Here is a 55,023-nt window from a genome sequence, read left to right as displayed (position 1 = left end):
CCGCTTTCCGGCAAGCGAGAGGTTTACGGTTTTCGTCAACAGGTCATGGGGAGGTTATGAAATGGCGACGGCGCATTATCACGGAAGCTGCCAGTGCGGCGATGTGAGCTTCGAGGTCGATGCCGATCTCGACCATACCATCGTCTGCAATTGTTCGCGCTGCAAGCGCCTGGGTTCCACGCTGGCCTTCGCGCCGCGTGAGAAATTCACGCTGCTTTCCGGCGAGGACAAGCTGGCGGAATATCTCTTCAACAAACACAAGATCCATCATCTTTTCTGCTCCACCTGCGGCATCGAGAGCTTTGCTTATGCTGACGGGCCGGATGGAACGCCGATGGTGGCGGTCAATGCCAATTGTCTCGATGGTGTCGATCCCCGGGCGTTGAAGCCGCAGGCTTTCGATGGCGCGGCGGCCTGAGCGATGGAGATGAGCCGAAAAAACGTCCTTCTGGCGGCTGTGCTTCTTTGTGCGACCGCCGGCCTGTCCATGCCGGCCGCCGCGCAGGGCGAGCTGGATTGCAAGGCCCCGCAGACGCAGGCGGACATGACCATCTGCGCCGGCAAGGATTACGAAAAGGCCGACAAGAAACTCAACGCCGAATATCAGAAGCTGCGCAAGCTGCTCGCCGAGCGCGACAGGACGGCGGATGCAGACGGCAAGGGTGCGACCGACGCGCTGGTGACTGCCCAGCGCGCGTGGGTGGCGTTTCGCGATGCCAATTGCGCGCTTTCAGGCTTTCAGGCGCGCGGCGGCTCGATGGAACCGATGTTGATTTCCTCCTGCCTCGCCGAGATGAGCGGCAAGCGGGCGGAAGAGTTGCGTCAGCTGTCGGAAGGTTTCTGAACGCATGGGGCGGCGCATCACGATCGTCGGAAATGGGGAGTTGCCGCCGGGTGCTGCCCGCCTCATCGACCGTTCGGATATCGTCGTCCGTTTTAATGATTGCCGCTCGCTTGGTCTGGGCGGCACGCGCACCGATGTGGTGGCTGTGTGTAACACCGGGCGGCCGGGTCTCGAGATGACCGAGGGGACCGAATGGCGCGAGAGTGATGGTGTGCGGCAGGCTGCCGCCATCTGGTCGGTGCGTGATCCCGCAAAATTTACCGAAATGGAGCCTGGCATCCGCGCACGCTGGCCGGAGCTCACCGATTTCTGCGCCGACTACACCGAAAGTTTCGCCGCCATCGCCCGCGAGACCGGCAAGAGCCACATCGTCATTCCGCGCGGTGTGCATGAAAGGCTCGATGCCGCGCTCGAAGCCTATGCGCCCGCGCCCTATGTCTGCCCCAGCACCGGCCTTTTTGCCATCGCCCATGTTCTTGAGAGTGTGAGCGGTGATGGCGACGAGGTGGCGATTGCCGGTTTCGGCCATCAGGGCTGGAGCGGCCATCCATTTACTGCCGAACAACAGCTGGTCGAAGCCCTTGCGGGCGAGGGCCGGCTGACACGAATTTCTCCCACATCGATTTTCTCCGCGTCCGAAGGAGCCTGAGCCCATGCCCTACAAGATTTCCCGCGCCGCCTATGCCGGCATGTTCGGCCCGACCGTTGGCGACAAGGTGCGTCTTGCCGATACCGAACTCTTCATCGAGATCGAGAAGGACCACACGATCTATGGCGAGGAAGTGAAATTCGGCGGCGGCAAGGTCATTCGCGACGGCATGGGCCAGAGCCAGGCGACGCGGGCCGAAGGCGCGGTCGATACCGTCATCACCAATGTGGTGATCGTCGACCATAGCGGCATCTACAAGGCGGATGTGGGCCTGAAGAACGGGCGCATTCACGCCATCGGCAAGGCTGGTAATCCCGACACGCAGCCGGGCGTGACGATCATCGTCGGCCCATCGACGGAGGCGATTGCCGGCGAAGGCAGGATACTGACGGCCGGCGGCATGGATGCGCATATCCATTACATCTGCCCGCAGCAGATCGAGGAAGCGCTGATGAGCGGTGTGACCTGCATGCTGGGCGGCGGCTCCGGCCCGGCGCATGGCACGCTTGCCACCACATGCACCGGCGCATGGCACATCGAGCGGATGATCGAAAGCTTCGATGCCTTCCCGATGAATCTGGCGCTGGCGGGCAAGGGCAATGCCTCGCTGCCGGCACCGCTGGAGGAGATGATCCTTGCCGGCGCGTCGTCGCTGAAGCTGCATGAGGACTGGGGCACGACGCCGGCCGCCATCGACAATTGCCTGACGGTGGCCGATCAATACGATGTGCAGGTGATGATCCACACCGACACGCTGAACGAAAGCGGTTTCGTGGAAGATACGGTCGCCGCCATCAAGGGCCGCACCATCCATGCCTTCCATACCGAAGGGGCGGGCGGCGGGCATGCGCCCGATATCATCAAGGTCTGCGGCAATCCCAACGTCATTCCGTCTTCCACCAACCCGACGCGGCCCTACACCGTCAACACGCTCGCCGAACATCTGGACATGCTGATGGTGTGCCACCACCTGTCGCCGTCCATCCCTGAAGATATTGCCTTCGCCGAAAGCCGTATCCGCAAGGAAACCATCGCGGCGGAGGATATTCTCCATGATATCGGCGCGTTTTCGATCATCTCTTCCGACAGCCAGGCCATGGGCCGTGTCGGCGAAGTGGCGATCCGCACCTGGCAGACGGCCGACAAGATGAAGCGCCAGCGCGGCCGCCTGAAGGAAGAGACGGGCGAAAACGACAATTTCCGTGTCCGCCGCTATATCGCCAAGTATACGATCAACCCGGCCATCGCCCAGGGTGTCAGCCACGAGATCGGCTCCATCGAAGTCGGCAAGCGCGCCGATCTGGTGTTGTGGAACCCGGCATTTTTTGGCGTGAAGCCGGAGATGGTGCTGCTCGGCGGCTCGATTGCCGCCGCCCCGATGGGCGATCCGAACGCCTCCATTCCCACGCCGCAGCCGATGCATTACCGGCCGATGTTCGCCGCCTATGGCAAGCTGCGCACCAATTCCTCGGTCACTTTTGTGTCGCAGGCGTCGCTGGATGCGGGCCTTGCCCAGCGCCTCGGCGTCGCCAAGAAGCTGCTGCCGGTGAAGAATGTCCGCGGCGGCATCTCCAAGGCGTCGATGATCCACAATTCGCTCACCCCGCATATCGAGGTCGATCCGGAAACCTACGAAGTGCGGGCGGATGGCGAGCTTTTGACCTGCGAGCCGGCAACGGTGCTGCCGATGGCGCAGCGTTATTTCCTGTTCTGACGGCATTTCGTGTTGCGACTTCTCACAAGGCGGATCGGCGGCGGCATGCTGCTGATCCTCCTGTTCCTTCTGCTCGGTACTGTCGTGCCGCGCCCGTTTTTCGCCGGGGATGTGAGCGATGGCGCGGCGGGCCGCGAAATCCTGCTGTTATCCAACCCGATCCACACCGATATCGCCCTGCCGGTTGACGACGATCTGCGGCGGGACTTTTCCGAATTGCAGGAAGGCGGCATTGCCGTCAACCATCCGGCGGCGGCCTATCTGGTGTTCGGTTGGGGCGGCCGGTCGTTTTATACCGAGACACCCACCTGGGCCGATCTGAAACCCATGCCGGTCCTGCGCTCGCTGACGCTCGACCGGTCGGTGATGCATGTGGATGTGACGGGGGATTTTCCCGCCGATCTTGCCGGGGTAAAGCGCCTTCGCATTTCCGAAGCGGGTTATCGACGCCTCGTGGCGGCCATTCGCGCAAGCTTCCTGCGGGACGATGACGGGGGCGGGCCCGGGGGCAAGGTGCGGCTGATACCCGGCGTTTCTTATGGTCTGACGGATGCGTTTTTCGAGGCGAATGGCCGGTTCAACGCCCTTGTCGGCTGCAACACATGGTCGGCCGCGATGCTTCGGGAAGCCGGCATTCGCACCGGCTGGTGGACACCATTGCCGCCATTGCTGCGCTGGTCGGTGGCGCTGCATAATTGATCCTCGCAAGCCGCGGTTTTCCTCCGGCAAAGCCTATTTTTATGCTGCACCGCAGCGCGTCTTGCGCTATGGAAACGGCAAAAGAATTCCGCGCGGATCGATCCCAAGCGATCCTCGCAAAACGCCAGAACAGGAGACAAGACATGCTCGGCAAAAAAGTGCCCGCCGTAACCTTCCGCACGCGCGTTCGCGATGAGGCCGTCGGTGGCCCCAATCCGTTCCGTTGGCAGGACATGACCTCCGACGATTATTTCAAGGGCAAGAAGGTCGTTCTGTTTTCGCTGCCCGGCGCCTTCACGCCGACCTGCTCGACCTACCAGCTTCCCGATTTCGAAAAGCTGGCGGGCGAGTTCCGCGCGCTCGGCGTCGATGACATCTATTGCCTGTCGGTCAATGACGCCTTTGTCATGAATGCCTGGGCAAAGGGCCAGAACCTCGAAAACGTCAAGGTCATTCCGGATGGTTCGGGTGAGTTCACCCGCAAGATGGGCATGCTGGTCGCCAAGGACAATCTCGGTTTCGGCATGCGCTCCTGGCGTTACGCCGCCGTCGTCAACGATGGCGTCGTCGAGCAGTGGTTCGAGGAAGAGGGCTATTCGGACAATTGCGAATCCGACCCCTATGGCGTTTCCGCGCCGCAGAACATTCTGGAAAACCTGAAGGCACGCGCTGCGGCCTGATTTCGGTTTTACGATTTTGTGAAAGCCCGGCCGCAATGCCGGGCTTTTTTGTTTTCTGGGACGTGATTGTTTTTCGCGGTGCCGCTTCATCCGCGCACCGTCACCCCGGACCAGATCCGGGGTCCAGCGCGATCAAGTCCTTGATCGCGAAAGACTCCTCTCACGGCGCGGACGCGCCGTGGCTGGATGCCGGATCATCCTCGGGCCTGTTCCGGGGACCGGCATGACGGAGGAGTAGTTGCCGGACGCCTCAAGTCTTTCTACCGGCAATGCCGGCCTTTTTCACGCCTTGCATTGTATCCACCTTGAAATCACCCCGCCTATCCGGCAAAAATCAGACCCCCAAGACTGTTTCTGAAACGGATCATCCCATGCTGCGCGTCACCTCCTATCATCCGGCCGGAACCCCTGCCGACGAAGCTTCCGGTTATGTCACCCTGGCGCATGACCAGCGGCATCTGCGCCGCAAGCTGCTGCATCTGCAAAATGACGAGATGGTGATGCTGGATCTGAAGGAAGCCGTGCTGTTTGCCCATGGCGATCTTCTGGTGGTGGAGAACGGTGATCTGATCGAGGTCCGTGCGGCGGATGAAAAGCTGTTCGAAATCAAGGCGAAGGATCGTCTTCACCTGATCGAGCTTGCCTGGCATCTGGGCAACCGGCATCTTTCCGCGCAGATCGAGGAAGAGCGTATTCTCATCCTGCGCGACCATGTCATTCGCGCCATGCTGGAAGGTCTGGGCGCCACCGTGCGTGAGGTGGAAGAGCCATTCCAGCCGGCGCGCGGCGCTTACCACGCCCATGGCGGCCATTCCCATGGTCATGACCACGGGCATCACCATCACGATCACGGCTGAGCCGTGAGTGAAGATCGCGGCGTCGCCGCGTTGCTGCGGTTGATGGCCTGGATGTCGCCGGCCTTTCCCGTCGGTGGTTTTTCTTATTCCGGCGGGCTTGAAAAGGCGGTGGAGGATCGGCGTGTCGGCGATGCGGCGGCCCTGCGCGACTGGCTCGAAACGCTGCTGCGCCACGGCAGCCTTTGGAACGATGCGGTGTTTCTGGCGCATGCCTGGCGCAGCGCCGGGGATGCGGCCGTGTTGAGCGAAACGGCCGATCTGGCGCGGGCGCTGGCCGGTTCGGCGGAGCGATACCGCGAGACGGTGCTTCTGGGCGATGCCTTCGTTGCCGCCGCCGGCGCCTGGCCGCATGCGGTTCTGGACCTGCTGCCGAAAGACGTTCCCTATCCCGTCGCCGTCGGGGCGGTCGCCGCCGGTCATGCGGTGCCGCTCAGGGAAACGATTGCCGCCTTTTTGCATGCCGGCGCCTCGCAGATCGTTTCAGCGGGCATCCGCCTCGGGGTCGCGGGACAGAGGGATGGCGTTGCCATTCTGGCCGCAAGCGAGGCGATCATCGCGGAGATGGCGGCGTGGGCGATGCAATCCACGCTCGACGATCTCGGCAGCGCGACGATCATCGCCGATACGGCAGCCATGCGCCATGAAACGCAGGGCACCCGGCTTTTCCGGTCATGAAAGGGCGGCACGATCCTTGCATATCTTGAAGCGCCCCGTTGAGGGACTATGGTGAACAAGACCGAAGCATATCGAAGGGAACAGAGTGATGAAATCGGGTAATGGGCCGCTGCGCGTCGGCATTGGCGGGCCGGTCGGTTCTGGCAAGACGGCGCTGACGGAGAAGCTCTGCAAGGCGATGAGCGCGGATTATTCGGTCGCGGTCGTCACCAACGATATCTACACCAAGGAAGACGCCGAGGCGCTGGTGCGCATGCAGGCACTGCCGTCCGAGCGTATCGTCGGGGTCGAGACGGGCGGTTGCCCGCATACGGCCATTCGTGAGGATGCGACGATCAATCTGCAGGCGATTGCCGGGCTCAATGCGCGGTTTCCTGATCTCGATGTGATCTTCATCGAATCCGGCGGCGATAATCTCGCCGCGACCTTTTCGCCTGATCTTGCCGATATCACCATCTATGTCATCTCCGTCTGTCAGGGTGAGGAAATTCCGCGCAAGGGCGGGCCGGGCATCACCCGCTCGGACCTGCTGGTCATCAACAAGAAGGACCTTGCGCCCTATGTCGGTGCTGACCTCGCCGTCATGGACAGCGATGCGACCCGCATGCGCAACGCCATGCCCTTCGTCTTCACCGATATGAAACGCGGCGACGGCGTGGATCGCATCGTCGGTTTCCTGAAAGAGCAGGGCGGTCTCTGAAATATGGCTATTTCCCGCCGTTTCGGCGCTTACGAGATTTCCCGTTTTGTCGACGGTGTCTACAAGGCGCCGGTCGGCCATCTCATCCACCGTCAGGGCGCCGAAGCGCTGGCTGCGGCCCTTGCCGGCCATCGGGGCGAAACGGTGGACATGGACGTCAACTGCTTCGCGCTGTCCGGCCCTGACGGCATCTGGCTGATCGATGCCGGTTGCGGCACGGCCTGGGGTGCAGCCTATGGCCATGCCCGCGCGGCGATGATCGCCGCCGGGATTCAGCCGGCCGATGTGACGCGTGTCATCCTCACCCATATTCATGGCGACCATGCGCTTGGCCTCATCGATGGCGAGCGGCCTTATTTCCCCAATGCCGACATATGGGTGCCCGAGGCCGATCTCGGCTTTTTCAGCAGCGCGGAGGCGCGCAAGAGCCTGCCGCCCGCCCGGCAGGGCGGTTTCGACCTTGCCGCGCGGCTGCTCGACATTTGTGGCCCGATGCTGCGGCCGATCCCCATGGGCGCGGTCGCCGAGGGTATCGAGGCAGTCGCCATGCCCGGCCATACGCCGGGGCACACCGGTTATCTGATCGGCAACGGCGACGAGCGGCTGTTATTATGGGGCGACGTGCTGCATGTCAGCGAGTTGCAGGTGAGGGATCCCGGCGTCGGTTTCGTCTACGATATCGATTCCGCGCTTGCTTACGAAACACGCCTCAAGGCGCTGGCCGAGGCCGCCGATCATGGCTGGCTGGTTTCCGGCGGTCATCTGGGCGGATTTTTCCGTGTCGAGCGGCAGGGCGACAGCTTCCGTTTCGTGCCGCAACCGGACTGATTTTCCGATTTCGGACATGCAGAAGGGCGGAATGCCCGATGGCATCCCGCCCTTTATCCTCTCCCGGTATTTTCAGATCTGCTTCAGCGCGGCGACGTCATTGACCTGCACGATGCGTCCGCGCACGGTGACGCCAGCCTTTTTCAGTGCCGAAAAGGCGCGCGACAGCGCTTCCGGCGCGAGGCCGAGCTTGCCGGCTAGCAGGCTTTTCTGGAACGGCAGCCGCAGCGAAAAGGATGTCGCGTCGCGCGGGCCCTGATTGATGAGGTAATGGGCGACACGCTGCGGCGCGGTCTGCAGCCGGTCGTTGGCGATGCAATCCATGGTGGCCAGCAGGCTGTTGGAAAGGCAGCGCATGACGGCCTTGGCGATGGCCGGCTCCTGATCGATCAGACTGCGGATTCTCGCAAGTTCGAACCGCGCCACGGTGCAGCTTTCCGCCGCCTGCGCGCTATAGCGATAGGTATCGCTGCCGAAAATCAGGCATTCGTTGAAGGTATCGCCGGGGCCGCTGACGCGCACATCCGCTTCGCGCCCATGCCGGTCCAGCCGGTAAAGCCTGATATAACCCGACAGCACGCAGTAGAAATGCTGCGCCGCTTCGCCTTCCTTGAAGAGCACATGGCGGGCGTTCACATTGGTGATGGTCGCCGCCTCCATCAGCTTCAATGCCGCCGCATCATCCGCTATCCCGATCAAGGGTGCACGCAGCAGAATGTTCCTGTCCCTGTTGCTCAGCTTCACGGTCTTGTTCACGTCCATCCGGCTCCCGCTCATACCTTTTGCCGGGCTGTCCGAAGCGATACGAAACCGGGGATGTTCGTGTTCCCGCACGCCTATCTGAAAAGAGCTCATCGCATTATCCTTCGACCGGCAATTCCCGATGCGAGGGAGATTAGCAGTTCACCTGGAAAGCGAATTGATTTCGATCAAACAGGCATAAGCCGCTTTTACGGCGGAGGGATGCGGCTGTTTGGAAGTGTTGCCCAAGCATCTATGGAATCATTCACTTGGGCTCGATGGAATTCTCGGGTCACGCCCCACTGCTGTCCGGTTTAAACCTTGGTCGAGGCCTGAAGCGGGTTGGGGAAGGTAAGTATCCCCTCGACGTCATCCTCGGGCTTGTCCCGAGGATCTAATCACGTCGAATAAAATCAATCGGTTGCAGATCCTCGGGACAAGCCCGAGGATGACGGAAGAGATAGCGCCATAAAGAGAAACGCCGGGCACGAGGCCCGGCGCTACAACTTTCACTCCGCAGCAAGCGGCGGCAGCCGCAATATGTTGCTGCCCTTGTCTGCGGCCTTGTCGCCGGTGCCCTTTTCCATGCTGGCGACGCGCGCCTCCAGCGAGGAGAGCGCCAGGCTGTTTTCGCGGGCGATCTCCGAGAGTTTCTCGTTGGAGAGGGCCTCTTCCTCCTCTTCCTTCTTGCCGACGAAACGGCCGAAGAGGTGGGCGAGCAGGCGCGACAGGTCGTCCATGATGAGGAAGAAGGCCGGCACCACGATGAGCGACAGCACCGTCGAGACGATGATACCGCCGATCACCGCAATCGCCATCGGCGCGCGGAAGGAACCGCCTTCGCCGACGCCGAGTGCGGAGGGCAACATGCCCGCCGACATGGCGATGGAGGTCATGATGATCGGGCGGGCGCGCTTGCGGCCGGCCTCGACCATGGCATGCACCCGTTCCATGCCGTGGCGGCGCATTTCGATGGCGAAATCCACCAGCAGGATGGCGTTCTTCGTCACGATGCCCATCAGCATCAGGATGCCGATGAGAACGGGCATGGACAGCGCGTTCTGCGTGATGATGAGCGCGACCGCCACGCCGCCGATGGCAAGCGGCAGCGAGAACAGGATGGTGAAGGGCTGGATGACATCCTTGAACAGCAGGATGAGCACCACCAGCACCAGCATCAGGCCGAGCAGCATGGCGTTGACGAAGCCCTGCTGCATTTCGCCCTGCACCTTGGCGTCGCCGCTTTCGGCAAGGCGCACGCTCGCCGGCAGGTCGGTTTCCGACACGATGCGCTTGAACTCGGCCGTCGATGTATCGAGCGCCGTGCCGAAGGGAACGTCGGAGCCGATGGAGACGACGCGGTTGCGGTCGTTGCGCTTGATCGAGCTTGGACCCTCCGAATAGTCGATATCGGCAACGCTATAGAGCGGCACCAGCGAACCGGAGGCGGTCTTGATTTTCAGCGCGCGGATGGTGGCGAGATCGCGGCGGGTATCGAGCGACGCCTGCACACGGATCGGAATCTGCCGGTCATCCAGCGAAATCTTCGTCAGCTGCGCATCGATATCGCCGATGGTGGCGACACGCACGGTCTGCGAAATCTGCTGCGGCGTGATGCCGAGGCGGGCGATCTCATCCTTGCGCGGGCGGATCTGCAGTTCGGGGCGGGGCAATGCACCTTCCGAGCTGACATTGGCGAGGATGGGCGAGGCGCGCAGGCGGCTTTCGAGAATACCGACGGCGTCGTTCAAATCCTTCTCATTGGTGGAAAGGAAGTTGAAGGAGAGCTCGCGTTCCGCACGGTCGTTCAGCTTGATGATGCGGACATCCGGGATGCCGCGCACCTGCGCGAAAATATCCCGCTCCACATCCCATTGCGGACGTGTGCGACCCTTTTCCTCCACCTTCGGCAGATATTGGCCGATGAGCGGAATGGAGCCCAGCCCCTTGTTGACCACCAGCTTGAGCAGCGAATGGTCGATGTGCTGCAGGATGACGTTGACGGTGGCGCGGCGGAGCTCCAGATCGCCCTTGGGCGAAGCGCCGCCGAGGATGAAGACGCTTTCCACGCCGTTGATGTCACGCAGGGCATGATAAATCTGCGTCGTCGTGCGGTCGGTTTCGTCGAGCGTCGCATTGGGCGGTAGTTCCACCGAAAGCGTCACGCGCGAGGCGTCGTCCGGCGGCAGGAAGCTGCCCGGAACGCCGGCAAGCAGAATGACGGAAGCGACGAGGAAGCCGATGGCGCCGAGCAGCGTCAGATAACGCGCCCACCATTTGCGGGTGGTGGCGGTCACCATGCGCGTATAGGCCTTCATCAACCGGCTGTCATTGTCGTGGTGATCGTCCATCGCATCTTCGGCGCGCATCAGATAGGCCGCCATCAACGGTGTGATGAGACGGGCCACGGCCAGCGAGAAGAACACCGAGAAAGCGACGGTGAGGCCGAACTGGATGAAGTACTGGCCGGGAATGCCGGGCATGAACGACACCGGCACGAAGACCGCGATGATGGTGAAGCTGGTGGCGATGACGGCAAGACCGATTTCATCCGCCGCTTCGAGTGCCGCCCGATAGGGCGTCTTGCCCATCTTGATATGGCGGGCGATGTTCTCGATTTCCACGATGGCGTCGTCCACGAGAATACCCGTGGCGAGCGTGAGCGCCAGGAAGCTGACGAGGTTGAGCGAGAAGCCCATGATGTCCATGATCCAGAAGGTCGGGATCGCGGAAAGCGGCAGCGCCACGGCGGCAATCAGGGTTGCGCGCCAGTTGCGCAGGAAGAGCAGGACGACGATGACGGCGAGGATCGCGCCTTCGATCAGCGTGTCGAGCGCGGCCTTGTAGTTGCCATAGGTGAAATAGACGGCGTCATCGACCATTTCGATCGACACGTCCGGATGATTCTTGCGCACCTCATCGAGGCTTGCCGCCACGGTTTCGGCGACCGAGACTTCGCTCGCGCCCTTGGAGCGGAACACCGCGAAGGTGACGGCGGGATTGCCGTTGAAGCGCGAGAAGGACTTCTGTTCCTGGTAGGTGTCGGTGACCGTGCCGAGCTCGGAGAGCTTGACGAAACGGCCGTTGGAAAGCGCAATCGTGGTGTTGGCGAGCTGGCTCACATCGCGCGTGTCGCCGAGCGTGCGGATGGTCTGCTCGTTGCCGCCCACCTGGCCGCGGCCGGAGCCGAGATCGATATTGGTGCCGCGCAGCTGGCTGTTCACCTCGGTTGCGGTGATGCCATAGGCGTCGAGCTTTTCGGGGCTCAGAGACACGCGCACTTCGCGGTCGGCGCCGCCGTAGCGGTCGACCTTGCCGATGCCGGACTGGCCCTGGAGCGAACGCTTGATCGTGTCATCCACGAACCAGGACAGTTCTTCCAGTGTCATGTTGGGCGAAGAGACGGCAAACGTCTGGATCGCCTGTCCCTCGACGTCGATCTTGCTGACGACGGGCACTTCGATATCGGCGGGCAGATCGCTGCGGATCTTGTCGATGGCGTCCTTGGTGTCCTGAACGGCCTCTTCCGTCGGCTTTTCTATGCGGAAGACAACCGTTGTCGTCGACTGGCCGTCGACCACGGTGGACTGGATTTCGTCGACGCCGCTGATGGCGGCGACGGCGTCCTCGATCTCCTTCGTCACCTGCATTTCCAGCTCGGAGGGCGAAGCGCCGCTCTGGGTGACCGTGACGGCCACGACGGGAACGTCGATGTTCGGAAAACGGGTGATGGGCAGGGTGTTGAACGCCTGCATGCCGAGGATCATCAAAAGCGCGAAGCCGAGCAGCGGCGCAATCGGGTTACGGATTGACCATGCGGAAAAGTTCATCTCATTCCCTCAGTCAGTTGGACGCAGCCGTCTGGGCTTCCACCGGTCTTATCCGGTCACCATCACGCACGAATGCTCCAGCTTTCTCGACAACCTTGTCTCCAGCGGCAAGACCGCTGACAATCTCGATAAAACCGCCGTCTTCGATGCCGGTCTCGATCTTCACCTGCTTGACGACATCGCCTTCCACCTTGCGGGTGGTCGAGCCTTCACGCCCGGAGGTGACGGCCGACAGCGGCAAAGCGAGCGCATTCGTCTCCTCGACGATGATCGCCGCGCTGGCATACATGCCGGAACGCGCCGGGCTGTCGGTCGGCAGAACCACATGCACGGAGCCGAGGCGCGTCGTCGGGTCGACGGTGGGTGAAACGAGGCGCACCTTGCCTTCTATTTTCTCAGCTCCGCCGGCAACCGTCAAATAGGCTTTCTGGCCTGCCTTGACCTTCTGGATATCCGTCTCGGAGAGATCGGCGACGAGTTCTATCGCGCCGTCCTTGATGACGGTGAACAGCGGATTGCCCGCACCGCTGGCGATTGCGCCGACCTTGGCGTTCTTGGCGGAGACGATGCCGGCGACCGGGGTTTTCACGCCGGTGCGCGTCAGCTTCAGATCGATGTCGTCAATCTGTGCGTCAACGACCTTGATGTCGGCTTCGCCGGCGGAAACCGCCTGTTTGGCCGCATCGAGGCGGGCCTGCGCCACCTGAGCGGCCGCTTCGGTCTTTTCCGTCTCGGAGACGGAGCCGGAGCCGCTCTGGCCGAGCTTGGCGGCGCGGTCGCGCTGGCGAAGGGCGTCATTGAGATTGGCCTGCGCTTCCAGCACCTGCGCCTTCGACTGGGTGACGGAGGCCTCGGCCTTGGCCTTGTTGGCCTCAAGCTGGCTTTTTTGCAGCACGAGGCTGTCGGAAGACAGCACGGCCAGAACCGCATTCGCTTCCACCCGGTCGCCGATATCGGCGTTCAGCGTGTCGATGGACAGGCCGTCGACCAGCGGCTGGACGTAAATTTCGTCCACGGGACGGATCGTGCCGGTGGCGATGATGCGGTCCACGAGATCGCGTTTTGCCGCATGGGCGACGATGATGGAAGGCAGGTTCTGCTGTTTGACCGGCGCCTGCGCCTCTCCCTCGGCTGCTGCGGAGAGGGGAAGCGCCGTTGCGGAAAGAAGAAGGAATACAAAGCGGTTAAACGTGACTTTATGCTGCATGTGTCTTGGCTCGCGCAATATCCGATCGCATGTCCTGCAGCCCCAAGGCTCGTTTTAAAAGGTCATGCGATAGCGGATGTGAAACAAGGGATCACAATACTTCCTTTTCGATCCTCCCGATTCAAACGCCCCTCAACGCGAATCTTAAGCACCTTTGCCCAGTGCTTATTTTACAAGATCAAATTTGGCAGTCTTGTGGGCGGGACTGTAATTCTTGTTGTCGTACAAATCAATCCGCATAGCCGCGATGGTTGATATACATTTTTGTATAGGTCGGGATATTGTAATTCGTCAAATGGGTTACCACTGCAAAAAAACGCGCGGACGGTGCCGCGCGTTCCCTGCATCCGGGTTAAATTCGACTATTTCAGCGCCGCATCGGTGATTTCGGTGGTGTAGGCGCCTGTCGGTTCCTTGGTGATGACCGGGTCGGAACCGCCGCCCAGCAGCGTCTTGACGGTACGGTCATAGTCTGCCTTGTCGAGCGCGCCCTTCGAGCCGGCGGTGAGTTTTGCCACTTCGCCCATCATGCGCTTCTGGTGTTTTTCGGTCTGGGCGCCGGAGGCGTCGTTTTCGAGAACGATATCGGCGGCGTCGTCAGGGTTTTCTTCCGCCCATTTCCAGCCCTTCATGGAAGCGCGGACGAATTTGACCATGTCTTCCTTGAACTTGGCGTCTTTCAGCTTGTCTTCCAGAACGTAAAGCCCGTCTTCCAGCGTCGCCACGCCTTCCGCCTCGTATTTGAAGGTGACGAGTTCCTCCGGCTTGATGCCGGCATCGATGACCTGCCAATATTCATTATAGGTCATGGTGGAAATGCAGGCGGCCTGCTTTTGCAGCAGCGGATCGACATTGAAGCCCTGTTTCAGAACGGTCACGCCGTCCGCCCCGCCGGTGGTCGGGATTTTCAGGTGCGCCATCCACGACAGGAACGGATATTCATTGCCGAAGAACCAGACGCCCAGCGTCTTGCCCTTGAAATCTTCCGGCTTGGTGATGCCGGTTTCTTTCAGGCAGGTCAGCATCATGCCTGACGATTTGAACGGCTGGGCGATATTGACCAGCGGCACGCCCTTTTCGCGGGTGGCGAGTGCGGATGGCATCCAGTCGACGATGACATCCGCACCGCCGCCGGCCAGAACCTGGGCGGGCGCAATGTCCGGGCCGCCGGGCTTGATGTCGACATCGAGGCCTTCGGCTTCATAAAAGCCCTTGTCCTTGGCGACGTAATATCCGGCGAACTGCGCCTGGGTGACCCATTTCAGCTGCAGGGTGATCTTGTCGGCGGCCTGCGCTCCGAATGCGGTCAGGAGTGACGCGCCGGCAAGAAGCATGGATGCAAGTTTCATTTTCATCGCTGTTCCCTTTTTCGTTATTACGTTCGTCCCCCACGGACGGACGGATGCCAGAAGGTGACGGCCCGCTCCGCGAGCGCCACGAGACCATAAAAACCGGAGCCGGCGAGCGCGGCGACCGCGATTTCGGCCCAGACCATATCGACATTGCTGCGGCCCATTTCTGCCGAAATGCGGAAACCCATGCCGACGATGGGCGTGCCGAAAAACTCCGCGACGATGGCGCCGATCAGCGCCAGCGTGGAATTGATCTTCAGCGCGTTGAAGATGAAGGGCCAGGCGGCGGGCAGGCGCAGTTTCACCAATGTCTGCCACCAGCCGGCGGCATAGGTGCGCATCAGGTCGCGCTCCATGTGGCTGGAAGCGGCAAGCCCCTGCACCGTGTTCACCAGCATGGGGAAGAAGGTCATGATGACGACGACGGCGACTTTCGACTGCCAGTCGAAGCCGAACCACATGACCATGATGGGTGCTACGCCGACGACCGGCAGAGCCGAGACGAAATTGCCGATGGGCAGCAGCCCGCGCTGCAGGAAAGGCGAGCGGTCGATGAGGATGGCGACGGCAAAGCCGAGGCCGCAGCCGAGCACATAACCCGTCAGCACCGATTTGATGAAGGTCTGGCGGAAATCCGCCCAGAGGATCGGCAGGGAGCCGGCGAGCCGTGCGAGGATGGCGCTCGGAGCCGGCAGCAGGATGGGCGGCACGGAAAAACCGCGCACCACGCCTTCCCAGAGTGCGAGGATGGCAAGCCCGAAGAGGAGCGGCACGGCGATGCGGCCGATGCGTTTTGCCGCAGGCGTGGAGAAGCGGCGGCGCACCAGCCATTCGTTGAAGGCCCAGGCGGCAAGCCAGAACAGGATCGCGCCGAAAAACCAGCCGGGATGGGTCATGGCCGGGCTCCCATTCTCTTGAGGACGGCGGCATGGGCGATGCCGATGATGGATACCAGCAGCGCAGCCACACCGGCGGCCATGAACAGCGCCGCCCATATCTGCACCGTCTGGCCGTAATAGGAACCGGAAAGCAGGCGCGCGCCGAGCCCGGCAACGGCGCCTGTCGGCAATTCACCGACGATGGCGCCGACCAGCGCAATGGCGACGGCGATCTTCAGCGAGGTGAAGAGATAGGGCAGCGCCGAGGGCCAGCGCAGCTTCCAGAAAATCTGGCCGGGCGAGGCATTATAGGTGTGCATCAGGTCGAGCTGGATCGTCTCCGGGCTTCTGAGGCCCTTCACCATGCCGACGACGATGGGGAAGAAGGAAAGATAGGTGGAGATCAGCGCCTTCGGCAGCAGCCCGGAAATGCCGATGGAATTCAACACGACGATGATCATCGGCGCGACGGCGAGGATCGGGATCGTCTGGCTGGCGATGATCCACGGCATGACGGAGCGGTCCATGGCGCGGTTATGCACGATGGCGACGGCAAGCAGGATGCCGAGCGCGGCACCGATGGCGAAACCCAGCAGCGTCGCCGAGAGCGTGACGCCGGCGTGATAGATGAGGCTGCGCTTGGAGGTGACGGCCTTGTTGACCGTGGTGTCCCACAGTTCGGCGGCAATCTGGTGCGGGGCGGGGAGAACCGGGCGCTCCTGCGCGAAGGTTTGCGGCAGGAGTTCGAAGAAGCCCTGCGTTTGACCGGCGCGGGTTGCCTGATCGCGGGCGAAGGGCATGTTGAGGTAGATGACGGCGAGGTGCCAGAGGATGAGGATGGCGAGGAGGACGGTGAGGATGGGGAGGATGCGGTGGCGGAGGAGGGTCATGGGTTTTCGCTCCGCCGCTCACTGTGAGGCTGTGGCTTACCCCCCTCTGCCCTGCCGGGCATCTCCCCCTCAAGGGGGGAGATCGACTCGTGGTGAGGTCTCGGCCGTCTCAACGTTTGCGAATGAAGCGGTGGTCGCGCCTCTTGCTGATCTCCCCCCTTGAGGGGGAGATGCCCGGCAGGGCAGAGGGGGGTAAAGCTTGCGATGACCTCACCCCTCATAGCTATGCCCCGCCTTCAGCCCCTCACGCACGCGATGCGCAATCGCCAGAAATTCCGGCGTCTCGCGAATCTCGAGCGGCCTTTCCCGCGGCAGGGTGGATGTGATCACATCCGTCACCCGGCCCGGCCGTGGCGACATCACGACGATCTTGGTCGAGAGATAGACCGCTTCGGGAATGGAATGGGTGACGAAGCAGATGGTCTTGCCGGTCGTATCCCACAGTTTCAGAAGCTGTTCGTTAAGGTGATCGCGCACGATCTCATCCAGCGCGCCGAAGGGCTCGTCCATCAACAGCAGGTCGGCATCGAAGGCGAGAGCGCGGGCGATGGAGGCGCGCTGCTGCATGCCGCCGGAAAGCTGCCAGGGATATTTCTTGCCGAAACCGTTGAGGTTGACGAGATCGAGCGTGCGCTCGATGCGCTCGCGCTGCTCGGCCTTGGTATAGCCCATGATTTCGAGCGGCAGGGCGATGTTCTTTTCGATGCTGCGCCATGGATAAAGGGCGGCGGCCTGGAAGACATAACCGTAGGAGCGGTCCCGGCGGGCGGTTTCCGGCGTCGTGCCGTTGACGGTGATGTCGCCGGACGTGTGTTTTTCCAGATCGGCGATAACCCGCAGAAAGGTGGTCTTGCCACAGCCGGAAGGGCCGATGAAGGAGACGAAATCGCCCTTGCCGACCTCAAGGTCGACATTGGAGAGTGCGTGCACCGGGCCATCGCCCGTTTCAAAGGTGAGGCCGAGATTTCTGGCGGAAACGACGGAATAGGTGGAAGAGGCCTGGTTCATCGGGGCTTGGTTTCGCTTTCCGTCAGGGCCGCGCGCGCCAGCGGCAGCATTTGGGTTTCCGTGAGCTTGGCGATCGTTACGCCGGCGTGGCGGTCGAGATCGAGCCAGCGCACTTCCTCTATTTCCGCCTGCGGGGCGACCTCTGTCTGAAGTCTGGCGATGAATGTATGGGCGACGACGTCGGCCCCCGTCTCATTGGCGGCCTCCTCGCGAAAGACGCCTTCATAACGGGCGGCATTTTCGGGCAGCGTCAGGCCGATTTCCTCGGCAAGTTCGCGGTGAAGCGCCTGTTCCGGCGTTTCGCCGGGATCGATCTTGCCGCCCGGCTGCATGAATTGCGTGGTGCCGCGCTTGCGCACGACAAGCATCTGCCGCCGCTCATTGAGGAGAACGGCTGCGGCGATGACGATTTCGCGTTTCGGCCCGGCGCTCACGGTCATACACCCGATGCCGGAATGCCGCTGCGCTCCACCTTGCGCGGCGCGACGAGTTCCTTCCAGGTGGAAAGCGCCCGGCTGACGGCCGGATAAGCATCGCGGGCGATGAACTGGCCGTGGCCCGGCTGCGTTTCGATGGTGGCCTCCTCGATGCTGACGAGACCGCGCGACAGGGTGTAGCGCGGCAGGCCTTTGATCTTCTGCCCTTCGAACACGTTGTAATCGATGGCCGATTGCTGGCTCGCCGCGCTGATGGTCTTTTCCAGCGCCGGATCCCAGACGACGATATCGGCATCGCTGCCGACGAGGATCGCGCCCTTTCTGGGATAGATGTTGAGGATTTTGGCGATGTTGGTGGAGGTGACGGCGACGAATTCGTTCATCGTCAGGCGGCCGGTCGCCACGCCATGGGTCCAGAGCAGCGGCATGCGATCTTCCAGCCCGCCGGTGCCGTTCGGTATCCTGCGGAAATCGCCAAGGCCGAAGCGTTTCTGCTCGGTGGTGAAGGCGCAATGGTCGGTCGCCACGCATTGCAGCGAGCCGGATGCGAGGCCCGCCCAGAGGCTGTCCTGATGCTGCCGGTTGCGGAAGGGCGGCGACATCACCCGGCGGGCGGCGTGATCCCAGTCGGCATTGGCATATTCGCTTTCGTCGAGGATCAGGTGCTGGATCAGCGGTTCGCCATAGACCCGCATGCCGTTTTGCCGGGCGCGGCGGATCGCTTCATGCGCCTGCTCGCAGGAGGTGTGGACGACATAAAGCGGCGCGCCGGCCATATCGGCGATGATGATGGCGCGGTTGGTGGCCTCGCCTTCCACCGCGGGCGGGCGGGAGTAAGCATGCGCCTCCGGCCCGACATTGCCTTCCGCCATCAGTTTTTCCTGCATCTGCGCGACGATATCGCCGTTTTCCGCATGCACGAAGGGGATGGCGCCCAGTTCGGCGCAGCGCGAGAAGGAGGCGAACATCTCGTCGTCATTCACCATCAAAGCGCCCTTATAGGCCATGAAGTGCTTGAAGGAGTTGATGCCCTTTTCCCGAACCACCGTCTTCATCTCATCGAAGACCTGCTCGCCCCACCAGGTGACGGCCATGTGGAAGGAATAATCGCAATTGGCGCGCGTCGCCTTGTTGTCCCATCTGTGCAGGGCATCGAGAAGCGACTGGCCAGGCTCCGGCAGGCAGAAATCCACCACCATGGTGGTGCCGCCGGCAAGCGCCGCGCGCGTGCCGCTCTCGAAATCATCGGCGGAATAGGTGCCCATGAAGGGCATTTCCAGATGCACATGCGGATCGATGCCGCCGGGCATGACGTAACATCCGGTGGCATCGAGTACCGTGCCGCCGGTCAGATCGGGCCCGATCTCGGTGATCCTGCCGCCTTCGATCTTCACATCGGCCTTGTAGGTGAGGTCGGCGGTGACGATGGTGCCGTTCTTGATGATGGTGGCGGTCATTCCACGATCTCCGCAGTCTCCAGCACCGCATGCAGCAGCACGTCGCAGCCGGCGGCGGCCCATTCCGGCGAAATTTCCTCGGCCTCATTGTGGGAAAGCCCATCCACGCAGGGGCAGAAGATCATGGTGGAAGGGGCGACCCTTGCAGTCCAGCAGGCGTCGTGGCCGGCGCCGGAGATGATGTCGATGTGGCTGTAGCCGAGTTTTTCGGCGGCAGAGCGCACGCGGCCGACCAGAACGGGGTCGAAGGTAACCGGATCGAAATGGCCGATGGCTTCGATCGAGCAGCCGACGCCGAGTTCTTCGGCGATCTGCGGCACCTCGCGTTCGAAGATGGCGCGCATGCTGTCGAGTTTCGCCTGTGAGGGGGTTCTAAGGTCGATGGTGAAGACCACCCTGCCGGGCAGCACATTGCGGGAATTGGGCGTGAAGATCATCTGGCCGACGCCGGCAACTGCACCCGGCTGATGGGCCATGGCCACTTCCTGCACCTTTTCGAGAATGCGGGCGGCGGCAAGGCCGGCATTGACGCGCATGGCCATCGGGGTGGAGCCGGTATGGGCTTCCTTGCCGGTGAGTGTCACTTCCAGCCACCACAGGCCCTGGCAATGGGTGACGACGCCGATCTGTTTGCCTTCCGCCTCAAGGATCGGCCCCTGTTCGATGTGATATTCGAAATAGGCGTGCATTTTGCGCGCGCCGACCTCTTCCTCGCCCAGCCAGCCGATGCGCTTCAGCTCTTCGCCATAGGTCTTGCCATCGGTATCGGTGCGGCCATAGGCATAATCGAGATCGTGAATGCCGGCGAAGACGCCGGAGGCCAGCATGGCCGGGGCAAAGCGTGCGCCTTCCTCGTTTGACCAGTTTGTGACGGTGATCGGGTGTTTGGTCTTGATGTTCAAGTCATTCAGGCTGCGCACCACCTCCAGCCCGGCCAGCACGCCGAGCACGCCATCGAACTTGCCGCCGGTCGGCTGGGTGTCGAGGTGGCTGCCGATATAAACGGGAAGCGCATCCGGGTCCTCGCCGGGGCGGGTGGCGAACATGGTGCCCATGCGGTCGACGCCCATCGTCAGGCCCGCCGCCTCGCACCAGCGCTGGAAGAGACGGCGGCCTTCCGCATCCTCATCCGTCAGCGTGCGGCGATTATTGCCGCCGGCAATGCCGGGGCCGATCTTCGCCATATCCATCAGACTGTCCCACAGACGGTCGCCATTGACCGTCAAGTTCTTACCCGCCGCCATGAAGTGTCGTCCTCACCTGTTTTGTTTTTATCGAAGCAAAGCTTGTGCCGTTCCCTTTTTTGCCGGTTAAGATAACAGCCATTGCCTTGTGATGGCGATGGGGGATAAATTGACCGGCTGGTAAACATTGCAAATTCGCGGTGGCGTCAGCAAGGGATTTTCGTGACGAATCGCAGTAATTTTGCCTAAACTGTACGCGTAGATTATTTTTTAAGCATACTGTAACGGCAATTGCATGGAAAAGAAACAGAGAGCTGAGAATGGCCATACCGCGCGCAGCGAAAACACAGAAGCGGACCCGCATTCAGGAAGAAAAGCAGGAAGCGATTCTTGAAGCCGCGCTCAGTGTTTTTTCCACAAACGGGTTTCGCGGCTCCACCATCGATCAGATCGCCGAGGCGGCCGGCATGTCGAAACCGAACGTGCTTTATTATTTCCGCACCAAGGAGGCGATGCATCGCGCGCTGATCGAGCGGGTGCTGGACACATGGCTTGACCCGCTGCGCGCTTTCGATGCCGAGGGCAATCCTGAAAGCGAGATTCGCTCCTATATTCGTCGCAAGCTGGAAATGTCTCGCGATTTCCCGCGTGAAAGCCGCCTGTTCGCCAATGAGATCCTGCAGGGCGCGCCGCATATCGAAGATGAGCTGAAGGGGCCGCTGAAACAACTGGTGGATGAAAAGGCCGAGGTCATCCGCGCCTGGGTGAAGGCCGGGCGGATGGCCAAATGCGATCCCTATCATCTTATTTTTTCCATCTGGTCGACCACCCAGCATTATGCGGATTTCGATGTGCAGGTGCGGGCGGTGCTGGGCGAGAAGAATGGCGGCGAGGGCCGTTTTGAGGATGCGGCCCGGCATCTGGAGCAGCTTTTCATGGGCGGATTGCGGATAAACGGCTGAACGGAACCATTCTCTCGAATATGTGATCGATTCTTTATGTCAAAACATGAGGAAAATTATCACCTTTATACTTTACTCCAAAACTCATCTTTATTATGGTGCCGGCATCCCGAACGTCCGGGGCATTGAAAAATCAACCGGCAGGTGAGGGAATGGCACGTAAGGAAAAGAAGAAGGCCGAACGCGGCGGCAAGCAGGGCAAGGGCGCTCCCCAGACCGAGCGGGATGTGGCCGAACAGCAGCTTTCCGGTCCGAAAAGCTTTCTTTATGTCGGCGGCCGTGACTGTCAGGTTGCGCATCTTCGTCAGATCGCCAGCAATTTCGGCGCGGAGCTCATTCATCACGATGGCGGCCTGCGTGAAGCCGTCTCCCGCATCGATACCGTGCTTCCCTCCGTCGACTGCGTTTTTTGCCCGATCGACTGTATCAGCCACGATGCGTGTCTGCGGGTGAAGTCCGGTTGCAAGAAATTCGGCAAGACGTTCATTCCGCTGCGCAACGGCAGCAAATCCAGTCTGGAGCGGGCGCTGCAGACCATGAATGAACGGACCTCCAGCGATGAACGACGAGCGCAGTAATTTCCACGATGAAGAGCCCGCGGTAGCAGAAGCCTGCCGCGTGGAACTGCACAAGATGGCCGAGCAGGCTGCCGATCCGGCCCTGACGGATATTTATGAAATCATCGGTGAACGCGAAAGACGCAACCGCCTTGCCAGAAGCGGCGGCAATGTGGTGACCTTTCCCCATCTGCGCACCCGCCAGCCGGGTGAAACACCGTCCTTCGAGATTGGCGCGGCGGCCGAAGAGGGCCGCAATATCCTCTCGTTTCGCTGGAAGCGGCGTTAGGGCTAAAGCCTAACCCTTCGGCTTCAGAAACGCTCCCGCGCACAGTACCAGCCATCCGGCGATCATGCCGAGGCCGCCCGTGGGTGCGGCGTAGGGAAACAGGCTGTGGCCGGAAAAATGCCGGGTGACGAGATCGCCGACAAAGATCGCCGTGCCGAGGCCGAGGATCAGGCCTGCCGGAATTGCGGTTCTGATGCGATCCGCGCCGATATGGAGCGCCACCAGCACCGGCGCATGCGCCAGCGCCATGGCCGAGGCATTGCCGAGCATATAGGTTTCGCCGGTGTGGGTGGCGGCGGCAGCTAGCATGACGCCCGCAGCACCCAGAAGGCCACCCAGCAACAGAATGAAGGCCCGCAATCTGTCGCGGGGCAGGCTTGCGATGGTCGCGCTCTGCGTGGTCATTGGCTGTCCGCCTCCTGGTTCTGCATGTGAAAGGCCAGTCGCTCGACCGGCGTCCAGATGATCTCGCGAAGCTTCGGATTTTCGATGGTCTCGTCCATGGCGCGGCGGAAGCAGAGCAGCCATTCATCCCGCTCGGCGGGGCCGATGGGGGCGACGAAATGACGCCGCCGCAACATCGGATGGCCGTGTTTCTCGACATAAACGGGCGGTCCGCCAAGATATCCCGTCAGATAATCGTAAAACTTCGCCTCGCTGCCGGAAAGATCGGCGGGATGGATGGCGCGGCAGCGCGCCGCTTCCGGCAGGGTATCCATCAATTCGTAGAAGCGCCGGGTCAGCGCCCTGACGGTCGCATCGCCACCTATCGCTTCATAAAGGCTAATGGTCTCGCCGCTCATAATCCGCCTCTCGTGGCCCTCCGGTCCTTATCGCTCCATGGAGCCGGAAGAGCAACAGGGCACGGGCGGGGTGCGACATTTGCGACAGTCTCGGGACGATGCCGGGCCTGAGCCCGGCATCGCGCAAAACGTCACCCAAAATTACGGATGAGATCGAGCCCCTTGTTCAGAAGCGTTTCGGCCTCATCCTGATTGGCGGCTTCGACGTAGCAGCGCATTTCGGGAGCATTGCCGGAAGGGCGGAAATGGATGGTGCTGCCATCGGTGAGCGCCACGCGCAGGCCGTCGATGTCGCTCAGCGCCTTCACGGTGCCGACCGGTGCGAGGAAGGCCTCGAGATTGCTGCGCGAGGCGCGCAGATGCGTCATCAGGGCGGCGCTCTTTTCCTGCGCGAAATTTTCCAGGCGGTCGGCGGCGGCGACCGGCAGGTTATAGGTGGCGGCGATCTGCGACAGCGGCTTTTTCTGTTCTGCCGAGAGAAGCAGCACGGCGAGAACCGGCAGGAAGCTGTCACGCGTCGGCAGCGGCGAAAGCGCCCGGCCGTTAAGTGTGAAGGCAGACGCCGTCAGCAGCCCGCCATTGGCCTCGAAGCCCATGACACCGTTCTTGCCGGCGGCGAGCGCCTCAGCCATGCCCGCGATCACGAAGGGAGAGCCGACTTTGGTGCGGACGACATCGAACGAACCGCTCGCCTCGATGCCGGAATTGGAGGTGACGGGGGTGACGACCACGCCGGCGCCGAGGAAATTGGCGGTGATCAGGCCGATGAGGTCGCCGCGCAGCGGCACGCCGTTTTCATCGGTCAGCAGGGGACGGTCGCCGTCGCCATCGGCGGAAACGATGGCGTCGAGACCGTGCTCCGGCGACCATTTCTTGAGAAGGGCCAGCGTTTCCGGCGAGACCGCTTCGGTATCGACAGGGATGAAGGTTTTGGAGCGGCCGAGCGGAACGACATTCGCACCATAATGGGCGAGCACGTCGACAAAGAGATCGCGCGCTACCGTGCTGTGCTGGTAAACGCCGATCTTGAGGCCGGATAGCGCCTTTTCCGGCAGCAGCGCAATGTTGCGCTCGTAGAAAAGTTCGGCTGCGGTGGCGGAATGGTCCTCCGCCGTGCCCGCCTCGTCGCTGATGCCTTCCGCTTCGATTTCGGCGGCAAGAGCGGCAATCGCCGTCTCGTCCTGCTTGTCGATTTCGCCGTCCGGGCGGTAGAACTTGATGCCGTTGCGGTCGGCCGGGATATGCGAACCGGTGATCATCAGCGCGCCGGCCTTCAGCGACAGGCCGTAAAGCGCCAGCGCCGGTGTCGGCACGGTGCCGCAATCGAACGGGGTCAGGCCGGCTTTTTTGAGCGCGGCGATACAGGTGGCGGAAACATCCGGGCTCGAATCGCGGAAATCGCGGCCGACGAGAATGGGATCGCCCGCCTTTGCCTGGCCCGATGTGAGAAGGTGCCTTGCAAATGCCGTGGCATAGACGGCCGAGGCTTTTCCTTTCAGATCGACGGAGAGGCCACGAAGGCCGCTCGTTCCAAATTTCAGGCTCATTCCAAACTCCGTTTCGATAAAGTCTTTGAGGGTCAAATGGATAATGCAAAAATATAACGGTTGAAAGAACCGTATCGATCCATTCGAGTCAATCATCCCTTTCAACGTGGCCGCGAATAGGCGATGATGGTGGGACTGATGCGGGTAACCTAAAATTCACCCGTCATATTTAAACTTGTCCGTCGATAGCGGCTCTGGCGACGATGGGAACCCTCTGTTGCCGGCCTTTTTGTGGTTCGTTCGAGTTGGATTGGCTGATGTACAGGCTTCAAAAGGCGGGACATAAGCAGGCACGTCCGCTCGATGAAAAAACGGCGCCTGCCGCGAGAACCCATGGTTCCCTGCTGGACGATCTGGTGGATGAGGACGAGGTTTTCGAGCGCACGGTGCTGAAGGAGCATCTGGAGCCGAAACCGGCGAAGACTGTCGCCGAGCCGGCTGCGGCCGAGACTCCGGTGAAGGCGGCTTCGCCGAGCGGCAGTCTGGCGGCTGCGCTGCCGGGCCTGAAACATCTCGACAGGATCGGTGTGGATGACGTCATCCTCTGGCTTCGCAAAGGCATCGTCTGGATCGTGCTGGCAATCGTTCTCTGCGTCGCCGGCGCGCTGACCTACGCCTATATGACGCCGCCGCGCTACAAGGCCTATACGGATATCGTCGTCAATCCCTCCAACCTGAATGTCGTCAATGACGGAGTGTTTTCGCCCAACCAGCAGCGCGACACGCAAATTCTCGAGGTGGAAAGCAAGCTGCGCACCATCACCTCGCGCAACGTGCTGGCGCGGGTGGTGGACGAGCTGAAGCTCGATCAGGACCCTGAATTCATCAGCCCGCCGCCGCTCGCGCGGCTGAAGGCGATGTTCTCATCGAAACCGGAAGATGACGACAACCGGGTCGGCGCTCTTCGTTCGCTCGGCGATCGGGTGGCGGCGGAACGCGATCCGCGCTCCTTTGTCGTGACGCTTTCGGTCTGGACCAATGATGCGGAAAAATCCGTGACGGTGTCGAAGGCCATCGTGAAGGCTTTCGAAAGCGAACTGTTCCAGACAAACTCCGACAGCAGTCAGCGTGTCGTTGACGATCTCAGGAAGCGGCTCGAGGAAATGCGCGAGAATGTGACCGCCGCCGAAAAGCGCGTGGCCGATTTCCGCCGCGAGAACGGCCTGCAGGAAAATAACGGCCAGCTCGTCAGCAATCTGGCTTCCGGTGAGCTGAACGCTCAGGTGCTTGCGACCCAGCAGCGCCTCATTCAGGAAGAATCGCGCCTCAAGCAGATGGAGGCGGCGATTGCACAGAACCGCACCCAGAGCGACGCCATATTCGACAGCCAGACGATGAATACGATCCGCGCGCAATACAGCACGCTGCAACAGCAGATCGGTGCGATGACGCTGACCTATGGCGCGCGCCATCCGCGTCTTGCGACCGCGGGTGCGGAGCGGGCGATGCTGGAACAGGGAATGGCGGATGAGGCGCGGCGTATCCTTCAAGCGGCAAAGATCAATGTCGCGGAGGCGCGCTCCTCACTCGATGCCCTGCGGCTGAAAGCGGTGGCGGAACGCGCCAATGTCTTTACCGACAATGAGGCGCAGGTGCGGCTGCGCGATCTCGATCGTGACGCCCGCTCGGCGGCGGCGATCTATGAGACTTATCTCACTCGCTCGCGCCAGCTGGCCGAACAGCAGTCGATCGATTCCACCAATGTACGGGTGATTTCGCAGCCGGTTGCGCCCAATTCCAGAAGCTGGCCGCCGGGCAAGCTGACCTTCCTGATTGCCGGCGGCATGGGCGGCCTGTTCCTTGGTCTGGCAATTGCCGTGGCGCTTGGCCTCTGGGGTTATCTTCGCCGGGACGATCACGCGGATGTCGCGGCGCGGTAAGACAAGGCGGCTGCGTGCCGCCTTATTCTTCCGAAATCAGACCGTCATAAACTTCGAGCAGGGCGGCGGCGATGGCAGCGCCCAGCGCATTGCCGGCATCGCGAATGCCCGCCTCGTCGCCGTCGCGAACCGAAATGGCAAGATCGGACGCCTCGTTGGCGACGATTTCTTTCGCCCGTTCTATCGCCCAGAGGCCGAAATCGCCGCGATTGTCGATCGAGATTGTTTCCATGGCCGGAGCCCTTCCGTGGTTTGGTTTCCGCGTCCCTTAACCCATCGGCTGGAAAACCGGAATAGGCGGAAAATGTGGCGCACAACCTTCAGGCGTGTAAAATGCCTGCCGCATACGGGGATTTATAAAAATATTAATGATAGTTCTTCGTAGTGTTTGAAACCTTATACCCTAAGCATAAGCGTGAATATAACAATGAAACGATGCCTATCTTGGACACCGGACAGATTATGACAGGGAGAGAGATGCCGGATGCGGAGGAGACTGGTCAGGTCTGGCCGGTTGTTCCGCTTGCGGCGTTGCCCATTACCGACGCAACCATCGACGAAACGGCGCGGGATTTCATCCTGCGCGCGACGACGGCGCGTGCGGCCGGCGCAAGACCGTTTTATTCGACATCGGCAAACGGTCAGGTCATCGCGCTCTGCCATCACGACCGGGAATTCGACGCCATGCTGCGGCAGGCGGACCAGATTCATGCCGATGGCATGTCGCTGGTGATCTTTTCCCGCAAATTCTGCCCGAAGGCGTTGAGAGAACGGGTTGCGACGACGGATCTCGTTCATGCGGTTGCGAAGCGCGCCGAAGAGACGGGCAGCCGGTTCTATTTCCTCGGCGGCTCCGAAGAGGTGAACCGTGCGGCGGTCGAAGAAATGCAGAGGCTTTATCCGCGCCTTATATTTGCGGGGCGGCGCAACGGTTATTTCAGCCGGGCCGAGGAAGAGGCGATCCTCGCCGATATCGCGGCATCTGGGACGGATATTCTCTGGGTTGGTTTCGGCATACCGCTGGAGCAACGTTTCGTCTCGCGCAATCTGGACAGGCTTTCCGGCATCGCCGTGATCAAGACCTGCGGCGGCCTTTTCGATTTTCTCGCCGGCAAGAACAGCCGGGCGCCGCAATGGATGCAGGATATGGGGCTGGAATGGCTTTACCGGGCCATGCTCGAGCCGAAGCGGCTTGGAAAACGTTACCTGCTGACCAATCCTATCGCCATATATTCGCTGCTGAAGTATCGCTTCGGGGCTTCGGGACAAGGCCGCTAGATCATCGCGACAAGCTGCTGCGGCGCGAAGAATAAAACTCCCGTGCGCCTCCCGCCCGACAATATAAGATTCTCCTAACTTATTGAATGGATGCGCTGCGTCGCTGAAATCCGTTGCAACTGCGAACATCTGCGCTACACTGCATCAATATTACAAATTTATTCGAATCATAGATTTATTGAGGCCACCGATGGTGATTACGTCCATTTCTCTTTTTATATATGGAATTGGCACCGTTACCTCTCTCGCCATGACCTATATCGAAGGCGCCCGCCGCGACAAGGACTGGGATTTTTATCGCGTCACCGGCATTGTCCTTTGTTTCTTCTGGCCGGTGCTCGTGCCGCTCCTCGTCCTTGCGACGGCCTTGTCGTCGTTCGGTTTCCAGAAACGGTTCACGAATACGATCTCGCTCGGCAGGCAAAAAACCCTCAGCTGAGCCGAATCTATCCTGCTTCAGGTCTTCTTCGCCGGCGCCTTGTAGGGCGTGAGCGTAATGCCGAGGCTCGCCATCACGCGGCCGATGGACATCAGCGGCGGATGCGTGGCTGGCAGCAGGGTTCCGGTTTTCACGAAGGCGGAAACGGCGCGGACAAGAGACAGGCACAGGCTGACGGCGTTTTTGGCGGCAAGCAGCAGCCCGCCTTTCAGGCCGGGGCGTCGGGCACGGTCGATGCTGTAATTGATGATGCCGGTTCGGAGCGAGCGCTCCATGATCCAGCGCGGCGCCATGCGGTTTTCCGGCACATATTCGATGATGAGGGCTTGCGCATTCCAGGCGAATTTGAAACCGGCCTTGCGGCAGCGGGTGAAGAAATCCATGTCGCCGCCGCCGAGGAAATTGAAGCGCACGTCGAATTCCGGTTTCGCCAGCGTCTCGAAAACCCGCCGTGAGATCAGGCAATTGCCCGATCCGTGGATTTGCTCGACGGGGCCGGTCGGCGCTTCGATGGAGCCGAACAGCGGATGCGAGAGAACCGCCTTCGAAGCCGGTGCGTCGAATTCCCGGTTGACCGGTCCGCCGACGATATCGACGCCGAAGGATTTCGCCGCCGAAACCATTTCGGCAAGCCAGACGGGGGAGGCGGCCTCGTCGTCATCGATCATCAGAAACCACTCAGCCGAAGCATAGCTTTGCCGGGCGGTGCGGAAGGCCGTGTTGATGGCGTAACAATTGCCCTGCGTGGGTTCGACCAATGCCTCTCCGGCCATGCCGCTTTCGGCGAAAAAGGCGCGCGCGACCGCAAGACCCGCCTGGCCCGCGCCGTCATTATCGACCACGACGATGGCGAAGGGAAAATCGACCTTCTGGGCTGCGAGTGACCGAAGCGTCTTTTTCAGGCCTTCCGGCCGGCGGAAACTCGGAATGCACACCACCGCTTCCGGCATGATCTCGGACATGGAAACTCCTAAATTCCGGCAAGCGCTGCGGCGGAAAAAACGACGGCCCTGAGGCTCTGGCGCGGGCGATTGAGGAAAGTATCGGCCAGCGCCGAAAAGGCCTCGCGGTAGCGGCGGGCGCGGAAGGCCTGCGCCACGGTATAGGCATTCATATGGTTTTCGGATCGACGGCGAAGCCGTCGCAGCTCCGGCGGCGAAACGGCAGCGACGATGGCCGGGTCGGAAAACACGGCCTCGATTGCCGGTTCGCAATCCCGGAAGGTCAAAAGCCGGTTCATCATCACGCTCGTCCTGTGCACCCGGTAATCCAGCACGTGGCAGCCGGGCAGATGGACGAAACGGCCGGCGGCGGCCAGCCTGCACCAGCCATACCAGTCTTCGGCATAACGCAAAGTCTCGTCGAAACCGCCGAATTCCTGAAAGATGCGGGTTCTGACCAGCATGATGCCGCCATTGACGATGAAGTTGCCGCCAAGCAGCGGCTGGAGAATGAAACCATCGGGTTTTTCCCGGCGGCGAATGAGGTTGCGCCGGCCGATCTTGACGCCATTTTCATCGATGCGCTCGTAATCGCCATAGACGGCGACGACATCCGGCCCGGAGATGCCGGCGCAAAGGGCCGCGATGGCGCCCGGTTTCAGGCGATCGTCGGCATCGAGAAACATCGTCCATTCGCCGCGCGCCTGCGACAGGCCGAAATTGCGCACGGCGGAAACACCCTGCCTTCCCTGCGGCCGGGCAAGCAATTTGACGCGAGGGTCGGAAAAACCTTCCACCTTTTGTGCGGTGGTGTCGGTGGAGCCGTCATCGACCACCAGCACTTCGCCGATCGTCTCGCCCTGCAGCAACACGCTTTCGATCGCTTCGACGATGTAACGCTCGCCATTGCGAACGGGAATGACAATCGAAACGGAAACCAAGACTTCAAACTCCATGCGGCGTGGGCCAAGAATTCGCACAGCGAAGTTACTACCGCATTAAGCGGGTCTGGCCAATTATGACGTGGTATAACGTCGGTTAACCTTGCAAATCTTTAATATCCTTTTCCTATGATCGGAATGTTATGTTTTGGGAATAAAGGTTGCGGAGGCGGGTGCATGCGGATCGGGCGGCGGAATTTCATGGGTGGTGCGGCAAGCGCTGGCCTGCTGCATGCCGTGGCCGGCCCGGCCTTTGCCGCCGCGCAGAGGAAAGCGGCGAGCAAAACCGCCCCTTACGGCGCGGCCGTTTACCTGCCGGATCTCACCGCCGATAGCCGCATTGGCGAGGCGGTGGTGAAATATTGCTCGCGCATCACCCCCGTTACCGAAATGAAATGGGAGGTCCTGCGGCCTTCGGCGGAGGTGTTCGATTTCGCCGCCGCCGATGCAATCGCCAATTTCGCCCGTCAGCACAAGCTTTCCATGCACGGCCATCCGCTGATCTGGTATGCCTCCAACGCGCCCTGGCTTGCGAGCATCGGCGGCGGCGTGAAGGTCGAGAAGCTGATGGAGACCCATATCGTCACGGTGATGGAGCGTTATAAGGACGTGATCCACAGCTGGGACGTGGTCAATGAGCCGATCCCCGACGTGCCGGGCAATGTGCGCGCGCGGCGCGATGCCTGGTATTACGGCGCCGGGCCGGATGCCATCAAGAAAGCTTTCGAGATCGCCCATGCGGTCGATCCGAAGGCGCAGCTCGTGCTCAACGAATATGATGTGGAATTCGCCGCCGAGAAATCGCCGGCCAAGCGCGCGGCCTTTCGCGATCTCATTCTCGAACTGCTGGAGAAGGGCGCGCCGATCAACGCCGTCGGCCTGCAGGGGCATTTGCGCGGCGGCTGGCCGATCGCCAAGGACGAGCTTGCCGCCTTCACGGCGGAAATGCGCAGTTACGGTCTTGCCGTTCTGGTAACGGAGCTGGATGTGATGGACCAGACGCTGCCCGCGCCAGAGGCCGAACGCGATATGCTGATCAACGGCCAGGTCCGCGAGTTTCTGGAGGCGGCTTCCGCGGGCGGCGCGCTTTCCTCCATCACCACATGGGGCATCTCGGATCAATATAGCTGGATCCGCTGGGCCTATCCGCGCCGGGACGGCACTGCCAACCGGCCGCTGCCGCTGGACTGGAGTTTCAACGAAAAACCCATGATGGCCATCATCAATGAATTCCGGAACCGTGGTGCATGACTATGAATGCTGAAATGCCGCTTCCTCCCGTGCAAAAGGCGCTGCAAATCAACCTGCACCCCTTCGACGCCCCGCATGCGGCCCTGACCCTGCCGCATCAGCTCAGGGTCTGGGGCGGACAGGTGGACCGCATTCTGCTCACGGTCGATACGGGCCAGGTGGGGGCCGGCCGCTACAAGGGCAATGGTTTCGATGCGGCGCGCCAGCGTCTCTTCGACATGCTGGAGGAAATGCAGACCAATTATCCGCATCTGCATGTGGATATCGTCGATTACAGCGATGCGGCGCGCAGCGCCGTGACGGAAACCTTCTTTCCCCGCTCGCCGATCCCCTATCCCGCCAAGGCTTTCGATGGCGGGCCTTTCCATGTCTATTTCTACGGGCTGAAACGCGCCAATGCCCGTTATGTGCTGCATATGGACAGCGATATGATGTTCGGCGGCGGCAGCCAGAGCTGGTTCGGCGAGGCCATCGCGCTGCAGAAGGCCAATCCGGATGCGCTGTGCATCACGCCCTTTTCCGGGCCGCCGACGGTGCGCGGCGATCTGGATATTTCCCGCCATGTCGGCATGCCCGGCGTGAAGAACATACCTGCGCCGCGCAAGCTGCCGTCGCGCATTCCCACCTGGCGTTTCGCCACCGTGTCCACCCGGCTTTTCATGATCGACATGGAACGTTTTGCGAAACGCATCGGCTCGCTGGAACTGCTCAGGCCCGATGTCAAACGGCGCATCCGCTCCTATGCCTATAACCAGCAGCCGGTGTCGATGCCTGCGGAAGAGGTGCTGAGCACGAACATGATGCGCACGGGTGTTTATCGCCTCGATTTTCTCGGCACGGGCAAGGGCATGTATTCACTGCATCCGCCCTATCGCTCGCCGGAATTTTATGCGGCGCTCGCCTCCATCGTCGAGCGCATCGAAAAGGGCGATATTCCGGAAGGCCAGCTCGGCGATTTCGACATCAACGGATCGATGGTGGACTGGACCAGCGCGCTGGCGGCCAAGACGCGCTCCAAACGTTATGCGAAAGCGCTGCGCCATCTCATCTCGGCCAATGTCGGGCGGTTCAGCAAGGCTTGAGGGTTTCGATCCGTCTTCCGTCTCGAGGCGGGGCGGGAGGCTCAATAGTCGGTGATGAGCTTGCTCCAGCTCTCCGAGCAAAGTCCGCCAATATAGATATCGCCGGCCAGCGCCCTTTCCCGCAGTGCGTCATCGCGCGTCGCCATGCAGAAATAACCGTCATGGCGGAAGCTCATGTGGTTCTGGCGGTAAAGCGCGTTGATGAGAAAGGGCTGCGCCATGCCGGTGACATGGGCATAGTTCTCGTCATCGAAATGGCGGAACAGGGTGTTGAGCACATCGTTTTCGCAACCGGCATCGCAGACGAGATTGAGCACATAGGCCGTTTTCCCCCGCTGGCCGAAAAACAGCGCGGCACCCATGGCATGGCCTTCGGCATTCTCGATCACCACGCCTTTCAGCTCACCGAGGCTTTCATTGGCCCTGCTCATCTCTATCAGCCAGTGGAATTCCTCGTGAGACCATTCCGGGCGAATGGAAAAACGCTCGATCATCGCGAGCGCCCTGCGGCGGAAGGTTTCGTAATCCACGGTTTTCACCGTAGCGCCGGCAGCCTCCTGCGGTCTCAGACCCTTTTTCCACCGTCGCAGGATTCCATCCACAAATCCGAGCGCGGCGAGCGCCAGCGTGGTCTTTGCCAGTTTCGAACGGCGCGGCATGCGCAGCGCGATGGTGCAGAAAGGCTTGAGCGCCTTGTGCCATTGCAGGCTTTCAATCGGCAGCATGTTGCCGCCGGTCGCCACCCAGTGATCGGCGCTGACGGGTGAAGCCGTATCCGAGAACAACATGTCGTGTTTGGAGGCCCGCATGCCGCGGGACAGGCGCGCCGCGCCAAGCGCGCCGCGTTTGCCGTCCGATGCGAAGGCGCAGAGCAGCCTTGCGGTGATGGTTTTTCCATTCGCAACGAAGCGCATGGGTACGGCGAGGATGACGCTGGTGACCCCGTTTTCCCCGGCATCGTAGACAACGCTGCCGTTTTCCGGACTGAAGGCGGGACTGCCGAAAAACAGTTTTTCGATATAGGAGCCGAAATCGAAGTTCCGCTCCTGCCCGGTTTTCCTGAAAGCGCTGTTGAGCACGGCTTCGACAGCCGGAACGTCTTCCCTGCGCATGGGGCGGATGCCGGACACACCGATTTGAACCGGGCGTTGTGTCAAGTGACCGCTGTCGCCATCGTCCATATGGGTGTGTATCGGAACGTCCACCGTCGGCCCCCACCTTTTTACGCATTGACGAAATCAACCATAGGCAGCGTATATTTGAATGTCTTAATATAGATATAAAACCCGAAATCCGGTGGGATGTGAAATGTTCAATAAGATATAAAATTGTTTTATATCAACACATTAATTTAATGTCGCTGCATTATTTGAGGTTAACAAAATATACTTAAGTAAGCAACCGATGGATGAAATATGGAGCATTTTTTGTGGATGTTTTTTTGGGGTTTTGAAGTATAGCCTCTAGAAGCGGCGGCTTTGTCCCCTGTCGCCCGGCTCCGATTTCCGGAGGAAAAGCGCACAATCGCGGTGCTATTTTCCCGTGCATGAAGGATAACTAAAAAATAGGATTTGCGGGGGATATTCGTATTATCGAATATGCGAAGCACGAGTCTCGATGCGGGTGGCTTCAGGAAAGAGGGAGAGAAAAACCCCTTATGGATGCAGCGCATGGCGAACAGGGGCGTGGCTATTGGCGGGACGCGTTGTTTTACGTGACGTTCCTGTTTTTCACGGTCGGCTTTTCGCCCTATATCTCGCTCTCATCGACCTATCAGGGCTCCGCCATGGCGGCCGGGTCCAACCTGCTCAACCAGTTGACCGCGATCATCCTGTTTTTCAGTTTCCTGGCCTTCATGGCGAAGGAAAGGTCGTTTTCCATCCTCTTCATGCCGCGCCTGCTGATGGCGGCGATTTTCGGCTGGTTTGTCCTGACCTCGCTTGCGGGCGAAGCGCCGCTGTTTTCGCTGAGGCGGCTGGTCATGTGCGCCATTATCTGCGTGCTTGCCGGCGGCTTCCTGCAACTGCCGCGCACCGAGCGGCATTTCACGACGCTGCTTGCCACATGCGCCCTGATCATATTGTTCCTGTGCTATTTCGGAATCACCGTGCTGCCATCGCGCTCGATCCATCAGGCAAGCGACGCGCTGGAGCCGCTGCTGGCGGGGGACTGGCGCGGGGTTTTCCGCCATAAGAACGAAGCCGCCTCGGTCATGGCGGTGTTGATCATCGTCGGCATTTATCTCTGCAAGCGCTGGTCTTTCATCGGCGGGCTGTCGGTGCTGTTGCTGTCGCTGGTCTTTCTGGTCAAGTCGGGCGGCAAGACCGCGCTCGGGCTGATGCCGATCATCATTGCGACAGGCTGGTTCATACTGCGCTGGCCGCGCTGGCGTTACCCGGTCGTGACCCTGTTTCTGGCGGTTTTCGCGCTGGTGACCGTCGGCACCACGGTCGATCCCGTCTTTTCGCAGATGCTGACGAAGCTCGGGCTCGACGCCAGCTTTACCGGCAGACGGGATATCTGGACCGTCGCCATCGATTACATCCGTCAAAGCCCGCTCCTGGGATACGGCTATCAGGCCTTCTGGCGCAGCGACGCCCTGATGTCGAGTTTCACCGAGAACAATACCTGGGCGACGACCGCGCCGGATTCGCACAATGGTTATTTCGACCTTCTGCTGGCCGGCGGCGTGCCGGGGCTGATGCTGGTAATGGTGTGGATCTATCTCCTGCCGCTGCACTATCTCGGCAAAATGAACGAAGCCACGCGCAACAGTCCGCTGACGCGGCTCTATGTCGGCGTGTGGCTTTATGTGCTGCTCTACGGCTTTCTGGAAACGCTGTTTTTCCTCAGCACCGGGTTCGTCTGGTTCTTCCTCATCGTGGCCGTGATGGGCCTGCATCTTCAGGCCAATGCCAGCCTCGTGGAGGACGAGGTGGAGGGGGAACCGGAGAGAGCCGTCGGTGGAGCGGGCGTCGCCCCGACGTCCCTGCAAGGGCAGGCCTCCCCTGTCATTCGCTCCAGATGATATTTTGAAATGATTTTTCGTTGCAAATATGTAAAAGAGCCGATTGTTGCGCGCGTCTGCGGCTATTTTCGCTAAACATGCGCGGCTCAATTCTTTGTTATTGTGCACGTCGCACTGCGAAACCCCGGCTATTGGCGTGGCGGCACTGAAAAAACGGATCGGCTAGGTCAATCGATGGCAGATACAGGCGCCTGCGCGCTCGAGGCGGATGACATCCACAAGAGCTTCGGCACGCATGAAGTTTTGAAGGGCGTTTCCTTGCAGGCCCACAAGGGCGATGTCATCTCGATCATCGGGTCCTCCGGTTCCGGCAAAAGCACCTTTCTGCGCTGCATGAATTTTCTCGAAACGCCGGATCGCGGCCGCGTCATCGTCAATGGCGAGGAAATCGCCACGAAAACCGGCCGCGACGGCAAGGCCGTGCCGAAAAGCTGGCGGCAGGTGGAGAAACTGCGCACCGGGCTTGGCATGGTGTTCCAGAATTTCAATCTCTGGGCCCATCGCACGGTTATCGAAAACGTCATCGAGGCGCCCGTTCATGTTCTCGGCGTCAGGCGGCAGGAGGCGGTTGAAAAGGCCGAAGTCCTGCTGAACAAGGTCGGGCTTTATGACAAGAAAAACGCCTATCCGGCATTCCTGTCCGGCGGGCAGCAGCAGCGCGCCGCCATTGCGCGTGCGCTCTGCATGGAGCCGGCGGTGATGCTGTTCGACGAGCCCACTTCGGCGCTCGATCCGGAACTGGTGGGCGAGGTGCTGAAGGTCATTCGCGATCTGGCCGAGGAAGGCCGCACCATGCTGCTCGTCACCCATGAAATGCGCTTTGCGCGCGATGTTTCCTCTCAGGTCGTGTTTCTGCATCAGGGCCGGGTGGAGGAGACGGGGCCGCCGGCGCAGGTGTTCGGAAACCCCTTGAGCGCCCGGTGCCGGGAATTTACCGGCGCGCTTGCCAATTGACCCTTTTGCCTGACAATCCGTTTTAACAGGAGAGACTTGAATGAAATTCTTCGCCACGCTGCTTGCCGGAACGGCATTTGCGTTTTCCGCCTTCACGGCCAGCGCCGACGTGCGCTTCGGCATCATGAACGAGGCCTATCCGCCCTTCTTCGCCAAGGATGCCAGCGGCAAGTGGCAGGGTTGGGAAATCGATCTCATGGACGCCGTCTGCGCGGAAATGAAGGAAAAATGCTCGATCGTGGAGCTCTCCTGGGATGGTCTCATCCCGGCGCTGCAGACGAAAAAATTCGACGTCATCTGGTCGTCCATGTCGAACACGGAAGAACGTCAGAAGATCATCGATTTCACCGATAAATATTACAACACGCCGAGCAAGCTGATCGGCGCCAAGGGTGAAAAGGCGGGTGCGACAGCCGAGGACGTCAAGGGCAAGACCATCGGCATTCAGGTGGCCACCATCCAGTCGGAATATTACAAGAAATATTTCGCCGGTGTCGCCGATGAGAAGACCTACCAGACGCTGGACGAGGCATTTCAGGATCTCGCGGCCGGCCGCATCGACTACGTCTTCGGCGATTCCATCGTTCTCGACGCTTTCGTGAAGAGCGATGCCGGCAAGGATTGCTGCGCCGACATGGGCGATGTCGCCGACGACAAGGAAATCCTCGGTCTCGGCGTTTCGGGCGGCCTGCGCAAGGAAGACACCGAACTCAAGGCCAAGCTGAATGCGGCAATCGCCGCCGTCCGCGCCAGCGGCAAATATGACGAGATCACCAGGAAGTACTTCAGCTTCAATATTTACGGGCAGTAATTCGGTCTGATCGGTCACGCATATGGCAAGCCTTGAAACCACGTTGCAACTTCTGTCTCCCTATCCTCCGGGATGGGGCGGCACCCTGTTGAAGGGTGCGGCGTCGACGCTTGCCATTTCCGCCGGCGCCTATCTGATCGGCCTTGCCATCGGCATGGCCGGGGCGCTCGGCAAGCTTTCGGGCAACAGGCCTCTTGGCCTGCTGCTTAATCTCTATACCACCGCGATCCGCGCCGTTCCCGAGCTGATCCTCATCGTCGGGCTTTATTATGCCGGGACTGACGGCCTCAACCGGCTGCTGCTGCTCGCCGGCATGCCGCCGCTGGAGGTGAACGGTTTCGTTGCCGCCGTTGCGGTTCTGGGTTTCGTGCAGGGGGCCTATATGACCGAGGTGCTGCGCGGGGCGATCCTTGCTATTCCGAGCGGGCAGATCGAGGCGGCGCGCGCCTTCGGTATGTCGCCGGCCTTACGGTTCCGCCGGGTGGTTTTGCCGGCGCTTTTGCCGAACGCCTTGCCGGGGCTCGGCAATCTCTGGCTTGCGGTGACCAAGGACAGCGCCCTGGTGGCGGTCGTCGGTTATCAGGAACTGGCGCTCGCGACGCGTCTCGCCGGGGCCAGCACCAAGCAATATTTCCTGTTCTTCCTTGCCGCCGCCCTGCTTTACCTCGCCATCACGCTCGTTTCCAACCTCGTTTTTTCGCTGCTCGAACGCCGCGTGCGGCGCGGCCAGCCGGCCCTGGCCTGAGGAGGGAACGGCATGGATTTTTCATGGGTCGCGAAATATTGGCCGCTGCTTCTTTCGGGTGCATGGCAGACGGTGGCGCTGCTCGTCATCTCCGTCAGCATCGGGTTTCTTCTGGCCATCGGGCTTGCGTTTGCGCAGGTGAGCGGCGGGCGGGTGACGAAAATCCTGGCGCGGTCCTATTGCACCTTCTTCCGGGGCACGCCGCTGCTCATCCAGCTCTGGCTGCTTTATTACGGCGTCGGCTCGCTTCTGCCGATGATCCCCGGCCTGCGCCAGAGTTTTATGTGGCCGGTGCTGCGCGAAGGGTTCTTCTTTGCGGCCGTCAGCTTCACGCTGAATTATGCGGCCTACGAGGCGGAAGTTCTGCGCGGCGCGCTGCTGGCGGTGCCGAAAGGCGAGCTGGAGGCGGGCAGGGCGTTCGGCATGGGCCGTTTCACCCTCATTCGCCGCATCTGGCTGCCGCGCGCCATCCGCATCGCGCTGCCGACCATCGCCGGCGAGGTGGTGATGCAGCTCAAAGCCACGCCGCTTGCTTTCACCGTGACGGTGATGGACCTCTACGCCGTCGCCTACAAGGTGCGGCAGGATACGCTTCTGGTCTATGAGCCGCTGATCGTCGTCACCGTCTTTTATCTCATTCTCACCGCCATCATCGCCCGCTGTTTCGGCCTTGTCGAACAGCAGGTGCCGGTCAGGCGATAAACATTCAGGGAGTATGACCATGAGCACAATCCGTATCCTCGACGGCGGCATGAGCCGCGAATTGCAGCGGCTGGGCGCCGAGCTGAAACAGCCGGAATGGTCGGCGCTGGCGCTTATCGACGCGCCCGATATCGTGCGGCAGGTGCATGCGGAATTTATCGAAGCCGGCGCCGATGTCGTCACCACCAATTCTTATGCGCTGGTGCCCTTCCACATTGGCGAAGAGCGTTTCCAGAAGGATGGCGCATCGCTGATCGCCCTTTCGGGCAAGCTGGCGCGCGAAGCGGCGGATGCTTCCGGCCGCAAGGTGCTGGTGGCGGGTTCGCTGCCGCCGATCTTCGGTTCTTATGAGCCGCAGAATTTCGATGCCACGCGGGTGCAGGCCTATCTGCAGGTGCTGGTCGACAATCTTGCGCCTCATGTCGATGTCTGGCTCGGCGAGACGCTCAGCCTGATCGCCGAGGGCGAAGCGGTGCGCGAGGCCGTTGTCGCGACCGGCAAACCGTTCTGGATTTCCTTCACGCTCAACGACGATGCGGCTGCGGCCGGCGGCGAGCCTGCGCTTCGCTCCGGTGAAACGGTCAGGGCGGCTGCCGAATGGGCGGCGCAATCGGGTGCCGCCGCCCTTCTGTTCAATTGCAGCAAGCCGGAAGTCATGAAGGCCGCCGTCGAGACGGCCGCCGCCGTCTTCGCGGAAAAGGCTGTGTCGCTGGAAATCGGCGTCTACGCCAATGCCTTCGAGGGCGAGCAGGGCGATTCCGCCGCCAATGAGGGGCTGCATGGCACGCGCGCGGATCTGACCGGCGATGTCTATTCCCGTTTTGCCTGCTCCTGGGCGGATGCTGGCGCGACCATGATCGGCGGCTGCTGCGGCATCGGTGCGGCGCATATCCACAAGGTTGCGACAGCGCTGCGGCGCACGGCGGCCTGAAGCCCCCACGCCACTGCAAGAGACGGATGCGGCAGGTTTTGAACCTGCCGCTTTTTTTATGCGCCGCTATTGACCTCAACTATAGTTGAGGAATTATCAGGACATGGAACACACTTTTGAAGGACGTTCCATGAGCGACAATACACTTTCCATCCGCATCATCTTCGGCAGCGCCCGCAATCCGCGCTTCTGCGATGTCATCGGCAAATGGCTGCTGGAGCGGCTGGAGGCCCGGCCGGGACTGGAGCTTGCGGTCATCGACCCGCGCGAACTCGATCTGCCGCAGGACCACGCGCCCGAGCGCGCCGCGGTGCGGGAGCTTCGGCAAAGCCTCGATGGCGCCGATGCCTTCATCGTCGTCACACCGGAATATAACCGCAGTTACCCCGGCGCGCTGAAGGTGCTGATCGATTCCGCCTATGACGAATGGGGCGCCAAACCGGTGGCTTTCGTATCCTATGGCGGGATTTCCGGGGGGCTCCGCGCCGCCGAGCAGCTTCGTCCCGTCTTTGCGGAACTGCATGCGGTAACGATCCGCGATGTCGTCAGCTTCGCCAATCCCTGGGATCGTGTCGATGCCGCCGGCCAGTTCGACGCCGGGGCGCCGGCTGCGGGCGCGCTGGAGACGATGATGAACAAGCTCGGCTGGTGGGCGCGGGCGCTGAAACAGGCGCGGTCCGCAACGCCTTACAAGGGGGCGTGAGATGGCCGAAAAACCCTTCGCCTTGAAAGTGACGCTGCTGTTCGTCGCCACGCTCACCATCATGGCCGGAACCACGGTCGCGCCCTCGCTGCCGGCCATCGAGCAGACTTTCCTGTCGACGCCGCATGTGGATATCATGAGCCGCATGGTGCTGACGCTGCCTTCGGTCTTCGTGGCTTTCTGCGCGCCCATTGCCGGGGTGCTGGCGGATCGCTTCGGCCGCAAGCGGCTGCTGCTCGGCGCGATCCTGCTTTACAGCCTTTCCGGCATGTCCGGCCTTTTTGCCGATAGTCTTGCCGGCCTGCTCGTCGGGCGTGCCTTTCTCGGCCTGGCGATCGGCGCCATCATGACGATCGGCACGGCGCTGGTGGGCGATTATTTCGAAGGCCCGGCGCGGGAGCGTTATCTCGGCCTGCAACAGGCCTTTACCCAGATCGGCGGCGTGGTTTTTGTGGTGGCGGGCGGTTTGCTGGCGGATCTGCACTGGCGTGCGCCCTTCGCGGTCTATGCGGTCGCCCTGCTCATTCTGCCGGCGGCCCTGTTCTTTCTGACGGAGCCGGTGAGGAACGACAGCCGTATAAAAGCCGGCGGCGAACAGGACTTTGCGGTCAACTGGCTGCTGGTGGGTGTGCTGGCGCTGGCGGTATTTCTCGTCAATGCCCTGTTTTACACCATTCCCTCGCAATTGCCGTTCTTCCTGCGGGAGCTCGGAGTGTTTTCCGGCAGCATTGCGGGATACGCCATCGGCATTTTCAATCTGGCCGGGGCGCTGGCGGCGCTCAATTTCGGGCGATTGCGGGCAAGGGCCAGCGTGACCGCCATCATTGCCGCCGGGCTGGTGTCGATGGCGACGGGTTTTGCGCTGCTTGCCATGGCCGAGGGGCTGGTCGCCATGCTGTCATCGCTTGCGGTGGTGGGGTTTGGCCTTGGCGTGGTGATGCCGGGCATCATGTCCACCACCATCATGCTGGCGCCGCTCAGACTGCGCGGGCGTATCGCCGGCATCGTCACCGCTTCGATGTTTCTCGGGCATTTCATCTCGCCGCTGGCAAGCCAGCCATGGATTGCCCGCTTCGGTTTTGCCGCCGCCTATCGCGACATCGCCATGATATTCGCCGCCATGGCCGGACTTGCCGTCATGGCCGCCATCTTGCAGCGATGGGCGGCCACGCGAAGAGCGCGGCCCTTTGCGGGGGGCGGTTGACGACCCGTCTCCGGGGACAAAAAACACCCGTGCTTTGCCCGCCGTGGCGTGAAGGAATTGTAAAGTTTTTGATCATAATCATTTTATTGGAAAATAAACCGGGAGCGACGGCTGAAAATTCGCTCGCTTCCGTTTTTTCAGGGAATTCGGCCTGGCGTTCCCGCCTGCTGGCGGGCCGCCGCGCCAACCGTGGTGAGCGGCCTCCCCGTATTGGAAGGGACGGGCGGCTTTCTGCGGCGCATGCATGATGCAGATGCGGCCAGAGCCTATGATGCGGCTAGCGAAGTCTCGATGATCGGGGCGTTCGACGTGCAATGTCAGTCTTGCCGAACACCTCCGGCACGGGGAAGGAGCGGCTTTTTTCAATGACGTGAGGCTTTCCGTGTCTTTTCTTCAAAACGCCAGCATCCGCACCAAAATCCTGTCGCTCATTCTTCCGCTCTGCATCGTCGGCCTCGGCGCCGCCGCCTACATGTCCACCCGCTACAAGGAAGCGGACACGGCCTACTCGCTCTTTATCGCCAACGACAATGCCGCGCTGGTGGAGCTCGCGCGCGCCAACCGAAATCTGGTTGCCCTGGCCTATGGCGCCTATCAGGTCATGGCTTATGACGTGAACGGGCCGGAGATAAAGGCCGCCAAGCAGGCCTACAGTGACAGCAAGGGCGCGCTCCTGCAGCGCCTCAATAATGCGAAGACTGTTTTTCCCGAAGAGTCCGCTGCGATGGACGCCTTCATCGCGCAGTCGCAGGCCATAACCGCCATGACGGACAAGGCTGTCGAACTTGGCATGGCAAACCGTAATGAGGAATCCGCTGCCCAGCTGCTTAAGGCGGACGCCTCCATTCAGGCGACTTCGGTTGCCCTGACGGCGCTGCTGGACAAGCTCGCCAAGGGCGTCGTCGAGGGAAGCGACGAACTGACGGACCAGACCAATTCGACCATCCTCACTTCGCTGGTGGTTGTCGGCATCGCTTTTGCGGCCGGCATCATTCTGGCGCTGTTCGTGGCCTCCCGTGGCATCACCACGCCTATCGCCCGCCTGCGCGAGCGCATGGTGTCGCTTGCCGGCGGCGAGACGGCGACGGAAATCGACGGCATGGCGCGCCGCGACGAAGTGGGCCAGATGGCGAAGGCCGTGCAGGTCTTCCGCGAAAACGCCATCGAGCGCATTCGTCTCGAACAGGAAACCGAAGCCAATCGCAGCCTCTCGGAGAAAGACCGGATCGAGCGCGAACAGCAGAAGGCAAGGGAAGCGGCCGACGTCAAGTTCGCCGTCGACAATCTCGCCGCCGGTCTCTCGAAGCTTTCGGAAGGCGATGTTTCCTATCGCATCGGCCAGCCGTTCACCGCGACGCTCGACGCCGTTCGCAACAATTTCAACATGTCCGCCGAAAAGCTGCAGGCGGCCCTGACCAAGGTGGCGCAGAACGCCAGCGGCATCGGCGCGGGTGCGGACGAGATCAAATCTGCCGCCGACGATCTGGCCAAGCGCACCGAGCAGCAGGCCGCGGCTGTCGAAGAAACCGCCGCCGCTCTGGAAGAAATCACCACGACGGTCAGGGATTCCACCAAGCGCGCACAGGAGGCGGGCCTGATCGTCAGCCGTGCCAGGGCGGGCGCCGAACAATCCGGCGACGTGGTGCGCCGCGCCGTGGTCGCCATGGAGCAGATTGCGAAATCCGCCAATGAGATCAGCAACATCATCGGCGTTATCGACGAGATCGCTTTCCAGACCAACCTTCTGGCGCTCAATGCCGGTGTGGAAGCGGCGCGTGCGGGTGAGGCCGGCAAGGGTTTTGCCGTCGTCGCACAGGAAGTGCGCGAGCTTGCCCAGCGCTCCGCCCATGCCGCCAAGGAGATCAAGGCGCTGATCAACACCTCGAACGATCAGGTGCAGCAGGGCGTTCAGCTGGTGGGCGACACCGGCAAGGCGCTGGCGACCATCGTTTCGGAAGTGCAGGAGATCAACCGGCACGTCGTCTCCATCGTGGAAGCCGCGCAGGAACAGTCTTCCGGCCTGCAGCAGATCAATACGGCGGTCAACCAGATGGATCAGGACACGCAGAAAAATGCGGCCATGGTGGAAGAAACCAATGCCGCAAGCCATAGCCTTGCCAAGGAAGTGGCGTCGCTCAACCAGCTGCTCTCCCAGTTCCGGCTCGCCGACGGCGCCCATCAGCCGAAAAGCCAGCCCGCGCCGGTTCGTAGCGCCGGTGGCAGCGACAAATATGTCGCCTCTCCCGTCCGTGCACTGGGCCGCAAGATCGCCTCGGCGTTTTCGGGCAATGCCGCCGTCGATACAAAGGGCGACTGGCAGGAGTTCTGAGCCGCGATTGGCTGCCGACATGCGTTTCGGCGGGGAGACATCCCCGCCGGCGTTCAACGACGATGTGGTGCAAGCGAAAGCCGTTCCGGCAAAATCGATGTCGACCGTGCGAAACGCAACGCCTTCGCGACGGCTATACAATCCGCATCGGCCACCATCGCCATGGGGTTCACCGGCACCGGTTCACGCGCGAAAATATCCATCTGATGAAATCTGAACTTTTCGCTGCCCGACCGGCAGGGCACTTAGGGTCCGCTGGGGCCCTTTTCCTTCTTCGCCTGATCGTGATGCCACTTGATGGCGAAGTACATGCCCGTACCCAGCACGATAATCTTGAACGGAAGAAAGACTATAGGGAAGAAATCTACCCAATCCCAATCCATCATTGGAGTATTTCCAGTCTATTATCTGACGCATTCTGCCGGGGTAGCGCTATCGCAAAACTGCTGCTTCAACAACGTCATTTGACGCTCTCAGGCAGGGTCTTTTTGACGCAGCCTGCGCCGATTCGCTTCATCCGGAGCTCTTGAAGCTCATTCTCGACATGCTTCCCGTGATTGTTTCAGGGATAGCGTGAAACGCTGAAAGCTTTGAGAAATATGGCGCACCCGGCAGGATTCGAACCTGCGACCTTTGGAATCGGAATCCAACACTCTATCCAGCTGAGCTACGGGTGCAGCGGTCACGCTTGAATCGCGTGCAGCGGTTGGTTCATACCCCAGCTTTGTTTTCGCATCAATGTCTAAAAATCAGAGATTTGCGAAAGGTTGCCGGTTTTTGGGCGGAGCCCGGCGTGGTGCCTGCTTTGGGGTGGTCATGGGCCCTTGTGCGGTGGCAGGGCGATGCGTCGTTTGACGTATTGTCTTTTTGCCGGAATAGGTTTTCCCTTATAAGTAGTATGTTATTGCCGGGCCGGACCGCTGTTTTGCCGCTTTCACGAAGAGGCCCTCGGATGAGGGCAACGCCTTTCAAATACGGCGCGGGAGGCGATTTTATCCCCTCAAAATTGGCGGGTAAATAGTCATACTTTTTTTGTTCGTCGGGTGGCGATCCGGAGTCCGGGTTTGCTTTGCCGGCGATTAACTGTCAAATTATTATACAATATTAGTATCATCTACATTTATTTGGGATACAGTTTCGTGACGTTGTCGGTTATGATTTCGACAGGGTAAAGGAACGAATCAGGCGGGGGATCGGATGGCTTTGCGATTGGCACACAGCAACGGGCCGCGGACGGAAAAGGCCGAAAGCGGCAGCGCGGAAGCGGCGCATATCACGGCTATCGACTATGGGTTGCTGACGACTGCGATCAGCTATCATTTGCGACACTCGCAACTTGCCGTGGCAAACGGTTTTGCCGATGTGCTGGCGGAGCAGGGATTGCGGCCGGCCGATTTTTCCGTTCTCGTCATCGTCGGCGGCAATCCAGGTCTCAAGCAGAGCGATGTGGCGGAAGCGCTCGGCATACAGCGCGCCAATTTCGTCGCCATCGTCGACAGCATGGAAGAGAAGGGACTGCTCGTCCGCCGCAAATCGGAAGAGGACCGGCGCGTTCATTTCCTCGACATGACGGAGGAGGGCAGCAGCCTTCTCGACCGGCTTTCCAATACCTGGCGGGATCGTGAGGAAAAGCTGATCGACAGGATCGGCGGCAAGAAGGCCCGGGATCAGCTTCTGGCGCTGCTCGGACGCCTGCGGGACTGAGCTTCGACGAGAGCGGGGCTATCCGGGCGCGGGCCGCCGCAGGGTGCTGCCTGTGACGCAGATGTTCCGTCTTCCCATTGCCTGTGGCATCGGCGACGGTCTTCCTGCGCTGGTCTTTCACGCCAGCCTGATCGGCAGCGGGGCTGAATTGCGTTGCAATTTTCCTGTGAAACCGCCAAGACGCATAAGCATCTTCACGCCTTTGGGTGTGGAACCGCAATCATGCGATCGACTGGAAAGGCCCGGGACGGGAACGCCATGCTGAATATCGATACGAGTCATCCGCTTTATCGTCCCCTGTGGGTCCGGTTGCTCATCGTCGGCTTTTGCGCCGCGTGGGCCGTCATCGAATTCGTCAATCGCGAGTTTTTCTGGGGAACCATCGTTGCCGGCATCGGGGCTTATGCGGCCTATGAATTGCTGCTGAAGTTCAAACCCGCAGGCGATGCTCCCAAAAGCGGAAATGGTGCGGATGAACCTGTCGCCGAAAGTGCGCCCACCGACAAGAACGATGCGGGCTGAAGCGCCTCCTGTCTTTCGTTTCATGTATTTTGCGAGATAAGGCCGTCCGGCACTTTTACCGAAAATGCTCCCGCGCCCGCAGCATCCGGATCGCCTGGTCGATCAGGAGATTGGCCGCTGTCATGCGCAGCGTCGCATTGTGCCGGAACTGCGGTTTTACCCGGTCGGGATGATTGAGGCGGGCAAAGGCGCGACGCTTTTCCGCAAGCGTTGCGGCCGTGTCGGTGTCGTGGATCGCCAGTTCCGCCGAAACATCCGCAAGCGACGTCTTTTCGAGATGAGCCGGCATCGGTTCCGGTTCGGGCTCCGGTTCCGGTTCGGGTAGTGGCGCGGGGTCGGCCAGGAAGGCGAGATAGGCATCGAGGTTGCCGTTCGCGGGCGGCGGCGTTTCAATATGTGTATCGATGACGAAGCCCGAGCTGAAACCGGCAATGCGGTGACCGGCGGGCGGTGGCGGCTCGGCGCCTTCCTCTTCCGTTTCTTTTTCGTGTTTCAGCCTGTCGACGACCGACTGGAAAACGGATTGTCCGAAGAGCATGCGGCTTTTCCCTCGCCGGTCTGACTATCCGGCCTTTATGAATCATGAAGGTGGTGTCTGGCTTGCCGCCGTCACGGGCCGGTCAGCTTGCGGCTTTCATCCAGAACCAGATCGTAGAGCAGGCGGGCGCTGGGTGGCAGGACGCGGCCCTTGGTGGTGATGATGCTGTAGGGCTTTACGACGAGCTCGAAATCCGTCGGCAATATCCGGGTTCGGCCGATATCCGCCTGCTGCCCCGCAACGAATTCGGCCATGTCCTGCGCGATTGGGGCGATGGCGTCCGTGTTGCAGACAAGCGCAAGGGTGAGCACCACGGATGGCGTGTTGATGACGTTGCGCGGCATGGCGACGCCGTGGGTGAGGAAGACATCCTCCATGGTTCTGCGCAAAAGCGCGCCGGGCGGCTGGAAAACCCAGTCGTAACCGGAGAGATCCTGCAGGGTCACGGGCTCGCCGCGAAGCAGCGGGTGGCCTTCGCGCACCACAAGACAGGCGCGCTCTATGCCGATTTCATGGATGGAAAAGAGGCCGGGATCGAAATCATCGGGAATGCGGCCGATGATGAAATCGTGCCGCGCCGCCAGCAGTTCGCGGGCCAGCACGTTGCTGCTTTCCACCTGCACGTTGATTTCGATGCCGGGATAGGTGTCCATGGCGCGCCTTATGGCGGGAACCACGAGGCTGATCGCAGGTGCTGTGACGGCGCCGATATAGACCGAGCCGCCGCTGCCGGATTTCATCTGGTTCAGCTCGCGGCTCGCCTCGCGCAGTTCCAGCAATATGGTGCGTGCCCGCCGCGCCAGCGCCTCGCCGAATTTCGTCAGCACCACGCCGCGCGAGGCCCGCTGACAAAGGGGTGATTTGACGATCGCCTCCATTTCCGAGAGCATGCGCGAGGCGGCCGGCTGCGTCATGTTCATGGCGGCGGCGGCCGCGCTGACCTGCCCGTGCTCCTCGATCATGACCAGCATGCGCAGGTGGCTCATCTTCAATCCGGCCCGCAGCAAAGGGTTGTCCTCAAAGACGAAAAGGGCATCCGTTGTTTGCGCCTGCTCATACACTTTTTGGTTGTTCATTCGTGATTTTATACCCCTCATCGGTTTTTGTATCGATTTAATATATCATAATTGATATATGGAAACTGATTTATTCTATTTGACAGTTATATGGATTCAGAACAATTTGCAGAATGCCGGGGAGGAGCGGCAGCTGTTCCATTTCGCAATTGCGAAATCGGGGTGAGCGCAATGCGGCTTCTTCCTCTGACGGCATGAATTTCATGGTGCACCGCAGCATGCGGGCTCCAGAGAAGGGCTCAAGGGAGAGAGTTAATGAAGTCCATTATTTCGCTGATGGCAGCTTGTGCCATCGGTGCTGCTTCTTTCGCAGTGCCGGCTTTCGCACAGGACAAGGGTTCCGTTGGTATCGCCATGCCGACCAAGTCGTCCGCACGCTGGATCGACGACGGCAACAACATCGTGAAGCAGCTTCAGGAAGCCGGTTACACGACCGACCTGCAATATGCCGATGACGATATTCCGAACCAGCTTTCCCAGATCGAAAACATGGTCACCAAGGGCGTCAAGGTCCTCGTGATCGCATCGATCGACGGCACGACGCTGTCGGACGTTCTGAAGCAGGCCGGCGAGCAGGGCATCAAGGTCATCGCTTATGACCGCCTGATCCGTAACAGCGGCGACGTCAGCTACTACGCCACCTTCGACAACTTCCAGGTTGGCGTTCTGCAGGCGACTTCGATCGTCGACAAGCTCGGCCTGAAGGATGGCAAGGGTCCGTTCAACATCGAGCTCTTCGGCGGCTCCCCGGACGACAACAACGCCTTCTTCTTCTATGACGGCGCGATGTCGGTTCTCCAGCCTTACATCGACAGCGGCAAGCTCGTCGTGAAGTCCGGCCAGACCGGCATGGACAAGGTCGGTACGCTGCGTTGGGACCCGGCAACGGCCCAGGCCCGCATGGACAACCTGCTGTCCGCTTATTACACCGACGCCAAGGTTGACGCCGTTCTGTCGCCTTACGACGGTCTCTCCATCGGCATCATCTCCTCGCTGAAGGGCGTTGGTTATGGCACGAAGGACCAGCCGCTGCCGGTCGTTTCCGGTCAGGACGCTGAAGTTCCTTCCGTCAAGTCGATCATTGCCGGCGAACAGTATTCCACCATCTTCAAGGACACCCGCGAACTCGCCAAGGTGACCGTGAACATGGTCAACGCCGTTCTGCAGGGCAAGGAGCCTGAGGTAAACGACACCAAGACCTATGAAAATGGCGTCAAGGTCGTTCCGTCCTACCTGCTGAAGCCGGTTGCAGTAACCAAGGAGAACTACAAGCAGGTTCTCGTCGATGGCGGTTACTACAAGGAAGACCAGCTGAAATAAGCTCGACACACATGCGGGGATGGCTTGGCGTCATCCCCGTTTTTCCATAAAAATAAAAACGCCGGAATTAATCGGGCGCTGGATTGCGATATGGCCAATACCATTCTCGAAATGCGGAACATCACCAAGACGTTTCCGGGCGTGAAAGCGCTTGAGAACGTCAACCTCAAGGTTAAAGAGGGTGAGATCCACGCACTCGTCGGTGAGAACGGCGCGGGGAAGTCGACCTTGATGAAGGTCCTTTCCGGTGTTTACCCCGCCGGCACCTATGAGGGCGAAATCCACTATGAAGGCGCAGTGCGGAATTTTCGCGCCATCAACGACAGTGAAGATATTGGTATCATCATCATTCACCAGGAGCTGGCGCTCGTGCCGCTCCTGTCGATTGCGGAAAACATCTTCCTTGGCAACGAGGTCGCTTCGGGCGGCGTCATCAACTGGCAGCAGACCTTCAACCGTACCCGCGAACTTTTAAAGAAGGTGGGTCTGAAGGAATCGCCGGAGACACTGATCACCGATATCGGTGTGGGCAAGCAGCAGCTCGTCGAAATCGCCAAGGCGCTGTCGAAGAGCGTGAAGTTGCTCATCCTCGATGAGCCGACGGCTTCGCTCAACGAAAGCGATTCCGAGGCGCTCTTGAACCTGTTGATGGAATTCCGCAAGCAGGGCATGACCTCGATCATCATCACCCACAAGCTCAACGAAGTGCGCAAGGTGGCCGACCAGATCACCGTTTTGCGCGACGGCATGACGGTGAAGACGCTCGACTGTCATCAGGAAGAAATCAGCGAGGATGTCATCATCCGCAACATGGTGGGGCGCGATCTCGAGGATCGTTATCCGCCGCGCGACGTGCCGATCGGCGAGACCATTCTCGAAGTGAAGAACTGGAACGCCTATCACCAGCAGCACCGCGACCGCCAGGTTCTGCACGATATCAACGTTACCGTGCGCAAGGGCGAAGTCGTCGGCATTGCCGGTCTGATGGGTGCCGGGCGCACCGAATTCGCCATGAGCGTGTTCGGCAAGTCCTATGGCCACAAGATCAGCGGCGAAGTGCTGATCGACGGCAAGCCGGTCGATGTCAGCACCGTGCGCAAGGCCATCGATGCGGGTCTCGCCTATGTCACGGAAGACCGCAAGCATCTCGGTCTCGTGCTCAACGACAACATTCTGCACAATACCACGCTTGCCAATCTGGCCGGCGTGTCGAGTGCCAGCATCATCGACGACATCAAGGAAATGAAGGTGGCGAGCGATTTTCGCACGCGCCTGCGCATCCGCTCGTCGGGGATTTTTCAGGAAACGGTCAATCTTTCGGGCGGCAACCAGCAGAAGGTCGTGCTCTCCAAGTGGCTGTTCTCCAATCCTGACGTGCTGATCCTCGATGAACCGACCCGCGGTATCGATGTCGGCGCGAAATACGAAATCTACACCATCATCAACCAGCTCGCTGCCGACGGCAAAGGCGTTCTGATGATCTCATCGGAAATGCCCGAACTGCTCGGCAATTGCGACCGCATCTACGTCATGAACGAAGGCCGCATCGTCGCTGAATTGCCGAAGGGAGAGGCGAGCCAGGAAAGCATCATGCGCGCTATCATGCGCTCAGGGGAGAAGAACTCATGAGTTCGGCAAACACCACAAACGAAGAAAGTAACGTCGTCTCGGTCGGGTCGTATATTCGCGCCAATATCCGCGAATACGGCATGCTGATCGCGCTCGTCGCCATCATGGTTTTCTTCCAGTTCTACACCGGCGGCATCCTGTTCCGTCCTGTGAACCTGACCAACCTCATCCTGCAGAACTCGTTCATCGTCATCATGGCGCTGGGCATGCTGCTCGTCATCGTGGCCGGGCATATCGACCTGTCGGTCGGCTCCATCGTCGCCTTTGTCGGCGCGATAGCGGCCATATTGACCGTGCAATGGGGCATGAACCCGTTCCTTGCGGCGCTGATTTGTCTCGTCATCGGCGGCATCATCGGTGCTGCACAGGGTTACTGGATCGCTTACCACCGCATCCCGTCCTTCATCGTGACGCTGGCGGGCATGCTGGTGTTCCGCGGCCTGACGCTGTTCGTGCTCGGCGGTAAGAACATCGGTCCGTTCCCGACCGATTTCCAGATCATCAGCACCGGCTTCCTGCCTGATATCGGCGGCATTGAAGGTCTCAACACCACCTCGATGATCCTGACGGTACTGATTACCGTCGTGCTGTTCTATCTCGCATGGCGCCGTCGCGTCGTGAACGTGAAGCACGGTATCGATGTCGAGCCTTTCGGTTTCTTCATCGCCCAGAACCTTTTGATTTCGGCTGCGATCCTGTTCCTCGGCTACCAGCTTTCCACCTATCGCGGCCTGCCCAACGTGCTGATCGTGATGCTTGTTCTCGTTGCGCTCTACAGCTTCGTGACCCGCCGCACCACCATCGGCCGTCGCATCTATGCGATGGGCGGCAATGAAAAGGCGACCAAGCTTTCCGGTATCAATACCGAACGCCTGAGCTTCCTCACCTTCGTCAACATGGGTGTGCTGGCCGGCCTTGCCGGCATGATCATCGCGACACGCCTCAACTCGGCGACGCCGAAGGCGGGTGTGGGCTTCGAGCTCGACGTCATCGCGGCCTGCTTCATCGGCGGCGCTTCGGCATCCGGCGGCGTTGGCAAGATCACCGGTGCGGTCATCGGCGCCTTCATCATGGGCGTCATGAACAACGGCATGTCGATCGTCGGCCTCGGCATCGACTTCCAGCAGATGGTCAAGGGCCTCGTGCTGCTCGCCGCCGTGTTCTTCGACGTCTACAACAAGAACAAGGGCTGATTGCCCAACCCACATAGCAAGTCAAAAAAGTGGCCGGTTTCCGGCCACTTTCATAAGGTGCAGGCGTTATGCGCCGCTTAGAAGAGACAAGGCGCGTTGCGCCGGAGGAAGGAAATCCCGTGCTTATTTCACAGATCAAGGATGCCAGTGGCAAGATCACCGTAGCGGTTCGCGAAGAGGGCGGGCAGGCGCAGGCCGTCAAGGGCGCGGCGTCGGTTTATGCGCTCGCCATGGAAGCCGCCAATGGCGGCAAGAGCCTTGCCGATGTCATTTCCGCGCATGGTCTCGGCGATGCCGTCGATCTCGAAAAGGCCTATGCCGAAGGCCGTTTCCTGCCGCCGATCACCCATCCCGATCCGGCGCATCTGCATCTGACCGGCACTGGCCTTACCCATCTGGGTTCGGCCGCGACCCGCGACAGCATGCACAAGAAGACCACGGAAGCGGCGGAAGAAAGCCTGACGGACTCCATGAAGATGTTCCGCATGGGTCTCGAAAACGGCAAGCCCAAGGCCGGTGAAAAGGGCGTTCAGCCCGAATGGTTCTACAAGGGCAACGGCCATGTGGCGGCAGCACCGGGGGCGGCGCTCACCTCTCCGTCCTTCGCGCTCGATGGCGGCGAAGAGCCTGAGATGGCCGGCATCTACGTGATCTCCGACAAGGGTGAGGCGGTGCGGATCGGCTTTGCCGTCTCGAACGAGTTTTCCGATCACGTCACCGAGCGGATCAACTATCTCTATCTCGCCCATTCCAAGCTGCGCCCGGCAAGCTTCGGCCCGGAAATCCGCGTCGGCGCTCCGCCGTCCGATATTCGCGGCACCTCGCGCATCCGCCGCGGCGACAAGGTCATCTTCGAAAAGCCGTTCGTTTCGGGTGAGGACAACATGTCCCATACCTTCGCGAATCTCGAATATCACCACTTCAAATACGGCCTGTTCCGCGCGCCCGGCGACGTGCATGTGCACATGTTCGGCACTGCGACGCTCTCCTTCGCAGAAGGCATCAAGCCGGAAGCGGGCGACGTCTTCGAGATCGAAGCCGCCGGCTTCGGCCTGCCGCTGAAGAACCCGCTGGCCGTGGATGCGGAAGAAGAGATCACCGTTCGCCAGATCTGATCTGCGGACTGCGCGTAAAAAATAGTCGGGGGTGGGTCATCCCTCCCTCGACGTCATCCTCGGGCTTGTCCCGAGAATCTGCGACCGATTGATTTTACGCGACGTGGATAGATCCTCGGGACAAGCCCGAGGATGACGCCAGATGATAGCTCTTTCATCCCCTTGCCCCTCTGTGCGTCAGGCAACTTTCAGACGCTCGCCTTACTCAATCCCCCACAGTTTGCCTTCCCCAACCTCCACCGAATTACCCGCCGGATCGCGGATATAGACGGAATAGCTGTCATTCGGCCAGCGGTGATAATGTTCGACGGGAATTCCGAGCGCTTCGAAGCGCGCCTTCCAGCCGTCCACCTCCGACTTGTCCCTGGCGTAAAAGCAGAAATGGCCTTGCCCCACCGCGCCGTGACGGGGGATCGGATTGTCGGGGTCGGCCCGGCGGGATTGCTCGGGGTCGAAGATCAGCAGCATCTGCTGCCCGCATCGGAAGAAGATGAATTGCCCCGGCAGCCTGCGCACCACTTCCAGCCCGAAGACATCCCGGTAAAAGGCTTCGGCGGCGTCGAGATCGTCGGCGTAGAGCGCGGTTTCCATAATGGCGGCTGGCGGTCGCATGGTTCCTCCCGGCGTTTCAGGGGTTTCCGGCGGCGGATCGCGGCGGAAACCTATTTGCCTGTTGTATAGGTCAGCACCGTCAGGTCGTGTTTGCCGACGCCACGTTCCAGAACGGTCCAGCCGCAGTTGACATAATAGGCTTCGAGACTCGGCTGGCAGCAGAGATAGCTGGTCTCGTGGCCAAGTTCGGCCGCCCTTTGCGTCGCGGCCTGCATCAAGGCTCGCGCCACGCCCGAGCGCCTACGGTCTTCCTCCACCCAGAGGGCTGCGACCCAGGGCAGATATTGCGGCCGCTCCTCCAGGTCGCAATGGATGAGGAAGGCGGAGCCGACATAAGCGCCGTTGTCATAGGCTACAAAGCCGGTGGGCAACGTATGGGGGTTGGTCATGTCCTTCAGGTGCTCGGCGACGTCGCCCACCTGAAGGCCGCTATCCTGCCACCATGCCGTCCAGACCCGTTCGGCGATGACGGGGCCATGCGACTGGCAGTCGCGATAGTCGGAAATGCTGTACAAGGCCGTCTCCCGGCCGGCTTTCCTCCCGCAGGCTGAAGCCGGATCATGCTTTCAAATCGATGCGGGGATTAAACCGGGTGGGACGGGGTTTCGCAACCGCCAAGTTGTCGCGCTGGATCAGGGTTTCGTTGCCGTCACATGCAGCCATGCGGTCGGGAGCTGGTCGTAACCGCTGCCCTGCCTTGCCTCGATCTCCACCGCCGCCCAGTCAAACTGTCCGTAAGCGTCTTCCAGCCAGGGTTTCGAAGGGTAATTGTAATAGCGGCCGAACATGTCGCGGCCTTCCGCTTCTCCCGCCTTGAAGCTGGCATAAAAAATGCCGCCCTTCCTCAGCGCGATGTGTATGCGGCCGATAATGCCCGGCAGGGCAGGGCGGGGCACATGCAGCAGGCAAGCATTGGCCCAGACGCCGTCATATCGCGCGCTCTCATCGATATTCTCGAACAGCAAAGTCCGGACGGGAATGCCGAGCCGGGCTTGAGCCGCTTTGGCGATTTCAGGCGTTCCGTCGGTGGGGTGGACATCGTAACCGGCGGCCAGCATGAATTCGCTGTCCTGCCCGCCGCCGCAACCCAGTTCGAGAATGCTTGCACCCTCTTGCAGCCGCTTCAGGAATGTTTCCAGATGCGGGCGATCCGCCGCCTGTCCACGCGAGGTGTAGGCCGCGGCGTTACCCGTATAAAAGCCGATTGTGTCGTCGTCCCTGCCGGCCATCATCTCAACTCTGCGACTGGCTCTGGCCCTGCGATTGCTGCACGGTGACCGACACATTCAGCGTCTCGCCCGCCGGGC

General features: G+C 60.8%; 57 protein-coding genes, 1 tRNA gene and 1 pseudogene (2 of these 59 cut by a window edge). 34 read left to right on the top strand and 25 right to left on the bottom strand.

Features of this window, described 5'->3' with window-relative positions; genetic code table 11:
• The 11 genes from ACIK7D_RS11215 to ACIK7D_RS11165 form a co-directional block, all read left to right on the top strand.
• Window positions 1-60 carry the end of an urease subunit beta gene (locus ACIK7D_RS11215; protein WP_003520607.1) on the top strand. The gene continues 246 nt to the left of window position 1, outside the view, so the window shows 60 of its 306 coding nt (coding positions 247-306); its start codon lies beyond the left edge, outside the window; its stop codon occupies window positions 58-60.
• A gap of 1 nt (window position 61) precedes the next feature.
• Window positions 62-418: a GFA family protein gene (locus tag ACIK7D_RS11210; RefSeq protein WP_003520606.1), complete on the top strand. Its 357-nt coding sequence runs from the start codon at window positions 62-64 to the stop codon at window positions 416-418.
• 9 nt (window positions 419-427) lie between these two features.
• The gene (locus tag ACIK7D_RS11205) at window positions 428-844 is read left to right on the top strand and encodes a lysozyme inhibitor LprI family protein (protein ID WP_400156308.1); all 417 of its coding nucleotides are present in this window, start codon (window positions 428-430) and stop codon (window positions 842-844) included.
• A 4-nt stretch (window positions 845-848) separates the two neighbouring features.
• Complete coding sequence (locus ACIK7D_RS11200) at window positions 849-1,493, top strand: Urease operon accessory protein (RefSeq protein ID WP_400156307.1); 645 nt, start codon at window positions 849-851, stop codon at window positions 1,491-1,493.
• Window positions 1,494-1,497: 4 nt separating this feature from the next.
• Window positions 1,498-3,207, top strand: a complete 1,710-nt coding sequence (gene ureC, locus ACIK7D_RS11195) for an urease subunit alpha (protein WP_080815966.1) — start codon at window positions 1,498-1,500, stop codon at window positions 3,205-3,207.
• A 9-nt stretch (window positions 3,208-3,216) separates the two neighbouring features.
• Entirely contained in the window at window positions 3,217-3,906 is a 690-nt protein-coding gene (locus ACIK7D_RS11190; RefSeq protein ID WP_400156306.1) for a TIGR02117 family protein, read from the top strand.
• Between the two features lie 143 nt (window positions 3,907-4,049).
• Window positions 4,050-4,586: a peroxiredoxin gene (locus tag ACIK7D_RS11185; RefSeq protein ID WP_003520599.1), complete on the top strand. Its 537-nt coding sequence runs from the start codon at window positions 4,050-4,052 to the stop codon at window positions 4,584-4,586.
• Between the two features lie 371 nt (window positions 4,587-4,957).
• Window positions 4,958-5,443, top strand: coding sequence for an urease accessory protein UreE (gene ureE / locus ACIK7D_RS11180; protein ID WP_003520598.1), 486 nt, complete (start codon window positions 4,958-4,960; stop codon window positions 5,441-5,443).
• A gap of 3 nt (window positions 5,444-5,446) precedes the next feature.
• The gene (locus tag ACIK7D_RS11175; protein WP_400156305.1) at window positions 5,447-6,118 is read left to right on the top strand and encodes an urease accessory protein UreF; all 672 of its coding nucleotides are present in this window, start codon (window positions 5,447-5,449) and stop codon (window positions 6,116-6,118) included.
• 88 nt (window positions 6,119-6,206) lie between these two features.
• Complete coding sequence (gene ureG / locus ACIK7D_RS11170; RefSeq protein ID WP_400156304.1) at window positions 6,207-6,818, top strand: urease accessory protein UreG; 612 nt, start codon at window positions 6,207-6,209, stop codon at window positions 6,816-6,818.
• A 3-nt stretch (window positions 6,819-6,821) separates the two neighbouring features.
• Complete coding sequence (locus tag ACIK7D_RS11165; protein ID WP_400156303.1) at window positions 6,822-7,646, top strand: MBL fold metallo-hydrolase; 825 nt, start codon at window positions 6,822-6,824, stop codon at window positions 7,644-7,646.
• Window positions 7,647-7,718: 72 nt separating this feature from the next.
• Here ACIK7D_RS11165 and ACIK7D_RS11160 read toward each other — a convergent pair whose 3' ends face one another.
• From ACIK7D_RS11160 to ACIK7D_RS11115, 10 genes are all read right to left on the bottom strand, one after another.
• The gene (locus tag ACIK7D_RS11160) at window positions 7,719-8,408 is read right to left on the bottom strand and encodes a Crp/Fnr family transcriptional regulator (RefSeq protein ID WP_003520592.1); all 690 of its coding nucleotides are present in this window, start codon (window positions 8,406-8,408) and stop codon (window positions 7,719-7,721) included.
• A 488-nt stretch (window positions 8,409-8,896) separates the two neighbouring features.
• Window positions 8,897-12,217 carry an efflux RND transporter permease subunit gene (locus ACIK7D_RS11155; RefSeq protein ID WP_080815973.1) on the bottom strand — a complete coding sequence of 1,107 codons (3,321 nt, stop codon included), beginning with the start codon at window positions 12,215-12,217 and terminating at the stop codon, window positions 8,897-8,899.
• A 13-nt stretch (window positions 12,218-12,230) separates the two neighbouring features.
• The gene (locus tag ACIK7D_RS11150) at window positions 12,231-13,424 is read right to left on the bottom strand and encodes an efflux RND transporter periplasmic adaptor subunit (protein WP_003520590.1); all 1,194 of its coding nucleotides are present in this window, start codon (window positions 13,422-13,424) and stop codon (window positions 12,231-12,233) included.
• A 362-nt stretch (window positions 13,425-13,786) separates the two neighbouring features.
• The gene (locus ACIK7D_RS11145) at window positions 13,787-14,779 is read right to left on the bottom strand and encodes an ABC transporter substrate-binding protein (RefSeq protein ID WP_020813653.1); all 993 of its coding nucleotides are present in this window, start codon (window positions 14,777-14,779) and stop codon (window positions 13,787-13,789) included.
• 20 nt (window positions 14,780-14,799) lie between these two features.
• Window positions 14,800-15,672, bottom strand: a complete 873-nt coding sequence (locus tag ACIK7D_RS11140) for an ABC transporter permease (RefSeq protein WP_400156302.1) — start codon at window positions 15,670-15,672, stop codon at window positions 14,800-14,802.
• Window positions 15,669-16,544, bottom strand: coding sequence for an ABC transporter permease (locus tag ACIK7D_RS11135; protein ID WP_400156301.1), 876 nt, complete (start codon window positions 16,542-16,544; stop codon window positions 15,669-15,671). Before ACIK7D_RS11135 ends, ACIK7D_RS11140 begins: the two co-directional genes overlap by 4 nt.
• Before the next feature lie 210 nt (window positions 16,545-16,754).
• Complete coding sequence (locus tag ACIK7D_RS11130) at window positions 16,755-17,552, bottom strand: ABC transporter ATP-binding protein (protein ID WP_400156300.1); 798 nt, start codon at window positions 17,550-17,552, stop codon at window positions 16,755-16,757.
• Window positions 17,549-17,992 carry an NUDIX domain-containing protein gene (locus tag ACIK7D_RS11125; RefSeq protein WP_400156299.1) on the bottom strand — a complete coding sequence of 148 codons (444 nt, stop codon included), beginning with the start codon at window positions 17,990-17,992 and terminating at the stop codon, window positions 17,549-17,551. The genes ACIK7D_RS11130 and ACIK7D_RS11125 overlap by 4 nt, the downstream gene beginning before the upstream one ends.
• Window positions 17,989-19,446 carry a dihydropyrimidinase gene (hydA, locus tag ACIK7D_RS11120; RefSeq protein ID WP_400156298.1) on the bottom strand — a complete coding sequence of 486 codons (1,458 nt, stop codon included), beginning with the start codon at window positions 19,444-19,446 and terminating at the stop codon, window positions 17,989-17,991. The genes ACIK7D_RS11125 and hydA overlap by 4 nt, the downstream gene beginning before the upstream one ends.
• Window positions 19,443-20,690: a Zn-dependent hydrolase gene (locus tag ACIK7D_RS11115; protein ID WP_400156297.1), complete on the bottom strand. Its 1,248-nt coding sequence runs from the start codon at window positions 20,688-20,690 to the stop codon at window positions 19,443-19,445. Before ACIK7D_RS11115 ends, hydA begins: the two co-directional genes overlap by 4 nt.
• A gap of 260 nt (window positions 20,691-20,950) precedes the next feature.
• On the opposite strand from ACIK7D_RS11115, the gene rutR reads away from it, so the two are divergent.
• The 3 genes and pseudogenes from rutR to ACIK7D_RS11100 all read left to right on the top strand — a co-directional run bounded on the left by rutR (window position 20,951) and on the right by ACIK7D_RS11100 (window position 22,438).
• A complete protein-coding gene (rutR, locus tag ACIK7D_RS11110; protein ID WP_003520582.1) occupies window positions 20,951-21,592 on the top strand; it encodes an HTH-type transcriptional regulator RutR in 642 nt (213 codons plus the stop codon).
• A gap of 254 nt (window positions 21,593-21,846) precedes the next feature.
• Window positions 21,847-22,170, top strand: a pseudogene (locus ACIK7D_RS11105) (DUF2325 domain-containing protein); the annotation flags it as partial.
• Window positions 22,151-22,438 carry a hypothetical protein gene (locus tag ACIK7D_RS11100; RefSeq protein WP_400156296.1) on the top strand — a complete coding sequence of 96 codons (288 nt, stop codon included), beginning with the start codon at window positions 22,151-22,153 and terminating at the stop codon, window positions 22,436-22,438. The pseudogene ACIK7D_RS11105 and the gene ACIK7D_RS11100, both read left to right, overlap by 20 nt.
• 9 nt (window positions 22,439-22,447) lie before the next feature.
• On the opposite strand, the gene ACIK7D_RS11095 is transcribed toward ACIK7D_RS11100, so the two are convergent.
• From ACIK7D_RS11095 to uppO, 3 genes are all read right to left on the bottom strand, one after another.
• Entirely contained in the window at window positions 22,448-22,843 is a 396-nt protein-coding gene (locus tag ACIK7D_RS11095; RefSeq protein ID WP_059754444.1) for a DUF423 domain-containing protein, read from the bottom strand.
• A complete protein-coding gene (locus ACIK7D_RS11090) occupies window positions 22,840-23,241 on the bottom strand; it encodes a group II truncated hemoglobin (protein ID WP_400156295.1) in 402 nt (133 codons plus the stop codon). The genes ACIK7D_RS11095 and ACIK7D_RS11090 overlap by 4 nt, the downstream gene beginning before the upstream one ends.
• A 131-nt stretch (window positions 23,242-23,372) precedes the next feature.
• The gene (gene uppO / locus ACIK7D_RS11085; RefSeq protein WP_400156294.1) at window positions 23,373-24,788 is read right to left on the bottom strand and encodes a polysaccharide biosynthesis phosphomannomutase UppO; all 1,416 of its coding nucleotides are present in this window, start codon (window positions 24,786-24,788) and stop codon (window positions 23,373-23,375) included.
• Between the two features lie 257 nt (window positions 24,789-25,045).
• On the opposite strand from uppO, the gene uppM reads away from it, so the two are divergent.
• Window positions 25,046-26,668 (top strand): polysaccharide biosynthesis protein UppM, encoded by a 1,623-nt coding sequence (uppM, locus tag ACIK7D_RS11080; RefSeq protein ID WP_164865515.1) that lies wholly within the window; start codon window positions 25,046-25,048, stop codon window positions 26,666-26,668.
• A 22-nt stretch (window positions 26,669-26,690) separates the two neighbouring features.
• On the opposite strand, the gene ACIK7D_RS11075 is transcribed toward uppM, so the two are convergent.
• A complete protein-coding gene (locus ACIK7D_RS11075) occupies window positions 26,691-26,900 on the bottom strand; it encodes a hypothetical protein (protein ID WP_003509414.1) in 210 nt (69 codons plus the stop codon).
• Between the two features lie 245 nt (window positions 26,901-27,145).
• On the opposite strand from ACIK7D_RS11075, the gene uppL reads away from it, so the two are divergent.
• Both uppL and ACIK7D_RS11065 read left to right on the top strand, forming a co-directional pair.
• Window positions 27,146-27,946, top strand: coding sequence for a polysaccharide biosynthesis UDP-hexose transferase UppL (gene uppL, locus ACIK7D_RS11070; protein WP_400156394.1), 801 nt, complete (start codon window positions 27,146-27,148; stop codon window positions 27,944-27,946).
• A 190-nt stretch (window positions 27,947-28,136) separates the two neighbouring features.
• Window positions 28,137-28,385: a hypothetical protein gene (locus ACIK7D_RS11065; RefSeq protein ID WP_003520570.1), complete on the top strand. Its 249-nt coding sequence runs from the start codon at window positions 28,137-28,139 to the stop codon at window positions 28,383-28,385.
• A gap of 17 nt (window positions 28,386-28,402) precedes the next feature.
• On the opposite strand, the gene uppJ is transcribed toward ACIK7D_RS11065, so the two are convergent.
• Both uppJ and uppH read right to left on the bottom strand, forming a co-directional pair.
• Window positions 28,403-29,347: a polysaccharide biosynthesis UDP-hexose transferase UppJ gene (gene uppJ, locus ACIK7D_RS11060; RefSeq protein WP_127757929.1), complete on the bottom strand. Its 945-nt coding sequence runs from the start codon at window positions 29,345-29,347 to the stop codon at window positions 28,403-28,405.
• An 8-nt stretch (window positions 29,348-29,355) separates the two neighbouring features.
• On the bottom strand, window positions 29,356-30,267 hold the full coding sequence (uppH, locus tag ACIK7D_RS11055) for a polysaccharide biosynthesis endo-1,4-beta-xylanase UppH (protein WP_400156293.1): 912 nt from the start codon (window positions 30,265-30,267) through the stop codon (window positions 29,356-29,358).
• Between the two features lie 177 nt (window positions 30,268-30,444).
• Here uppH and uppI point away from each other — a divergent pair, with 177 nt between their 5' ends.
• Window positions 30,445-31,518, top strand: a complete 1,074-nt coding sequence (gene uppI, locus ACIK7D_RS11050) for a polysaccharide biosynthesis UDP-hexose transferase UppI (protein WP_400156292.1) — start codon at window positions 30,445-30,447, stop codon at window positions 31,516-31,518.
• A 2-nt stretch (window positions 31,519-31,520) separates the two neighbouring features.
• The gene (gene uppG, locus ACIK7D_RS11045; protein ID WP_164865525.1) at window positions 31,521-32,600 is read left to right on the top strand and encodes a polysaccharide biosynthesis glycosyltransferase UppG; all 1,080 of its coding nucleotides are present in this window, start codon (window positions 31,521-31,523) and stop codon (window positions 32,598-32,600) included.
• Between the two features lie 41 nt (window positions 32,601-32,641).
• On the opposite strand, the gene ACIK7D_RS11040 is transcribed toward uppG, so the two are convergent.
• A complete protein-coding gene (locus tag ACIK7D_RS11040; protein WP_400156393.1) occupies window positions 32,642-33,712 on the bottom strand; it encodes a GNAT family N-acetyltransferase in 1,071 nt (356 codons plus the stop codon).
• Between the two features lie 545 nt (window positions 33,713-34,257).
• Between ACIK7D_RS11040 and uppW the strand changes: the two genes are divergently transcribed.
• The 9 genes from uppW (at window position 34,258) to ACIK7D_RS10995 (ending at window position 44,007) form a co-directional block, all read left to right on the top strand.
• A complete protein-coding gene (gene uppW / locus ACIK7D_RS11035; protein WP_400156291.1) occupies window positions 34,258-35,628 on the top strand; it encodes a Wzy-type polysaccharide biosynthesis protein UppW in 1,371 nt (456 codons plus the stop codon).
• A 174-nt stretch (window positions 35,629-35,802) separates the two neighbouring features.
• Window positions 35,803-36,582, top strand: a complete 780-nt coding sequence (locus tag ACIK7D_RS11030) for an ABC transporter ATP-binding protein (RefSeq protein WP_400156290.1) — start codon at window positions 35,803-35,805, stop codon at window positions 36,580-36,582.
• 40 nt (window positions 36,583-36,622) lie between these two features.
• Window positions 36,623-37,393, top strand: coding sequence for a transporter substrate-binding domain-containing protein (locus tag ACIK7D_RS11025; protein WP_080815993.1), 771 nt, complete (start codon window positions 36,623-36,625; stop codon window positions 37,391-37,393).
• A 22-nt stretch (window positions 37,394-37,415) separates the two neighbouring features.
• Entirely contained in the window at window positions 37,416-38,138 is a 723-nt protein-coding gene (locus ACIK7D_RS11020) for an ABC transporter permease (RefSeq protein ID WP_035262440.1), read from the top strand.
• A gap of 12 nt (window positions 38,139-38,150) precedes the next feature.
• Entirely contained in the window at window positions 38,151-38,840 is a 690-nt protein-coding gene (locus ACIK7D_RS11015) for an ABC transporter permease (protein ID WP_080815995.1), read from the top strand.
• Between the two features lie 19 nt (window positions 38,841-38,859).
• Window positions 38,860-39,771, top strand: a complete 912-nt coding sequence (locus ACIK7D_RS11010) for a homocysteine S-methyltransferase family protein (RefSeq protein ID WP_400156289.1) — start codon at window positions 38,860-38,862, stop codon at window positions 39,769-39,771.
• A gap of 130 nt (window positions 39,772-39,901) precedes the next feature.
• Window positions 39,902-40,474, top strand: a complete 573-nt coding sequence (locus ACIK7D_RS11005) for an NADPH-dependent FMN reductase (protein WP_262533666.1) — start codon at window positions 39,902-39,904, stop codon at window positions 40,472-40,474.
• A 1-nt stretch (window position 40,475) separates the two neighbouring features.
• Window positions 40,476-41,678 carry an MFS transporter gene (locus tag ACIK7D_RS11000; protein ID WP_174025383.1) on the top strand — a complete coding sequence of 401 codons (1,203 nt, stop codon included), beginning with the start codon at window positions 40,476-40,478 and terminating at the stop codon, window positions 41,676-41,678.
• A 382-nt stretch (window positions 41,679-42,060) separates the two neighbouring features.
• Window positions 42,061-44,007: a methyl-accepting chemotaxis protein gene (locus ACIK7D_RS10995; protein ID WP_400156288.1), complete on the top strand. Its 1,947-nt coding sequence runs from the start codon at window positions 42,061-42,063 to the stop codon at window positions 44,005-44,007.
• Between the two features lie 53 nt (window positions 44,008-44,060).
• On the opposite strand, the gene ACIK7D_RS10990 is transcribed toward ACIK7D_RS10995, so the two are convergent.
• Entirely contained in the window at window positions 44,061-44,210 is a 150-nt protein-coding gene (locus ACIK7D_RS10990) for a hypothetical protein (RefSeq protein WP_175422020.1), read from the bottom strand.
• A gap of 397 nt (window positions 44,211-44,607) precedes the next feature.
• Window positions 44,608-44,684, bottom strand: a tRNA-Arg gene (locus ACIK7D_RS10985).
• 520 nt (window positions 44,685-45,204) lie between these two features.
• Here ACIK7D_RS10985 and ACIK7D_RS10980 point away from each other — a divergent pair.
• Window positions 45,205-45,711 (top strand): MarR family winged helix-turn-helix transcriptional regulator, encoded by a 507-nt coding sequence (locus tag ACIK7D_RS10980; protein WP_003520548.1) that lies wholly within the window; start codon window positions 45,205-45,207, stop codon window positions 45,709-45,711.
• Window positions 45,712-45,969: 258 nt separating this feature from the next.
• Window positions 45,970-46,233: a hypothetical protein gene (locus ACIK7D_RS10975; RefSeq protein ID WP_107341334.1), complete on the top strand. Its 264-nt coding sequence runs from the start codon at window positions 45,970-45,972 to the stop codon at window positions 46,231-46,233.
• A 55-nt stretch (window positions 46,234-46,288) separates the two neighbouring features.
• Here the strand turns inward: ACIK7D_RS10975 and ACIK7D_RS10970 are convergent, their stop codons facing one another.
• Both ACIK7D_RS10970 and ACIK7D_RS10965 read right to left on the bottom strand, forming a co-directional pair.
• The gene (locus ACIK7D_RS10970; RefSeq protein ID WP_400156287.1) at window positions 46,289-46,771 is read right to left on the bottom strand and encodes a hypothetical protein; all 483 of its coding nucleotides are present in this window, start codon (window positions 46,769-46,771) and stop codon (window positions 46,289-46,291) included.
• A gap of 71 nt (window positions 46,772-46,842) precedes the next feature.
• Complete coding sequence (locus ACIK7D_RS10965) at window positions 46,843-47,847, bottom strand: LysR family transcriptional regulator (protein WP_020808912.1); 1,005 nt, start codon at window positions 47,845-47,847, stop codon at window positions 46,843-46,845.
• Between the two features lie 255 nt (window positions 47,848-48,102).
• Here ACIK7D_RS10965 and chvE point away from each other — a divergent pair, with 255 nt between their 5' ends.
• The 4 genes from chvE to araD1 all read left to right on the top strand — a co-directional run bounded on the left by chvE (window position 48,103) and on the right by araD1 (window position 53,104).
• The gene (chvE, locus tag ACIK7D_RS10960; protein WP_003520542.1) at window positions 48,103-49,167 is read left to right on the top strand and encodes a sugar ABC transporter substrate-binding protein ChvE; all 1,065 of its coding nucleotides are present in this window, start codon (window positions 48,103-48,105) and stop codon (window positions 49,165-49,167) included.
• A gap of 90 nt (window positions 49,168-49,257) precedes the next feature.
• Window positions 49,258-50,796 (top strand): sugar ABC transporter ATP-binding protein GguA, encoded by a 1,539-nt coding sequence (gguA, locus tag ACIK7D_RS10955; protein WP_400156286.1) that lies wholly within the window; start codon window positions 49,258-49,260, stop codon window positions 50,794-50,796.
• The gene (gene gguB, locus ACIK7D_RS10950) at window positions 50,793-51,989 is read left to right on the top strand and encodes a sugar ABC transporter permease GguB (protein WP_020810904.1); all 1,197 of its coding nucleotides are present in this window, start codon (window positions 50,793-50,795) and stop codon (window positions 51,987-51,989) included. Before gguA ends, gguB begins: the two co-directional genes overlap by 4 nt.
• Before the next feature lie 119 nt (window positions 51,990-52,108).
• Entirely contained in the window at window positions 52,109-53,104 is a 996-nt protein-coding gene (gene araD1, locus ACIK7D_RS10945; RefSeq protein ID WP_149741145.1) for a 2-keto-3-deoxy-L-arabinonate dehydratase AraD1, read from the top strand.
• Between the two features lie 201 nt (window positions 53,105-53,305).
• Here the strand turns inward: araD1 and ACIK7D_RS10940 are convergent, their stop codons facing one another.
• From ACIK7D_RS10940 to ACIK7D_RS10925, 4 genes are all read right to left on the bottom strand, one after another.
• The gene (locus tag ACIK7D_RS10940; RefSeq protein ID WP_400156285.1) at window positions 53,306-53,716 is read right to left on the bottom strand and encodes a VOC family protein; all 411 of its coding nucleotides are present in this window, start codon (window positions 53,714-53,716) and stop codon (window positions 53,306-53,308) included.
• Window positions 53,717-53,766: 50 nt separating this feature from the next.
• A complete protein-coding gene (locus tag ACIK7D_RS10935; protein WP_400156284.1) occupies window positions 53,767-54,231 on the bottom strand; it encodes a GNAT family N-acetyltransferase in 465 nt (154 codons plus the stop codon).
• A gap of 117 nt (window positions 54,232-54,348) precedes the next feature.
• On the bottom strand, window positions 54,349-54,945 hold the full coding sequence (locus tag ACIK7D_RS10930) for a class I SAM-dependent methyltransferase (protein ID WP_400156283.1): 597 nt from the start codon (window positions 54,943-54,945) through the stop codon (window positions 54,349-54,351).
• Between the two features lie 4 nt (window positions 54,946-54,949).
• Window positions 54,950-55,023: the final stretch of a transglutaminase domain-containing protein gene (locus tag ACIK7D_RS10925; RefSeq protein ID WP_400156282.1), read on the bottom strand. The gene runs 748 nt beyond the window's last position; 74 of the gene's 822 nt are visible here — the last part of the coding sequence; its start codon lies beyond the right edge, outside the window; the stop codon is at window positions 54,950-54,952.

The organism is Agrobacterium sp. P15N1-A (genome assembly GCF_044626815.1).
In the GTDB taxonomy this organism is placed as follows: Bacteria; Pseudomonadota; Alphaproteobacteria; order Rhizobiales; family Rhizobiaceae; genus Agrobacterium; species Agrobacterium leguminum.
This window is presented reverse-complemented; position numbering and strand designations above follow the sequence as displayed.

Bases quoted from the DNA above. Each gene is read 5' to 3' on its own strand.
- ACIK7D_RS11210 (WP_003520606.1), top strand. From the start codon at position 62: ATGGCGACGGCGCATTATCACGGAAGCTGCCAGTGCGGCGATGTGAGC.
- ACIK7D_RS11205 (WP_400156308.1), top strand. From the start codon at position 428: ATGAGCCGAAAAAACGTCCTTCTGGCGGCTGTGCTTCTTTGTGCGACC.
- ACIK7D_RS11200 (WP_400156307.1), top strand. From the start codon at position 849: ATGGGGCGGCGCATCACGATCGTCGGAAATGGGGAGTTGCCGCCGGGT.
- ureC (WP_080815966.1), top strand. From the start codon at position 1,498: ATGCCCTACAAGATTTCCCGCGCCGCCTATGCCGGCATGTTCGGCCCG.
- ACIK7D_RS11185 (WP_003520599.1), top strand. From the start codon at position 4,050: ATGCTCGGCAAAAAAGTGCCCGCCGTAACCTTCCGCACGCGCGTTCGC.
- ureE (WP_003520598.1), top strand. From the start codon at position 4,958: ATGCTGCGCGTCACCTCCTATCATCCGGCCGGAACCCCTGCCGACGAA.
- ureG (WP_400156304.1), top strand. From the start codon at position 6,207: ATGAAATCGGGTAATGGGCCGCTGCGCGTCGGCATTGGCGGGCCGGTC.
- ACIK7D_RS11165 (WP_400156303.1), top strand. From the start codon at position 6,822: ATGGCTATTTCCCGCCGTTTCGGCGCTTACGAGATTTCCCGTTTTGTC.
- ACIK7D_RS11160 (WP_003520592.1), bottom strand. From the start codon at position 8,408: ATGGACGTGAACAAGACCGTGAAGCTGAGCAACAGGGACAGGAACATT.
- ACIK7D_RS11155 (WP_080815973.1), bottom strand. From the start codon at position 12,217: ATGAACTTTTCCGCATGGTCAATCCGTAACCCGATTGCGCCGCTGCTC.
- ACIK7D_RS11150 (WP_003520590.1), bottom strand. From the start codon at position 13,424: ATGCAGCATAAAGTCACGTTTAACCGCTTTGTATTCCTTCTTCTTTCC.
- ACIK7D_RS11145 (WP_020813653.1), bottom strand. From the start codon at position 14,779: ATGAAAATGAAACTTGCATCCATGCTTCTTGCCGGCGCGTCACTCCTG.
- ACIK7D_RS11140 (WP_400156302.1), bottom strand. From the start codon at position 15,672: ATGACCCATCCCGGCTGGTTTTTCGGCGCGATCCTGTTCTGGCTTGCC.
- ACIK7D_RS11135 (WP_400156301.1), bottom strand. From the start codon at position 16,544: ATGACCCTCCTCCGCCACCGCATCCTCCCCATCCTCACCGTCCTCCTC.
- ACIK7D_RS11130 (WP_400156300.1), bottom strand. From the start codon at position 17,552: ATGAACCAGGCCTCTTCCACCTATTCCGTCGTTTCCGCCAGAAATCTC.
- ACIK7D_RS11125 (WP_400156299.1), bottom strand. From the start codon at position 17,992: ATGACCGTGAGCGCCGGGCCGAAACGCGAAATCGTCATCGCCGCAGCC.
- hydA (WP_400156298.1), bottom strand. From the start codon at position 19,446: ATGACCGCCACCATCATCAAGAACGGCACCATCGTCACCGCCGACCTC.
- ACIK7D_RS11115 (WP_400156297.1), bottom strand. From the start codon at position 20,690: ATGGCGGCGGGTAAGAACTTGACGGTCAATGGCGACCGTCTGTGGGAC.
- rutR (WP_003520582.1), top strand. From the start codon at position 20,951: ATGGCCATACCGCGCGCAGCGAAAACACAGAAGCGGACCCGCATTCAG.
- ACIK7D_RS11100 (WP_400156296.1), top strand. From the start codon at position 22,151: ATGAACGACGAGCGCAGTAATTTCCACGATGAAGAGCCCGCGGTAGCA.
- ACIK7D_RS11095 (WP_059754444.1), bottom strand. From the start codon at position 22,843: ATGACCACGCAGAGCGCGACCATCGCAAGCCTGCCCCGCGACAGATTG.
- ACIK7D_RS11090 (WP_400156295.1), bottom strand. From the start codon at position 23,241: ATGAGCGGCGAGACCATTAGCCTTTATGAAGCGATAGGTGGCGATGCG.
- uppO (WP_400156294.1), bottom strand. From the start codon at position 24,788: ATGAGCCTGAAATTTGGAACGAGCGGCCTTCGTGGCCTCTCCGTCGAT.
- uppM (WP_164865515.1), top strand. From the start codon at position 25,046: ATGTACAGGCTTCAAAAGGCGGGACATAAGCAGGCACGTCCGCTCGAT.
- ACIK7D_RS11075 (WP_003509414.1), bottom strand. From the start codon at position 26,900: ATGGAAACAATCTCGATCGACAATCGCGGCGATTTCGGCCTCTGGGCG.
- uppL (WP_400156394.1), top strand. From the start codon at position 27,146: ATGCCGGATGCGGAGGAGACTGGTCAGGTCTGGCCGGTTGTTCCGCTT.
- ACIK7D_RS11065 (WP_003520570.1), top strand. From the start codon at position 28,137: ATGGTGATTACGTCCATTTCTCTTTTTATATATGGAATTGGCACCGTT.
- uppJ (WP_127757929.1), bottom strand. From the start codon at position 29,347: ATGTCCGAGATCATGCCGGAAGCGGTGGTGTGCATTCCGAGTTTCCGC.
- uppI (WP_400156292.1), top strand. From the start codon at position 30,445: ATGCGGATCGGGCGGCGGAATTTCATGGGTGGTGCGGCAAGCGCTGGC.
- uppG (WP_164865525.1), top strand. From the start codon at position 31,521: ATGAATGCTGAAATGCCGCTTCCTCCCGTGCAAAAGGCGCTGCAAATC.
- ACIK7D_RS11040 (WP_400156393.1), bottom strand. From the start codon at position 33,712: ATGCGCAGGGAAGACGTTCCGGCTGTCGAAGCCGTGCTCAACAGCGCT.
- uppW (WP_400156291.1), top strand. From the start codon at position 34,258: ATGGATGCAGCGCATGGCGAACAGGGGCGTGGCTATTGGCGGGACGCG.
- ACIK7D_RS11030 (WP_400156290.1), top strand. From the start codon at position 35,803: ATGGCAGATACAGGCGCCTGCGCGCTCGAGGCGGATGACATCCACAAG.
- ACIK7D_RS11025 (WP_080815993.1), top strand. From the start codon at position 36,623: ATGAAATTCTTCGCCACGCTGCTTGCCGGAACGGCATTTGCGTTTTCC.
- ACIK7D_RS11020 (WP_035262440.1), top strand. From the start codon at position 37,416: ATGGCAAGCCTTGAAACCACGTTGCAACTTCTGTCTCCCTATCCTCCG.
- ACIK7D_RS11015 (WP_080815995.1), top strand. From the start codon at position 38,151: ATGGATTTTTCATGGGTCGCGAAATATTGGCCGCTGCTTCTTTCGGGT.
- ACIK7D_RS11010 (WP_400156289.1), top strand. From the start codon at position 38,860: ATGAGCACAATCCGTATCCTCGACGGCGGCATGAGCCGCGAATTGCAG.
- ACIK7D_RS11005 (WP_262533666.1), top strand. From the start codon at position 39,902: ATGAGCGACAATACACTTTCCATCCGCATCATCTTCGGCAGCGCCCGC.
- ACIK7D_RS11000 (WP_174025383.1), top strand. From the start codon at position 40,476: ATGGCCGAAAAACCCTTCGCCTTGAAAGTGACGCTGCTGTTCGTCGCC.
- ACIK7D_RS10990 (WP_175422020.1), bottom strand. From the start codon at position 44,210: ATGGATATTTTCGCGCGTGAACCGGTGCCGGTGAACCCCATGGCGATG.
- ACIK7D_RS10980 (WP_003520548.1), top strand. From the start codon at position 45,205: ATGGCTTTGCGATTGGCACACAGCAACGGGCCGCGGACGGAAAAGGCC.
- ACIK7D_RS10975 (WP_107341334.1), top strand. From the start codon at position 45,970: ATGCTGAATATCGATACGAGTCATCCGCTTTATCGTCCCCTGTGGGTC.
- ACIK7D_RS10970 (WP_400156287.1), bottom strand. From the start codon at position 46,771: ATGCTCTTCGGACAATCCGTTTTCCAGTCGGTCGTCGACAGGCTGAAA.
- ACIK7D_RS10965 (WP_020808912.1), bottom strand. From the start codon at position 47,847: ATGAACAACCAAAAAGTGTATGAGCAGGCGCAAACAACGGATGCCCTT.
- chvE (WP_003520542.1), top strand. From the start codon at position 48,103: ATGAAGTCCATTATTTCGCTGATGGCAGCTTGTGCCATCGGTGCTGCT.
- gguA (WP_400156286.1), top strand. From the start codon at position 49,258: ATGGCCAATACCATTCTCGAAATGCGGAACATCACCAAGACGTTTCCG.
- gguB (WP_020810904.1), top strand. From the start codon at position 50,793: ATGAGTTCGGCAAACACCACAAACGAAGAAAGTAACGTCGTCTCGGTC.
- ACIK7D_RS10940 (WP_400156285.1), bottom strand. From the start codon at position 53,716: ATGCGACCGCCAGCCGCCATTATGGAAACCGCGCTCTACGCCGACGAT.
- ACIK7D_RS10930 (WP_400156283.1), bottom strand. From the start codon at position 54,945: ATGGCCGGCAGGGACGACGACACAATCGGCTTTTATACGGGTAACGCC.